Source organism: Phenylobacterium sp. (genome assembly GCF_035944335.1).
GTDB lineage: Bacteria > Pseudomonadota > Alphaproteobacteria > Caulobacterales > Caulobacteraceae > Phenylobacterium.
Window position 1 is genome coordinate 1 of sequence record NZ_DASZBG010000018.1, and the last position, 53,628, is coordinate 53,628.

Annotated in this window: 48 protein-coding genes; 28 read left to right on the top strand and 20 right to left on the bottom strand. The window is 70.5% G+C overall.

Annotated elements, in window-relative coordinates:
* Window positions 1-167: 167 nt before the first annotated feature.
* Together VGT80_RS03860 and VGT80_RS03865 are read right to left on the bottom strand one after the other, a co-directional pair.
* Window positions 168-917, bottom strand: a complete 750-nt coding sequence (locus VGT80_RS03860) for an ABC transporter ATP-binding protein (protein ID WP_327453063.1) — start codon at window positions 915-917, stop codon at window positions 168-170.
* Window positions 914-1,747, bottom strand: a complete 834-nt coding sequence (locus VGT80_RS03865) for an ABC transporter permease (protein ID WP_327453065.1) — start codon at window positions 1,745-1,747, stop codon at window positions 914-916. Before VGT80_RS03865 ends, VGT80_RS03860 begins: the two co-directional genes overlap by 4 nt.
* A 165-nt stretch (window positions 1,748-1,912) precedes the next feature.
* On the opposite strand from VGT80_RS03865, the gene VGT80_RS03870 reads away from it, so the two are divergent.
* Together VGT80_RS03870 and VGT80_RS03875 are read left to right on the top strand one after the other, a co-directional pair.
* Window positions 1,913-2,983, top strand: a complete 1,071-nt coding sequence (locus tag VGT80_RS03870; protein ID WP_327453067.1) for a glycosyltransferase family 2 protein — start codon at window positions 1,913-1,915, stop codon at window positions 2,981-2,983.
* 1 nt (window position 2,984) lies between these two features.
* Window positions 2,985-3,368, top strand: a complete 384-nt coding sequence (locus VGT80_RS03875; RefSeq protein WP_327453069.1) for a hypothetical protein — start codon at window positions 2,985-2,987, stop codon at window positions 3,366-3,368.
* Window positions 3,369-3,371: 3 nt separating this feature from the next.
* Here the strand turns inward: VGT80_RS03875 and VGT80_RS03880 are convergent, their stop codons facing one another.
* On the bottom strand, window positions 3,372-4,106 hold the full coding sequence (locus tag VGT80_RS03880; RefSeq protein ID WP_327453070.1) for a PIG-L family deacetylase: 735 nt from the start codon (window positions 4,104-4,106) through the stop codon (window positions 3,372-3,374).
* A gap of 135 nt (window positions 4,107-4,241) precedes the next feature.
* Here VGT80_RS03880 and VGT80_RS03885 point away from each other — a divergent pair, with 135 nt between their 5' ends.
* Window positions 4,242-5,621: a hypothetical protein gene (locus tag VGT80_RS03885; protein WP_327453072.1), complete on the top strand. Its 1,380-nt coding sequence runs from the start codon at window positions 4,242-4,244 to the stop codon at window positions 5,619-5,621.
* Here the strand turns inward: VGT80_RS03885 and VGT80_RS03890 are convergent.
* Window positions 5,506-6,372: a hypothetical protein gene (locus tag VGT80_RS03890; protein ID WP_327453074.1), complete on the bottom strand. Its 867-nt coding sequence runs from the start codon at window positions 6,370-6,372 to the stop codon at window positions 5,506-5,508. The genes VGT80_RS03885 and VGT80_RS03890 overlap by 116 nt on opposite strands.
* A gap of 136 nt (window positions 6,373-6,508) precedes the next feature.
* On the opposite strand from VGT80_RS03890, the gene VGT80_RS03895 reads away from it, so the two are divergent.
* Entirely contained in the window at window positions 6,509-7,879 is a 1,371-nt protein-coding gene (locus tag VGT80_RS03895) for a hypothetical protein (RefSeq protein WP_327453076.1), read from the top strand.
* Here VGT80_RS03895 and VGT80_RS03900 read toward each other — a convergent pair.
* A complete protein-coding gene (locus tag VGT80_RS03900) occupies window positions 7,876-8,991 on the bottom strand; it encodes a hypothetical protein (RefSeq protein WP_327453078.1) in 1,116 nt (371 codons plus the stop codon). The genes VGT80_RS03895 and VGT80_RS03900 overlap by 4 nt on opposite strands.
* Window positions 8,992-9,155: 164 nt before the next feature.
* Here VGT80_RS03900 and VGT80_RS03905 point away from each other — a divergent pair, with 164 nt between their 5' ends.
* The 4 genes from VGT80_RS03905 to VGT80_RS03920 are packed head-to-tail and all read left to right on the top strand — an operon-like array spanning window position 9,156 to window position 15,164.
* Window positions 9,156-11,183 (top strand): hypothetical protein, encoded by a 2,028-nt coding sequence (locus tag VGT80_RS03905; RefSeq protein ID WP_327453080.1) that lies wholly within the window; start codon window positions 9,156-9,158, stop codon window positions 11,181-11,183.
* A complete protein-coding gene (locus VGT80_RS03910) occupies window positions 11,180-12,808 on the top strand; it encodes a hypothetical protein (RefSeq protein WP_327453082.1) in 1,629 nt (542 codons plus the stop codon). The genes VGT80_RS03905 and VGT80_RS03910 overlap by 4 nt, the downstream gene beginning before the upstream one ends.
* Window positions 12,805-13,830 carry a hypothetical protein gene (locus VGT80_RS03915; RefSeq protein WP_327453084.1) on the top strand — a complete coding sequence of 342 codons (1,026 nt, stop codon included), beginning with the start codon at window positions 12,805-12,807 and terminating at the stop codon, window positions 13,828-13,830. Before VGT80_RS03910 ends, VGT80_RS03915 begins: the two co-directional genes overlap by 4 nt.
* Window positions 13,827-15,164, top strand: coding sequence for a hypothetical protein (locus VGT80_RS03920; RefSeq protein ID WP_327453086.1), 1,338 nt, complete (start codon window positions 13,827-13,829; stop codon window positions 15,162-15,164). The genes VGT80_RS03915 and VGT80_RS03920 overlap by 4 nt, the downstream gene beginning before the upstream one ends.
* On the opposite strand, the gene VGT80_RS03925 is transcribed toward VGT80_RS03920, so the two are convergent.
* Window positions 15,124-15,930: a DUF6270 domain-containing protein gene (locus tag VGT80_RS03925; protein WP_327453088.1), complete on the bottom strand. Its 807-nt coding sequence runs from the start codon at window positions 15,928-15,930 to the stop codon at window positions 15,124-15,126. The genes VGT80_RS03920 and VGT80_RS03925 overlap by 41 nt on opposite strands.
* A gap of 274 nt (window positions 15,931-16,204) precedes the next feature.
* On the opposite strand from VGT80_RS03925, the gene VGT80_RS03930 reads away from it, so the two are divergent.
* From VGT80_RS03930 to VGT80_RS03950, 5 genes are all read left to right on the top strand, one after another.
* Complete coding sequence (locus VGT80_RS03930) at window positions 16,205-17,926, top strand: type I secretion system permease/ATPase (RefSeq protein ID WP_327453090.1); 1,722 nt, start codon at window positions 16,205-16,207, stop codon at window positions 17,924-17,926.
* On the top strand, window positions 17,923-19,296 hold the full coding sequence (locus tag VGT80_RS03935; protein WP_327453092.1) for an HlyD family type I secretion periplasmic adaptor subunit: 1,374 nt from the start codon (window positions 17,923-17,925) through the stop codon (window positions 19,294-19,296). The genes VGT80_RS03930 and VGT80_RS03935 overlap by 4 nt, the downstream gene beginning before the upstream one ends.
* Window positions 19,297-19,508: 212 nt before the next feature.
* Window positions 19,509-21,491 carry a calcium-binding protein gene (locus VGT80_RS03940; RefSeq protein ID WP_327453094.1) on the top strand — a complete coding sequence of 661 codons (1,983 nt, stop codon included), beginning with the start codon at window positions 19,509-19,511 and terminating at the stop codon, window positions 21,489-21,491.
* Window positions 21,492-21,595: 104 nt separating this feature from the next.
* Window positions 21,596-23,248, top strand: coding sequence for a glycosyltransferase family 4 protein (locus VGT80_RS03945; RefSeq protein ID WP_327453096.1), 1,653 nt, complete (start codon window positions 21,596-21,598; stop codon window positions 23,246-23,248).
* Between the two features lie 203 nt (window positions 23,249-23,451).
* The gene (locus VGT80_RS03950) at window positions 23,452-24,351 is read left to right on the top strand and encodes a TylF/MycF/NovP-related O-methyltransferase (protein ID WP_327453098.1); all 900 of its coding nucleotides are present in this window, start codon (window positions 23,452-23,454) and stop codon (window positions 24,349-24,351) included.
* 42 nt (window positions 24,352-24,393) lie between these two features.
* On the opposite strand, the gene VGT80_RS03955 is transcribed toward VGT80_RS03950, so the two are convergent.
* Together VGT80_RS03955 and VGT80_RS03960 are read right to left on the bottom strand one after the other, a co-directional pair.
* Complete coding sequence (locus VGT80_RS03955; RefSeq protein ID WP_327453100.1) at window positions 24,394-26,586, bottom strand: tetratricopeptide repeat protein; 2,193 nt, start codon at window positions 26,584-26,586, stop codon at window positions 24,394-24,396.
* Window positions 26,583-27,374 carry a sulfotransferase domain-containing protein gene (locus VGT80_RS03960; RefSeq protein ID WP_327453101.1) on the bottom strand — a complete coding sequence of 264 codons (792 nt, stop codon included), beginning with the start codon at window positions 27,372-27,374 and terminating at the stop codon, window positions 26,583-26,585. Before VGT80_RS03960 ends, VGT80_RS03955 begins: the two co-directional genes overlap by 4 nt.
* 164 nt (window positions 27,375-27,538) lie before the next feature.
* Between VGT80_RS03960 and rfbF the strand changes: the two genes are divergently transcribed.
* The 7 genes from rfbF to VGT80_RS03995 all read left to right on the top strand — a co-directional run bounded on the left by rfbF (window position 27,539) and on the right by VGT80_RS03995 (window position 33,716).
* Window positions 27,539-28,306, top strand: a complete 768-nt coding sequence (gene rfbF / locus VGT80_RS03965; RefSeq protein WP_327453102.1) for a glucose-1-phosphate cytidylyltransferase — start codon at window positions 27,539-27,541, stop codon at window positions 28,304-28,306.
* Window positions 28,273-29,352 (top strand): CDP-glucose 4,6-dehydratase, encoded by a 1,080-nt coding sequence (gene rfbG, locus VGT80_RS03970; RefSeq protein ID WP_327453103.1) that lies wholly within the window; start codon window positions 28,273-28,275, stop codon window positions 29,350-29,352. Before rfbF ends, rfbG begins: the two co-directional genes overlap by 34 nt.
* A complete protein-coding gene (locus tag VGT80_RS03975) occupies window positions 29,349-30,590 on the top strand; it encodes a class I SAM-dependent methyltransferase (protein ID WP_327453104.1) in 1,242 nt (413 codons plus the stop codon). The genes rfbG and VGT80_RS03975 overlap by 4 nt, the downstream gene beginning before the upstream one ends.
* Window positions 30,590-31,120 carry a dTDP-4-dehydrorhamnose 3,5-epimerase gene (gene rfbC, locus VGT80_RS03980; RefSeq protein WP_327453105.1) on the top strand — a complete coding sequence of 177 codons (531 nt, stop codon included), beginning with the start codon at window positions 30,590-30,592 and terminating at the stop codon, window positions 31,118-31,120. Before VGT80_RS03975 ends, rfbC begins: the two co-directional genes overlap by 1 nt.
* A gap of 66 nt (window positions 31,121-31,186) precedes the next feature.
* Window positions 31,187-32,251: an FkbM family methyltransferase gene (locus tag VGT80_RS03985; RefSeq protein ID WP_327453107.1), complete on the top strand. Its 1,065-nt coding sequence runs from the start codon at window positions 31,187-31,189 to the stop codon at window positions 32,249-32,251.
* Between the two features lie 5 nt (window positions 32,252-32,256).
* Window positions 32,257-33,063, top strand: coding sequence for an SDR family oxidoreductase (locus tag VGT80_RS03990; RefSeq protein ID WP_327453109.1), 807 nt, complete (start codon window positions 32,257-32,259; stop codon window positions 33,061-33,063).
* A complete protein-coding gene (locus tag VGT80_RS03995; protein ID WP_327453111.1) occupies window positions 33,060-33,716 on the top strand; it encodes a hypothetical protein in 657 nt (218 codons plus the stop codon). Before VGT80_RS03990 ends, VGT80_RS03995 begins: the two co-directional genes overlap by 4 nt.
* Here VGT80_RS03995 and VGT80_RS04000 read toward each other — a convergent pair.
* The 3 genes from VGT80_RS04000 to VGT80_RS04010 all read right to left on the bottom strand — a co-directional run bounded on the left by VGT80_RS04000 (window position 33,706) and on the right by VGT80_RS04010 (window position 37,014).
* Window positions 33,706-36,009: a tetratricopeptide repeat protein gene (locus VGT80_RS04000; protein WP_327453113.1), complete on the bottom strand. Its 2,304-nt coding sequence runs from the start codon at window positions 36,007-36,009 to the stop codon at window positions 33,706-33,708. The genes VGT80_RS03995 and VGT80_RS04000 overlap by 11 nt on opposite strands.
* Window positions 36,010-36,097: 88 nt before the next feature.
* The gene (locus VGT80_RS04005) at window positions 36,098-36,364 is read right to left on the bottom strand and encodes a SemiSWEET transporter (RefSeq protein ID WP_327453115.1); all 267 of its coding nucleotides are present in this window, start codon (window positions 36,362-36,364) and stop codon (window positions 36,098-36,100) included.
* Between the two features lie 5 nt (window positions 36,365-36,369).
* Window positions 36,370-37,014: a sensor histidine kinase gene (locus tag VGT80_RS04010; protein ID WP_327453117.1), complete on the bottom strand. Its 645-nt coding sequence runs from the start codon at window positions 37,012-37,014 to the stop codon at window positions 36,370-36,372.
* Window positions 37,015-37,130: 116 nt separating this feature from the next.
* Between VGT80_RS04010 and purD the strand changes: the two genes are divergently transcribed.
* Window positions 37,131-38,411, top strand: coding sequence for a phosphoribosylamine--glycine ligase (purD, locus tag VGT80_RS04015; RefSeq protein WP_327453119.1), 1,281 nt, complete (start codon window positions 37,131-37,133; stop codon window positions 38,409-38,411).
* A gap of 75 nt (window positions 38,412-38,486) precedes the next feature.
* Window positions 38,487-39,572, top strand: a complete 1,086-nt coding sequence (locus tag VGT80_RS04020) for a phosphotransferase (protein WP_327453121.1) — start codon at window positions 38,487-38,489, stop codon at window positions 39,570-39,572.
* A gap of 100 nt (window positions 39,573-39,672) precedes the next feature.
* On the opposite strand, the gene lpxK is transcribed toward VGT80_RS04020, so the two are convergent.
* The 5 genes from lpxK to VGT80_RS04045 are packed head-to-tail and all read right to left on the bottom strand — an operon-like array spanning window position 39,673 to window position 45,455.
* On the bottom strand, window positions 39,673-40,707 hold the full coding sequence (gene lpxK / locus VGT80_RS04025) for a tetraacyldisaccharide 4'-kinase (protein ID WP_327453123.1): 1,035 nt from the start codon (window positions 40,705-40,707) through the stop codon (window positions 39,673-39,675).
* Window positions 40,704-41,966, bottom strand: a complete 1,263-nt coding sequence (locus tag VGT80_RS04030) for a 3-deoxy-D-manno-octulosonic acid transferase (protein WP_327453125.1) — start codon at window positions 41,964-41,966, stop codon at window positions 40,704-40,706. The genes lpxK and VGT80_RS04030 overlap by 4 nt, the downstream gene beginning before the upstream one ends.
* A complete protein-coding gene (locus tag VGT80_RS04035; RefSeq protein WP_327453127.1) occupies window positions 41,963-42,949 on the bottom strand; it encodes a cation diffusion facilitator family transporter in 987 nt (328 codons plus the stop codon). The genes VGT80_RS04030 and VGT80_RS04035 overlap by 4 nt, the downstream gene beginning before the upstream one ends.
* 11 nt (window positions 42,950-42,960) lie before the next feature.
* Window positions 42,961-43,680, bottom strand: a complete 720-nt coding sequence (locus tag VGT80_RS04040; protein WP_327453129.1) for a lysophospholipid acyltransferase family protein — start codon at window positions 43,678-43,680, stop codon at window positions 42,961-42,963.
* Window positions 43,677-45,455 carry an ABC transporter ATP-binding protein gene (locus VGT80_RS04045; RefSeq protein WP_327453131.1) on the bottom strand — a complete coding sequence of 593 codons (1,779 nt, stop codon included), beginning with the start codon at window positions 45,453-45,455 and terminating at the stop codon, window positions 43,677-43,679. Before VGT80_RS04045 ends, VGT80_RS04040 begins: the two co-directional genes overlap by 4 nt.
* A 107-nt stretch (window positions 45,456-45,562) precedes the next feature.
* Between VGT80_RS04045 and VGT80_RS04050 the strand changes: the two genes are divergently transcribed.
* Window positions 45,563-46,246: a fused DSP-PTPase phosphatase/NAD kinase-like protein gene (locus tag VGT80_RS04050; protein ID WP_327453133.1), complete on the top strand. Its 684-nt coding sequence runs from the start codon at window positions 45,563-45,565 to the stop codon at window positions 46,244-46,246.
* Window positions 46,247-46,304: 58 nt separating this feature from the next.
* Entirely contained in the window at window positions 46,305-46,514 is a 210-nt protein-coding gene (locus tag VGT80_RS04055; protein ID WP_327453135.1) for a hypothetical protein, read from the top strand.
* 9 nt (window positions 46,515-46,523) lie between these two features.
* Here the strand turns inward: VGT80_RS04055 and VGT80_RS04060 are convergent, their stop codons facing one another.
* The 4 genes from VGT80_RS04060 to VGT80_RS04075 all read right to left on the bottom strand — a co-directional run bounded on the left by VGT80_RS04060 (window position 46,524) and on the right by VGT80_RS04075 (window position 50,056).
* On the bottom strand, window positions 46,524-46,775 hold the full coding sequence (locus VGT80_RS04060) for a DUF4170 domain-containing protein (protein WP_327453137.1): 252 nt from the start codon (window positions 46,773-46,775) through the stop codon (window positions 46,524-46,526).
* 82 nt (window positions 46,776-46,857) lie between these two features.
* Window positions 46,858-48,189 (bottom strand): TldD/PmbA family protein, encoded by a 1,332-nt coding sequence (locus VGT80_RS04065; RefSeq protein WP_327453138.1) that lies wholly within the window; start codon window positions 48,187-48,189, stop codon window positions 46,858-46,860.
* A 45-nt stretch (window positions 48,190-48,234) separates the two neighbouring features.
* On the bottom strand, window positions 48,235-48,636 hold the full coding sequence (locus VGT80_RS04070) for an MAPEG family protein (protein WP_327453140.1): 402 nt from the start codon (window positions 48,634-48,636) through the stop codon (window positions 48,235-48,237).
* A gap of 4 nt (window positions 48,637-48,640) precedes the next feature.
* A complete protein-coding gene (locus VGT80_RS04075; protein ID WP_327453142.1) occupies window positions 48,641-50,056 on the bottom strand; it encodes a M20/M25/M40 family metallo-hydrolase in 1,416 nt (471 codons plus the stop codon).
* Between the two features lie 125 nt (window positions 50,057-50,181).
* Between VGT80_RS04075 and VGT80_RS04080 the strand changes: the two genes are divergently transcribed.
* Genes VGT80_RS04080 through VGT80_RS04095 form a run of 4 tightly spaced genes read left to right on the top strand, consistent with a single transcriptional unit; the run spans window position 50,182 to window position 53,535 of the window.
* Window positions 50,182-51,945 carry a gamma-glutamyltransferase family protein gene (locus tag VGT80_RS04080; protein WP_327453144.1) on the top strand — a complete coding sequence of 588 codons (1,764 nt, stop codon included), beginning with the start codon at window positions 50,182-50,184 and terminating at the stop codon, window positions 51,943-51,945.
* Window positions 51,946-51,956: 11 nt separating this feature from the next.
* A complete protein-coding gene (locus VGT80_RS04085; protein ID WP_327453146.1) occupies window positions 51,957-52,529 on the top strand; it encodes a YdeI/OmpD-associated family protein in 573 nt (190 codons plus the stop codon).
* Window positions 52,526-52,885 carry an MmcQ/YjbR family DNA-binding protein gene (locus VGT80_RS04090; RefSeq protein WP_327453148.1) on the top strand — a complete coding sequence of 120 codons (360 nt, stop codon included), beginning with the start codon at window positions 52,526-52,528 and terminating at the stop codon, window positions 52,883-52,885. The genes VGT80_RS04085 and VGT80_RS04090 overlap by 4 nt, the downstream gene beginning before the upstream one ends.
* Complete coding sequence (locus VGT80_RS04095; protein ID WP_327453150.1) at window positions 52,882-53,535, top strand: glutathione S-transferase family protein; 654 nt, start codon at window positions 52,882-52,884, stop codon at window positions 53,533-53,535. Before VGT80_RS04090 ends, VGT80_RS04095 begins: the two co-directional genes overlap by 4 nt.
* Window positions 53,536-53,628: the final 93 nt, after the last annotated feature.

A 53,628-nucleotide genomic window follows, 5' to 3' on the forward strand; every position in this document is an offset into this window, starting at 1 on the left:
CTGCGGGATCGGCCCGTCGGTGGCGATCACCACGCGGCGCACCGACGGCTCCGCCTTCGCGAGGCTCTGCATGAGCGTCGCGGCCTGGGCGGCGTAGTTCCGCGAGACGATGGTGAAGATGACGTCCAAGCTTGCTGCGACCCGCCGACCGACCCTTGCCGGGTCTATCAGGCGGCCATCAGCTCGGCCAGTTTGCGGATGTCGGTGACCGGCGAGGCGACCCCGCCCTCCAGCCGCATGACCTTGTTGCAGTAGAGCCTGAGCAGGTCGAGGTCGTGGGAGGCCAGCACCAGGATGCCGGCCCGTTCGACCAGCTTCAGGAGGCGCTTGTGGGCGAGCTTCTGGAAGTCGGCGTCGCCGACCGCGATCCACTCGTCCATCAGCAGCACGTCGGCCTCGACGGCGGTGGCCGCGGCGAAGGCCAGGCGCGCCTGCATGCCGGCCGAATAGGTCTTCACCGGCATGGCCAGGAACGGGCCCAGGCCGGTGAAGTCGCCGATCTCGTCCATCCGCTCGTCGATCTCCTTGGCGGAGAGGCCGGCGATGCGGCCGCGCAGGCGGATGTTGTCGTAGCCGGTGGCCGAGGGATCGATGCCGAGGCCGAGGTCGAGCAGGGCGGCGATGTGGCCGTGGACGTCGATCATCCCCTCGTCCGGCTCATAGGCGCCGGAGAGCGCGCGCAGCAGGGTGGTCTTGCCCGAGCCGTTGTGGCCGATCAGCCCCAGCCGGTCGCCGGCGCGGAGCTCCAGGTTGACGTTGGCAAGGGCGGTGACCTCGGTCACCCCGGCCAGGGACGAGCCCAGCCGCCCGCCGACGGTGACCTGAGCCAGGCGCTTCTTCAGCGACTTGGCGTCCACCCCGTAGACGGGGAACCGGATGCAGAGGTCGCTGACCGAGATCGAGACCTTGTAGCTCATAGGTAGTGGACGATCCTGCGGCGAATGCGGGTGAAGACGGTGAAGGTCAGGCCCCACCCGAACAGCGCCATGACGGAGAGGAAGATGTAGGTGCGCGGATGCACCTCGGCGCCCAGCAGCGGGGCCCGGACCGCCTCGAGCATGTGGAAGAACGGGTTGAACTGCAGGAAGGCGTGGTTGGCGCCGAGCCGGGCGGGCTGCCAGAACACCGGCGTCATGAAGATGGCGAACTGCATCACCGAGATGACGATCTGCGGGATGTCGCGGAACCGCGCCGAGGCGATGGCCGCCAGCATCCCGGCCCAGGCGGCGTTGATGAACAGGAACGCCAGGCCCAGCAGGGCCACCGGCAGGTTTATGGTGCGCCAGTAGCCGAAATAGATCAGCACGGCGACGATGATCACCAGGTTGTGGGCCAGGTAGATCGCGTTGCGCAGCACCGTGCGCCAGACGAAGGTGAACATCGGCAGGGATGTCTGCGAGAGCATGCCCTTGGCCTGGACGAAGGTGTCGCAGCCTTCGTTGATGATCCCGCTGATGGTCCCGAAGAAGACGATGCCGGTGGCCACGAACGGGATGAAATCCCGCACCGAGGTCTGGAACAGGCGGGCGTTCAGGAGGCCGATGCCGGCCACCATCAGGCCCATGGAGATGGTGATCCAGAACGGCCCGAGAATGGAGCCTCTGTAGCGCGAGACCACGTCGTGCCAGGCGAGCGACCAGGCCAGCCCGATTCGCTGGAGCGAAGCCCGGACGTCCCGCAGCGCCATGTTGACCTCGAACAGCGCGCCGCGCCGTCCGGTCCGCAACATGTGGGTGGCGGTGTCCATGAACTCTCCAACTGACAGGGGCCGTGGGTAACAGGCGCGATTCGCAGGCGCAAGGATGACGCCTCGCCACGCTGTCGCGGGGTCTAGCCGCCGCTCGTGGCGCAATTTTGCCAGCAAGGGGGCGTCCGTGTTAGCCCGAAGGGCTTGAGGGGCACGGCCCAACCGATGACGTCCATCGACCAGCTCGCGCGCGGCGAACCGCTCCAGGTGGAGCGGCGGCGCGAGGGCGCGCGCCAGGCCGCGGCGCGCCTCGAGGGCGCCGGGGTCTGGATGGTGATCCCCTGCTACCGGGTGACGGCGCACATCCTGCGGGTGATCGCCAAGGCGCCGGCCTGGGTCGAGGGAATCGTCTGCGTCGACGACGCCTGCCCGGAGGGCTCCGGCGACTTCATCGAGGCCAACGCCCGCGACCCGCGGGTCTGCGTCGTGCGGCTGGAGAAGAACCAGGGAGTCGGCGGCGCGACGCTCGCCGGCTACGCCGAGGCCGCGCGGCGCGGCGGCGCCATCCTGGTCAAGGTCGACGGCGACGACCAGATGGACCTCGGCTACATGGGGCCGCTGGTGGCCCCGATCCTGCTGGGCGAGGCCGACTACGCCAAGGGCAACCGCTTCACCTCGATCAGCCACCTGCGGGCCATGCCGACGGTCCGCGTGCTGGGCAATGCGGTGCTGAGCTTCGCCTCCAAGGTCTCCACCGGCTACTGGAACATCTTCGATCCGACCAACGGCTTCACGGCGATGGAAGCCACCGTCGCCAAGCTGGTCATGGAGAAGCGGATCTCGCGGCGATTCTTCTTCGAGACCGACCTGCTCTATCACCTGTCGACCCTGCGCGCGGTGGTGCGCGACGTGCCGATGCCGGCCCGCTACGCCGACGAGGTGTCGAACCTGCGGATCAGCGCCGTGGTCGGGCCCTTCGCGCTGAAGCACCTGCGCAACTTCATCCAGCGGGTGCTCGGCCAGTACTTCGTGCGCGACTTCAACGCCGCCTCGCTGGAACTGGTGTTCGGCATGTTCGGCATCCTGTTCGGCCTGGGGTATGCCGCCCACTATGTGTCGAGCCGCGTCCCGGGCCAGGTGGCCTCGGCCGGCGTGGTGATGGCCGCGGCCCTGCCGATCATCCTCGGCGCCCAGCTGCTGCTGCAGGCCCTCAACTTCGACGTGCTGAACGTGCCCAGCCGGCCGATCCATCCCTATCTGCGCACCCTGGCGCGGCTGCAGTCCGAGGAGGCCTGACGTGCCAGTAAATGCGGCGGTGACCTGGAAGGAAGCCGCGCTCTGCGCCGGCTTCGCGGTGGCGCTGCCGATCGGCCAGACCCTGTTCAAGTGGGCCGCGCAGTACAACGAGAAGCTCAGCGGCAATGTGGTCGTGCGGCTGATCACCAACGGGCCGCTGATCGGCGCCTTCGCCTGGTACGGCCTGACGGCGCTGTTCTGGTTCTACATCCTGACGCGGGTGCCGCTGTCGACGGCCTACGTCTTCTCGATCCTGGGCTCGGGCCTGGTGCCGCTGATCGCCTGGCTGGTGTTCAAGGAGCCGATCGGCTGGCGCTTCGCCGCCGGCTACGCCCTGATGATCCTGGGCTTCGCGGTGATCATGCAGGGCCAGGCGCGCGCCTGATCGTCAGGTCCCGCGGAACGCCTCGACCGCGGCCCGCACCTCCGCATAGGGCACGCCGAACATCCGCTCGTAGTACAGCCTGCCCGCATGCGGCCGCTCGTCAATGCGACGCCGATCCAGGGTCTGATAGCCGAACCCCCGCCGGGCGTAGGTCCAGAACATGGCCGGCCACAGGGTCGACCATACCGCGGCTTGCGAGGGGAAGAACCGCACCTCCGACATCCACGCGGCCCATTCGGCGGCGCTCGAGCGCATGCGGATCACCGGCCCGTTCTCGGCCAGCGGCAGGGCCCCGTGCAGGAACGGCGCGCCGATGTCCTTGCCGTTGTAGAGGCTGATCTGATCCACCGCGACGCCGCGCGCGTTGGCGAGTTCACAGGTCATCATGGCGCACATGTCGTGGTCCATGTGACCGCCCTCCCAGGCGGTGCAGACGAAGCGCTCGACGGGGCCGGCGGCCTGGACGGCGGCGCGAAGCGCCGCGAAGGCCTCCTTCAGATGCCGGTGGACCGAGCCGTCCAGGGCTCCCGCCGCGAGATGCGTCACCTTCGCCGGATCGACGCCCACGTGGGCGAGCAGAGCCTGAGTTTCGCGCCGCCGGACGCCAGTCACCCGCGGCGACGCATAGTCCGCGACGTAGATGAAGCGCTGATCGCGGCCCTCGCGCACCCGCTGCTTGATCAGCGGCAGGGCGCAGTACTCGTCGTCGAAATGGGCAAGGACATAAACGATGGTCATGGGGGCAGCCGCAACTCACCACGATTGGACGGGCGGGCCAAGGCGCGGCGGATTGGGGCTTCCCAAGTCGCCGGCGCGCAGCCTACCAACGGCCGAGGCTGGGCCTGGGCTGGGCTGGGCCGGGGGGCGAGGGAAATGAGCAGGGTTTTGGGGGTCGTAACCGCGCGCCGGGCCCTCTGGCTGGTGCTGGCCGCCGGCCTCGTCCTGATGCTGGCCGTCGACCTCCCGGGGCACCTGTCCTACGACTCGGTCATTCAGCTCCACGAGGGTCATTTCCATAGGCGTGAGACCTGGGCGCCGGCGATTTTCGCCTGGCTGCTCGGCCTCTCCGATGCAGTGATCCCAGGGACCTCGCTCTATGTGGCGGCGAGCGGCCTGCTGTTCTTTTCGAGCCTGGCCGGGCTGGCCGCCCTGCGCGGCAAGGTGAGCTGGCTGGGGGTGGCGACCGCCGCGCTCATCGCCCTCACGCCGCAGGTGCTGATCTACCAAGGCATCGTCTGGAAGGACATCTGCTTCGCCAACTGCGCCCTGGCCGGCGCGACCTGCCTGGCGCTGGCCCTGTCAGGCTGGGAGCAGCCCCGGCGCCGCTGGCCCTGGCTTGCCGGCGCGCTGATCTCCTTTTCGGTCGCCAGCCTGGTCCGCCAGAACGGCATCCTGATCCCGCTCTTCTGCGCGCTCGCGCTCGGCTGGGTCGGCAGTCGCGGCCAATGGCGGCGTGGCGCGGCGTGGATGTTCGGCGCCCTGCTGGCGATCGCGGCCTTGATGCAGGTGCTGCAGGTCGCCGCGGTGCCGCAGTTCGGCGTGAAGGACAAGGCGCTGAGCGAGGGGGTGCGGATCGTGCAGAACTACGACATGACCGGCGCCGTAACCCTCGATCCGAGCTACCGGCTGAGCGAGATCGAGAAGGCCAAGCCCGGAGCGGCCGCGACGATTCGGGCCCGGAGCCGGCTTAACTGGTCGCCGGACCGCATCGACTTCCTGGACCGCGACCCGGTGCTGGGCACGGCGCTCAACAGCCTCGACGACGGCGTCGCCCGGCGGCAGTGGCTCGACCTGATCATCCATCACCCAGGGCTCTATCTGCGCCTGCGCTGGATGGACTTCGTCTGGGTCTTCGCCACCCCCAATCCGGACCGCTGCCTTCCCGTCTATACCGGGGTGGACGCGCCGGCGCCGAAGATGCGGGATCTGGGGATCGCCCACCGCTACTCGAAGGTCGATGGCGAACTCTACAACTACGACACCTGGTTCATGGACACCCCGCTGCAGCGGCACTGGACCTATGCCATCGTCGCGCTGGCGGTGGCCGGAGTGCTGCTGCTGCGCCGTGAGCCGGCGGATCTGGCGGTCGTCGGCCTCATGCTGGGGTCACTGGCGATGACCGCGAGCTTCTTCGTGATCAGCCTGGCTTGCGACTACCGCTATCTCTACTTCCTCGACGTTTCGGCGCTCGCGGGGCTGTTTTACCTGGTGGTCGACCGCCCCCGGTTCCGGCGGCGACGGCCGGCGGGCTGAACCGCGCCTGCCAGGCCCGCGCCACGTCGAGCCGCGGCCGCCGCGCCTCCAGGAACCGGTAGAGCGAGAGTTGGCGACCGACGCCGAAGCTCTTGATGCGGACCTCCTCGAACAACCCCTTCACCAGCGCCTCGATCTCGGCGGCGGTGTTGACGTGCTCGTGGCGCATCATGATCCCGTAGTCGAGGCCGTGGCGCAGCCGGAACTCAAGGCCCGTGGTCATCCGCCAGCTCACCGTCCACAGGAAGCCGCCCTCGCTGGGATAGGCGGCCCTCAGGCAACCCCCTTCGGCGAGCATCGCCGCCGCGCGGGCCAGCACCAGGGGCAGGTCGCAGATGTGCTCCATGGCCGCAATCGAAGTGATCCGCTCGTAGCGGCGGTCGGCCGGGGCCTCGGCGATATCGGCGAAGACCTCGCGCACCCGGCCTCGGTCGGCTGCGTCGGCAAAGAGTTCGCGGAACGGCTCAACGATGTCATAGGGCGCCGTGAAGCGCTCATAGGGCAGCTGGTTCAGCGTCCCCGCGCCCAGCTCCAGGGTGGCGCGCACGGCGCCGCCGGAGACGTCGGCGGCGACCTGGCGGTGCATCCAGGATTCCAGCATCTGGGCGGCCGAGGCGGCGGGGGTCTTGCCCGAGCGGTTGTCCTTGTACTGCCGGACGTAGACCGCCTGCACCTGGGGCGTCAGGGGCGGCCGGTCCTTCGGGAAGCGCGCGAGCAGGCCCTGCAACTCGGCCTCGCCGACATCCCCCATGGATCACTCCCCAAGTCTTCATTCCAGAAGCGCGGCAGCATAGTGCGCGACCCGCCGCGGGCCAGCGTTTTTGCCGCTTTCCAAACCGGTGGAACCTCCCCTACCTAGCCCTTGCGCGAGCACCCGGGGGCGGAATTTGTCGCAAGACGCGGACGACAGGCTGGCGGCGAAAGCCTATTGCGGCGTGCTCGTCGCGGGCTTGTTGCTGTCGCTGGCCGCCAACCTGCCAGGCCATATGTCGGTGGATTCGGTGATCGCCTTGGAGCAGGCCCGCACCGGCGTGCGTCAGACCTGGGCGCCGGCGGCCTTCTCCTGGGTGCTCGGACTGTTCGATGGGCGGCTGCCGGGCGCAGCGCTCTACGTCGCGGCCTCCAGCGCGATGCTGTTCGGCGCCTTGATGTCACTGCCGGCGCTCCGCCGGCGGAGCAGTTGGGCCGCGGTGGGGCTGGCCGTGCTGGTCGTGCTGACGCCGCAGGCGCTGATCTACCAGGGCATCGTCTGGCGCGACGTGCTGTTCGCCAACCTGACGCTGGCCGGCTTCGTGCTCCTGGCGCGCGCCGACCTGTTGTGGGCCGAGCGCCGGGCGTGGGGGAGCCTGGCCGGCGCGGCCTTCTGCCTGGCGCTGGGCGCCGCGGTTCGCCAGAACGGCGTGGTGCTGGTGCTGGCCGCGGCGGTCGCCCTGGCCTGGAGCGCGCGCGGCGGCGGCCGGCGGGCCATGCTGGGCTGGGGCGTCGGCGGCTTCGTGCTGACCAGCGCCCTCGCCCTGGCCCTGACCGGCCTCGCCAAGCCCGCACAGTCCGTCCCGCATCTGAGGCCAGGCGCCGAAGCGCTGATCCTGCAGCACTACGACATCGTGGGCGCGGTGGCCCACGACCCGGGCCTGCCGCTCACCGAGATCGCCCGCGCCAATCCGGCCGCGGCGGCGCGCATCGCCGCGCAGGGGCCCAGGATCTATTCGGCCTCCCGCGTCGACACCCTCGACCTCGATCCCGAGTTCAGACGCACGCTGTGGAAGCTGCCCGACGCGGCGGTGGGCGCCCAGTGGCGCGACCTGATCCTGCACCATCCCGGGGCCTATCTGGCGCACCGCCTCGACGTGTTCGGCTGGCTGCTGCTGACCCCCGACCTCAGCCGCTGCCTGCCGGTGCAGGTCGGCGTCGTCGGGCCGCCGGACATGCTCGAGGAGTTGGAAATCGATTCCGCACCCCAGCCCAAGGACGCGGCGCTCAGGTCCTATGCGGCGATGTTCTATGGCACGCCGGTCTATTCGCACCTGAGCTGGGCCCTGGTGGCGGCCGTCTGCGCGGTCCTGCTGCTGATCCGCCGCCAGCGCGCCGACACGACCATGGCGGCCCTGCTGGTGGGCGCCCTGGCTTTCACGGCCAGCTTCCTGGTGATCTCGGTGGCCTGCGACTACCGCTATCTCTACCTGCTGGACCTGGCGGCCATGACCGGGGTCCTCTACCTGGCGCTCGACCTGTCCGGCTTCCGGCGGCCCCGGCCCTAGGGTTTGGCCAGGGCTTCCTCGAGCCGGGCCTCGGCCTCGGCGATGGCGTCGTAGAACACCTTCAGTTCGCGATCGAGGCCGGCCACGTCGCGTTTCCAGGCCGCGCGGACCTCGGCGATGTCGGCGCGCAGCTGGGCCAGCTCGGCCTCCAGCCGCTCGCGGGTTTCGCGCAGTTCGAACTCGAGGCTGGCGCGCGTCTCGCGCAGCTCCACGCGGGTGGCGTCCAGGTCGCGGGTGGTCGGCGAGACCAGGGCGCCGACCTCCTCGCGCTTGCGGGCGAGCATCTCGCCGGCCAGCTCCAGCGCCCCGCCATTGGCCGGCCGGTCCGCGGCCGCGGCGCTCAGTTCCTCGAAGACCATCTGCGCCAGCTCGCCGGCCCAGCCGAGGTCGTGCAGGTCGCCCTGACCGGTGTTGTGGCGTAGCTCCGGCGTCAGGAAGCGGTCGATCGCCTTGCCGGCCTTTTCGGTGAGCTTCGGCAGCGGCGCGCCGTGCGCGGCTTCCATGCGGCCGACCTCGGCGCGCCAGTCGCCGAGCAGCGAATCGTAGTCCACGAACACCCGCGGCAGGTCGCGGGTATAGGCTTCCGCCGCCAGCATGTAGCTGGTCCACAGCAGCGCCGACTTCTGGGCGGCGAAGCCGTCGCGGCGGGCCAGCGATCCGGCCACCGCCAGCGGATGGCGCACCGGGATCACCACGCGCGCGGCCATGTCCATGTCGTCGATGAGGGTGCGCCAGAAGGGCATCAGTATGGTGACGCGGGGGTCCTTCAGGAGCGGGAAGCGGGCGTCGCCGTACTCTTCGTCGAAGAGGGCCTCCCCGCGGATCAGCCACTTGCGCTCGTCGCGGCGCGGCAGGGTGCGGAACGGGAAGCTGAAGACGTCGTCCCAGGCGCCGCCGGCGGCGCGCAGGCGCTCGTCGTTGAACAAGGCGATGCGCCAGGGCTCGAAGTAGCCCTTGGCGTTGTGCTCGTCGCCGGGCATCACCTGCGCCGGCAGCTTGGCGCCGGCCAGGCCCAGAAGCTGGGTCACCGCCGAGGTGCCCGAACGGTGCATGCCCAGCACCAGGTAGGCGGTGCGCTTCGGCTCGGACCTGGCGGCCTGGGTGGCGGTCATCTCGACTGGGATTTCGACTGGGGTTTCGGGGGGTGGATGAAACGGCGGACCGCCGCCCTGCTGTACGGTCCGGCGCCGATGGTCGCAAGCCACGGGGGGCGGTTGATCGCCCGGGCCTTCTGTTGCACACCACCCACGCCGCCCGAGAGGAATCTTACCCCCGCATGGCCGTCAAGGCGCCATCCGACGAAGTGCAGCGGGTCATCAGCCTGGCCCTCGACGCGGCGTTTTATCGCACGATCTACGGCGACGTCACCGCCGAGGGCGAAGCCTTGGGCCACTACGCGCGGCACGGCTGGCGCGAGGGCCGCGATCCTGCGCCGTGGTTCTCGGGGACGCGCTATCTGGAGGCCAATCCGGATATCGCCAAGGCCGGCGTCGAGCCGCTGCATCACTATCTGACCCGGGGCCGCTACGAGGGCCGCGAGGTCTACCCCTCGGTCCACGCCCACCGCTATTTCGAGGGCCGGCTGACCGGCGGCGAGCCGGTGCTGTGGCGCCTCGAGACCCCGGCGGCGGCCGAACCTGCGGTCCCGCCGCCCGAGGCCGTTCCGGAGGCCGCCCCCGAGGCGGCCCCCGAGGCCCCTGCGCACGCTGCGCCGAACGTGGTGGCGGAGATGACCTACGCGGATCGGCGCGCCGCCGAGCGCGTCCTGGTCGGGCCGGAATTCGACGCGGCCTATTACCTGGGCATGAACCCGGACGTGGCCGAAGCCGGCACGGACCCGCTGGAGCATTTCCTGATGGCCGGCTGGCGCGAGGGGCGCGACCCCAACGCCTGGTTCTCGGTTCGCGACTACCTCGAGACCAATCCGGACATCGTGCAGGCCGGAGACAATCCGTTCGTCCACTATGTGATGGCCGGGCGGTCGGAAGGCCGCGCGGCGAAGCAGGACCTCGGCTTCCGCTACGACGTTCTGGCGGGTCTGGTCCCGGTCGGCGAGCGGGTCGCCCGCGCGAGCGCCGCCACCGCCGCGGTCAAGCTGGGAACGGCCAAGGCGCTGGCCGCCGGGCTCGCCGCGGCGCGCACCGGGCTGAAGGACCTGCACGTCACCTTCAGCCACGACGACTACACGGCCCATCTCGGCGGAGTGCAGCTGTGCCTGCAGCGCGAGGCCGCGCGCATCGGCAAGCTCGGGCGCGACCACCTGCACATCCATCCGGCGGTCGCCTGGCCGGTGGTCCGCACGCGCGGCGAGCGCGGCGCGCTGGGCGTGCTGCTGAACGGCCGAGCCCTGGGGGTCTATTCCGGCGCGGTCATCGCCCGCGCGCTGGGCGAGGCGGCGGGGCCCGCGGGCGCGCGCAGCTTCGCGATCCACAGCCTCTTGGGCCACGGGGCCGAGGAGACGGTGAAGATCCTCGCCGCCGTTGGCCTCAAGGCCGGCTATTTCTGGCTGCACGATTTCGCCAGCCTCTGCGCCGGCTTCCATCTGCTGCGCGACGACGTGGAGGACTGCGCGGCCCCGCCGCCGCAGAGCCCGGCCTGCAACGTTTGCGTCTACGGCCCTTGGCGGGCGCGGCACCTGGCCGAGCACGGGAAGCTGTTCAAGGCGCTCGACCTGACCGTGGTCAGCCCCTCGCAGCCGACCCTCGACCTGTGGCGCGCCGCCTGGACCTTCCCGACCAAGGGCGAGGTGGTGGCGCCGCACGCGCGACTGGTCCGCCGCGGACCCTCGCCGATCACCGACGGGCCGTTCCGGCTGGGCTTCGCCGGCCTGACCGCCGCGCACAAGGGCTGGCCGGTGTTCCGCGAGCTGGCGCTGAAGTTCGCCCATGACCCGCGCTACCAGTTCATCCATTTCGGCCTGCGGTCGATCGGCGGCCTGCCGATCGACTTCAAGCCGGTGCGGGTGAACGCCGAGCGTCCGAAGGCCATGCAGCAGGCGCTGGAGTCCGCCCAGGTGGACGCGGTGCTGGTCTGGCCGCTGTGCCGCGAGACCTTCTCCTTCACGGCCTATGAGGCGGTGGCGGCGGGGGCTGCGGTCGTGACCAATCCCGACAGCGGCAATGTGGCCGCCTTCGTGCACGGCGGCGGCCATGGCCGGGTGCTGGCCGACGAGGCGGCGCTGGCCGAGCTGCTGGCCAGCGGCGAGATCCTGGCTCTGGCGCGCTCGGTGCGCAAACCCTCGCTCTACGACCTGAAGTTCAGCGGCCTCACGGTCGACCTCCTGGACCGGGCGCGCGCCGCATGAGGTCGGTGGCTGTCCGCATCCGGCGGGGCGTGCTGCACACCCTGCGCCGCTTCCATCCCGACCGGGAGACCGTGCTGGCCGCGTTCGACGCGCGCTTCTACCTGCGCAGCCATCCGGACGTGGCGCGGATGGGCGTCGATCCCATAGAGCACTTCCTGGTCAACGGCTGGCGCGAGGGGCGCGACCCCAACCGCGACTTCTCGGTGAAGGAGTATCTGGAGGCCTATCCGGATGTCGCCGAGGCGGGGGTGAACCCGTTCGTCCACTACCTGCGCGCCGGCCGGGCGGAGGGCCGCTCGCCGCGCCAGAACCTGGGCTTCCGCTACGAGATCCTCGCCAATCTGCGCACCGTGGGCGAGCGCGTCGCCGACTCGGCCAGGGCGTCGGCCGGCGTGCCGGCGAACGACGGGGCCGATCTGGTCCGCGCCCTGGCGACCTCGCGGGCCGGGCTGAAGGGACTGCACGTCACCTTCAGCCACGACGACTATTCGACCAACCTGGGCGGCGTGCAGCTCTGCCTGCAGCGCGAGGCCGCCGCCGTGCAGCGCGCCGGACGCGACCACCTGCACCTGTTCCCGGCCAAGCCCTGGCCGGTGCTGCGGCTGAAGGAGCCATCGCTGCTGGGCGTGGTCTGGAACGGCAGGGCCGTCGGCGCCTTTTCCGCCGCCGCGATCGCCCAGGCGCTGAACGGCCGCGTGAGCGGCGGCAGCTTCGCGATCCACAGCCTGCTGGGACATTCGGTGAAGGAGAGCTTGGCGGTGCTGGCCGCGGCGGGCTTCAAGGCCGGCTATTTCTGGCTGCACGATTTCGCCAGCCTCTGCGCCGGCTTCCACCTGTTGCGCGACGACGTGGAGGACTGCGCCGCCCCGCCGCCGCAGAGCCCGGCCTGCGGCATCTGCGTCTACGGCCCCTGGCGGGCGCGGCACCTGGCCGAACACCGAAAGTTGTTCAAGGCGCTCGACCTGACCGTGGTCAGCCCGTCGCAAACGACGCTCGATCTGTGGCGCGCGTCCTGGACGTTCCCGGCCAAGGGCGAGGTGGTGGCGCCGCACGCCCGGCTCGTGGCGCGCGGCCCGGCGCCGGCGCCCAAGGGACATCGCCCGCTGCGCGTGGCCTTCGTCGGCCTGCCGGCGGCGCACAAGGGCTGGCCGGTGTTCCGCGACCTGGCGCTGCGCTTCGCCGAGGACCCCCGCTACGCGTTCCACCACTTCGGGGCCCAGGCGTCGGCCGGCCTGCCCGTCGCCTTCCACGCGGTCTCGGCCAAGGGCTATGAACCCAAGGCCATGCAGCAGGCGCTGGAGGCCGCGCAGATCGACGTGGCGCTGATCTGGCCGCTGTGCCGCGAGACCTTCTCCTTCACCGCCCACGAGGCGGTCGCCGCCGGCGCGGCCGTGGTCACGGGGCCCGACAGCGGCAACGTCGCCGCCTTCGTCGCCGAGGGCGGCCACGGCCGGGTGCTGGCCGGCGAACAGGCGCTGGCGTCGGCCTTCGAAACCGGCGACATCGAGGGCCTGGCCCGCGCCCGGCGCGGCGCTCGCCTTTACGACCTGGAGTTCAGCGCCCTGACCATGGACTTGATCTTGAGGGACCCGACCGGATCCGCGACGGGGGTGAGCGGCGCATGAAGGTCCTCTGCTATTCCAGCTTCACCTTCTCCTACCTGAACCGCGCGCGCGTGCTGTTCCAGACGCTGCGGCGCTTCCACCCCGACTGGGAGCTGGTGGCCCTGATCACCGACCGCCCGCCGCAGGGCTTCAGGTTCGATCCGGCCAAGGAGCCCTTCGACCGGGTGGTCTGGGCGCAGGACCTGGGCATCGCCCAGTTCGAAGGCTGGCTCTTCAAGCACGACGTGGTCGAGGTCTGCACGGCGGTGAAGGGGCCCTTCCTGCACCAGGCCTGCTCGTCGGGCGCGGACGTGGCGATCTATCTCGATCCGGACACCGCCCTGTTCGAAAAGCTCGATCCGCTGATCGAGATGCTGCAGGCGAACGACATCCTGCTGACCCCGCATCTGATCGATCCGAACGACGATCCGGCCGCCATCGCCGACAACGACCTGTCGGCCTCGCGCACGGGGATCTTCAACCTGGGCTTCGTGGCCATCCGCACGACCGGCGAGGGCGCCCGCTTCGCCAGGTGGTGGAACGACCGGCTCCTGGACTACTGCTACGACGACATGCCCAATGGGATGTTCGTGGACCAGCGGTGGTGCGACCACGTGCCCGCCCTGTTCGACAAGGTGAAGGTGATCCGCGATCCCGGCTACAACGTCGCCAGCTGGAACCTCTCGAAGCGGACCGTGGCCGTGGAGAAGGACGGCGCGATCACCGTCAACGGCAGCCCCCTGCGGTTCTGGCACTTCACCAAGCTGGGTCCGCTCGGCGATGTGATGACCAAGAAGTACGCCGGCTCCAACTTCCCGGTCTATGAGATCTGGGGCTGGTACAAGCGCCAGGTGACGGCGGCGACGGACGCGGCGATCCCGCAGCGCTGGTGGGCCTACGACAGCTATTCGGACGGGACGCCGATCGAGAAGCCGCAGCGGGTGCTCTATCGCCAGCGCGCGGATCTGCAGGCGGCCTATCCCGATCCCTTCGTGGCCGGGCCCGGCAGCTATCGGCAGTGGCTGCAGGACGAGGGCCAGTGAGCGTGTCCGAGCCCGCCCAGAAGACCGCTCCCAAGAGCGCCGCGAAGGTCGCCGCCGCCGCCTTCAAGGCGAAGATCGAAGCCGCCGTGGAGCGGGTCGAGGCGATCCGCGCCGATCGCGCCGCACAGGTGGAGGCCATCCGCGTGGAGAGCGCCGCCCAGGTGGAGGCGATCAGCGCCGAACGGCAAGCCGCCCGCGACGAGCGGGAGGCGGCGCGCAGCGTGTCGCACCAGGCCCAGGTGCAGGAGGCCCTGACCCGCACGGAGCTGACCCTGGCCCTGACCGAGGCGCTGATCGGCCGGGCGCAGGCCCAGGCTCACTGGCGCGCCGAATCGCTGCGCCGCTATCTGTCGGAGCGGACGCCGCGGCGGCTGCCCCCTCGCGGCCGGTTCGCGGCGCAGACGCAGCGCCTGCTGCGCGCCCTGGGCTCCCCGGGGCAGGCGCTGCTGATCGAGAAGTCGGCGCTGTGGCGGGGCACGGGAAACCGCCTCCACGATCTTCGGCACATGGCCGCCTATGTCCGCCGCGGGGCGGACCCTGGCCTGCAGCCGCCGACCCTGTTCGACCACGCCGGCTACATCGAGCGCTACGCCGATGTTCGCGCGGCCGGCGCCTCGCCCCTGGCGCACTACCTGGCCGCCGGCGCAGCCGAGGACCGCACGCCGCACCCGCTGTTCGACGTGGCCTACTATCGGGCCGAGAACGCCGCCGAACTGGCGGCGACGCCGTTGACGCCCTTCGGCCACTACCTCGCGGCCGGCGCGGCGCGGGCCCGCAATCCGCATCCTTTGTTCGATATCGCCCACTACGCCGCCCAGGCGACGGACATGGCGCCCGACGAGGATCCGCTCAGCCACTACCTGACCGAGGGCTGGCGGCGAAGCTACAGCCCCCACCCGCTGTTCGATCCGGCCTGGTACCGGCAGGGCGCGCCGCGCTCGGCGCGGGAGACCCCGCCGCTGCTGCACTATGTGACGGCCGGCTGGCGCAAGGGCGTTTCACCGCATCCGCTGTTCGATCCGGCCTGGTACCTGGCGCAGAACCCCGACGTGGCGCAGGCGGGCTTCGAACCGCTGGCCCATTTCGCCACCCACGGCGCGCATGAGGGCCGCAGCCCCAGCCCCTGGTTCGATCTGCCGCACTATGTGGCGGCCCGCGGCGAAGCCCTGTCGGCCAGCGCCAATCCCCTGGTCGACTACCTGCAGGGCGGGGCCTGGGCGGTGGCCGAATCCAGGCCGGGATTCCCGACGGCGGCCTATCTGGCGGCGACGCCGGAGCTGGTGCGCCAGGGTCTCACGCCGCTCGAACACTGGGCGCGCCGGCAGGCCCGCTGACCTCGCGCTCGACGCCGAGCGGTTCGAGCTGGCGCCAGATCTCCTCGTAGTAGGCGCCGACATAGTGGAAGGGGCTGAGCCCCCAGCGGTGCCGCTCGTCGGCCAGCCGGTGCTGCGGCGCCTCGACCCGGACCAGCGGCGGCATCAGGGCGGCGAAGTCCTTCTCATAGGACGCCAGCAGCCGGTTGTGGGCCGCGATCTCCTCCGGCCGACCGGGCAGGATCTCGGGCGTCGGCAGCGATTTCGGCCGGCCCTTGGCGCCGCGGGACTGCTCGGCCCAGCGCGCGGAGTGCAGGATCAGGGCGGCGTCCTTCAGCGGGGTCGCGCGGACGAAGGCGGCCATCTCCGCGGCGCCGTGGCGCCACAGGCGCTCGCAGGCCGGCGACAGGCGCGGGACCCGCCGCGCCGCGGCGAAGGCCTTCTGTCCGAGATAGCCGCTGACCTCCAGCTCCCAGCTATGGGTGGCAAGCGCGCCGCGCAGCGAGATGAGGTCGAATCGCTCGTCGATGAAGTCGAAGATCAGATGGGTCGGCCGGAAGGCGATGAGGGCCGCGAGGGCGGTCTTCTCCAGGTCGGCGACCATCGCCCGGTGCTGGTGGCGGCCCAGCCCGGCCGGGGGCGTCTCGGCGACCCGGACGCCTTTCACCGGGGCGGAAAACAGGCTCGGCAGGCTGGTCCGCGACACATAGAGCAGCCGCTCGGTTTCGCCACGGATCGGCCACAGGTCCCGCGTAATGCAGCTGCCGATGATAGCGACCTTGGGCATCCCCGCACCCTCAGAGGGCGGCCGGAAAGCGGCCGTTCGCGCGCGTTCTAGCACGCCTCATATCCAGGCGCGCCAGAAGGGGACGCGCGCGCCCGGCTGCATCATTGACATGGACCGAGGCCTTGCGCATCTGTCCGCCCGCTCCGGACGTTTCCCGGATCATCCTGGCCGATCCTTCTTGGCCGATCAGCGTTCATCCTTTTTCGGCCACCAGTAGTTACACTGGCCACACGACGTACGGGACGGCTCGGCGCGCATGAAGTTCCTCACCTTTTTGACGAATCAACCCGACAACGTGCTCACGCGCGCCCTGGCGGAGGGCAAGCGGCCGTTCATCGTCGCGGCGGTGTTCAGCTTCTTCACGAACCTGCTGTACCTGGCGCTGCCGCTCTACACCTACCAGGTGTACGGCCGGGTGATGCTCAGCCAGAACCAGGCCACGCTGTGGATCCTGACGCTGATCACCGTCTTCGTGTTCGCGGTCTCTAGCTCGATCGACGACTTCCGCGCGCGCATCCTGATCAACTACGGCGTCGTGCTCGACCAGCGGGTCTCGGGCCGCATCTTCTCGGGGCTGTTCGACGCCGCCGTGCGCGGCGACCCCAGCGCGCGATCGCAGGCGCTGCGGGACCTCGACACCTTCCGCCAGACGCTCACCGGCGTCGCCGCGGCGGCCTTCTTCGACCTGCCGTGGATCCCGGTCTTCGTGGCGGTGCTGTTCCTGATCAATCCGCTGGTGGGCATGGTCGCCCTGGTCGGCGGCAGCTCGCTGCTGGGCCTGGCGCTGATGCAGGAGCGGGCGATCCGCCCGGTGGCCAGGGAGGCCAACGACGCGGCGTTGAAGAGCTACGCCTTCACCGAGGCGGCCTTGCGCAACAGCGAAGTCGTGCGCGCCATGGGCATGCTGCCGACGCTGGGCTCCGCCTGGGCCCGCCACCGCGCCGTGACCATCGAGCGCGGGGCGGTGGCGGCCGAGCAGTCGAACCTCTACACCGACATCATCAAGGCCACCCGGATGGGCATCCAGGTGCTGGTGATCGCGGTCGGCGCGGCGCTGATCCTCGACCACAAGATGGCCCAGGGCATGATCTTCGCGAACATGATCCTGGTCAGCCGCGCCCTGCAGCCGATCGAGCGGATCGTGGGCGCCTGGGAGCCGCTCAACAACATGGCTCGCTCGCACGGCCGGCTGATGGCCCTGCTGCAGATGGCCGAGGCGCCGCCGCTGGCCACCTCCCTGCCGCGCCCGACCGGCCGGATGAGCGTCGAGGGCGTCAACTTTGCCCACCAGGGCGCCCCGCGGCTGCTGCTGAGCAACATCAACTTCCGCATCGAACCCGGCGAGATGCTGGGCGTGATCGGCCCATCCGGCGCCGGCAAGTCGACGCTCGCGCGCCTGCTGGTCGGCATCTGGCGGCCGGTGAGCGGCTCGGTGCGTCTGGACGGCGCCGACGTCTTCACCTGGGACCGCGCGGATTTCGGCAAGTACGTGGGCTATCTGCCCCAGGACACCGAGCTGTTCTCCGGCACGGTGCGCGACAACATCGCCCGCTTCCGCGACGGCGTGACCGACGAGGAGGTGGTGGCCGCCGCCTCGCTGGCCGGCGTGCATGAACTGATCCTGCGGATGCCGAAGGGCTACGACACCGACATCGGCGAGAGCGGCGTGGTGCTGTCGGCCGGCCAGCGCCAGCGCGTGGGCCTCGCCCGCGCCATGCTCGGCGAGCCGGCGCTGATGGTGCTCGACGAGCCCAACGCCAGCCTCGACGCCGAGGGCGAGGACGCCCTCCTGAAGGCCATCGAGGCCATGAAGGCCAAGGGCTCGACCGTGATCGTCATCGCCCACAAGCCGGGCATCTTCCGCTCGGCCGACAAGCTGCTGGTGCTGCGCGACGGCCGCATCGACCTGTTCGGTCCGAAGGACCAGGTGATGGCGCGGCTGATGAAGCCCGCCGAACAACCCGCCGAAGTGCGCTCGATCGAGGCTGGACGATGAAACTCGAGATCGGACCCGTCCGCTCCACCTACGTCGCCCCGACCTTCGGCGCCGACGACCGGCTGCCGCTCGACCCGCGCCTGCAGCACCGCTTGCGCCGCCCCATGCTGGTGGGCGGCGCGATCATCGCCACCCTGGTGATCGGGCTGATGGTCTGGGCCTCCGTGACGCCGCTCGCCTCGGGCATCAGCGCGCCCGGCCAGGTGACGGTGGAAGCCAATCGCAAGACCATCCGGCACAAGGAGACCGGCACCGTCCGGCAGATCTTCGTGAAGGAAGGCCAGCTGGTCCACGCGGGCCAGCCGCTGATCACCTTCGACGACACCGACAACAAGGCCGCGGTGAGCATCCTGCAGAACCAGGCCGACACGCTGATGAGCCAGACGGCCCGGCTGAGCGCGGAGGCGACCAACCGCCCGGCGCTGCAGTTCCCGGCGGAGCTCACCAGCCGCGCCGCCGATCCGACCGTCGCGGGGATGATTCGCGACCAGGATTTCCTGTTCACCAGCCGCCTGCAGCTCTACCAGAGCCAGGCCTCGATCCTGCAGCAGCGCCTCGACCAGATTCAGAACCAGATCGTCGGCGACCAGGCCCAGCTCGATTCGACCGAAGAGCAGCGCAAGCTGACCATCGAGGAGATGAGCGGCTACGAGACGCTGTACGCCAAGGGCTACGCGCCCAAGACGCTGATCCTGCGCTACCAGCGCCAGGTGTCCGACCTGGCCGGCAAGAAGGGCTCGCTGCTCGCCGACATCGCCCGGCTGCACCAGCAGATGGGCGAGACCAAGATGAATCTGGCCGCCCTGCGCGACAAGCGGCAGAGCGACGCCGCCGAGCAGCTGCGCGACACCCAGTCCAAGCTGGAAGAGGTGATGCCGAAGCTGGTGGCGGCGCAGGAGGCCGAGAAGGGCTCCGTGGTGACCTCGCCGGTCGACGGCTATGTGTTCAACCTGACGCAGTTCACCCCCGGCGGCGTGGCCGGCGGCGGCGAGAACCTGATGGACATCGTGCCCTCGAACTCGCCGCTGATGGTCACCGTGATGATCAAGCCGGAGGACATCGATCAGGTGCATGTGGGCATGAAGGCCCAGGTGCGGCTGGTCGGACCGAACCCGCGCTGGAACACCCCGCTGCCCGCCACCGTGGCGGTGGTCTCCGCCGACCGGATCACCAGCAAGGAGTCCGGGGCGTCGTTCTTCCGGGCCGATCTGCGGATCGATCCGAAGGACATGAAGGGCCTCGAAAAGAACGTGAAGGTGCAGCCCGGCATGACCGCGGCGGCCATGATCGTGACCGGGAATCGGACCCTCATGGGCTTCCTGATTCAGCCCATCGTGGACACCGTCAACCACTCCTTCCACGAGCAGTAGTTGCTCTTGGGAAACAGGGTATTGCGGGCCGTCTAGTCGCACCTAATAGGTGTTGCGCATCGGGCACGCTTCCGATACGTCTGGATGTGGGCTCGTTTAACCTACGCCGCGGCCATGCTATGGCGCTGGGGGAGATGGATCGCCGGGACTGCTCCAATAGGGTTTGGGGGTCAGGCGCACCGGGGTCCGTGTGACACAGACTGGAGAGACTAATGGCGACTTATATTTTTGAGACGATGACGCAGGCGCAGGCTTCGTCCTACGTCGCGGCGACTGACCAGATCGTCTTCAGCAACCCGACTTCGCACGCGAGTGCGACGTCGGTGGCGTTCACCGTTGTTGTGGTGCCGCCGAGCGCGACGTCTGCCGGCGCCACTACGGTGACCGGTGCTACCTTGACCGACCTGGTGACGGGCAAGTCCCTCGCCTTCGGCACGGGTGTTCTGGGCGAGAACGACTTCATCTTCCCGGACTCCTCGAAGCTGTTCATCGGTGACATCACCAACGACAACGGCGCTGCGGGCGCTTTCGCGAGCCCGAACGGCGACGCCCTGTTCGGCGACCTCGGCAACGACACCCTCACGGGCGTCGCTGGCAACGATCTGCTGCAGGGCAACCAGGGCAACGACAGCCTCGACGGCGGCGCCGGCAACGACACCATCTTCGGTGGCGCTGACGACGACACCGTGGTCGGCACGTCCGGCAGCGACTTCGTCCAGGGCAACAAGGGCAACGACTCGATCGATTACTCGGGCGACTCGTCCTCGAGCACCCTGCTCGGCGGTCAAGGCGACGACACCATCAAGGGTTCGACGGCCGCGGCCGGCGACATCCTCAGCGGTGACCTCGGCAACGACACCATCAACGGCGACGGTGGCAACGACGTCATCACCGGCGTGGACGGCAACGACTCGATCACCACCACGGGCGGCGCGATCAGCGTCGACGGCGGCATCGGCAACGACACCATCGACGCGTCGGCTCCGGCCTCCGCCTCGATCGTCGGCGGCGCCGGCGACGACAGCATCAACATCGGCGGTGGCGCCAACACCGGCCTGATCTTCATCAACGCCAATGCGGGCAACGACACCATCACGGCGTCGAACACCGGCACGGGCGGGACGCAGATCTCGGGCGGTCAAGGCGATGACTCGATCACCAGCTCTGGCGGCGCCAGCAGCTACATCGACGGCAACCTGGGTAACGACACCATCAACGCGGGCGCGGGCCAAGACACCCTCATCGGCGAAGACGGCAACGACATCATCAGCGTCACCGGCGCGGGCAATGACATCATCCAAGCCGGCACCGGCGACGATACCGTCAGCGACACCGGCGCGGGCAACCTGAACGTCGACCTGGGCTCGGGTACGAACCTGTTCTCCCACACGGCGGCGGGTAACGACACGATCGCCGGCGGCGTCGGCGCGGACAGCGTGGGCCTGACGGGCGCCGGCAACGACGTCATCACGCTCAGCGACGGCAACGACACCCTGAACTCGACCGGCACCGGCAACTTCAACGTCGACGCCGGCACGGGCAACGACAGCGTCACCGTCGGCGCGGGCAATGACACCATTGCCGGCGGCACGGGCGACGACACCGTCGCTCTGACGGGTGCGGGCAACGATACGGTGACCCTCGGTGACGGCAACGACACCGTGACCGCCGCCGCCGCCGTCACTTCGGTGAACGTTGACGCGGGCCTCGGCAACGACAGCGTCATCGGCAGCACCGGCAGCGACACCATCACCGGTAACGACGGTAACGACACGATCCACGGTGGCACCGGCTTCGACATCATGTCGGGCGGCAATGGCAGCGATAAGTTCGACTTCTCTGCCGGCGACTCCAACCCGCTCTCGGCGATCGGCACTCAGGACCGAATCCTCGACTGGCAAGGTGGCGTCACCTCGACCCCGGTCGACGTGCTGCACTTCGCCGGCGTGCCGGCCCTGACCTCGATCAACTCGGCCACGCTCTACCACGAGGACACGGCGACGGATTACAACTCCGCCACCGCGGTCGCGAGCACGCGCTTCGGCCAGAGCTTCCAGGTCGTTGCGGTTCAGGTGGGCGCCGACACGGTGGTGTTCGCCGATACCAACGGCAACCACTCCCTGGACTCGAACGACGACGCGGTGGTCCTGATCGGCCGTTCGCTGTCGGACATCGACTTCACGAACATCGTCTAAGCCCCACAAGGCTCAGACGGGACTACGAGGGCCGCCCTTCGGGGCGGCCCTTTTCTTTTCGGCTCTTCCACCGGGGCGGAAGGCTCGCTACAGCCATCGCCACCATGAGCAACGCCGCCCTCTACCTGCACCCCAACGGCTACGACACCAGCGGCCCTCAGCTGCTGGGCCGCATCTCGGCCGGGGAAAGCTTTCTGCGCGGCTACCTCCGCCACGCCGAGGTCGACCGCTACTATTTCTGGAACATCGCGGGACGCCCGGAGAAGGAGCTCAACGAGCTGCTCGAGCGGGTGCAGGCGCCGGCCAAGCCGGTCACCTGGATCGGCCAGACCAACCGCGGAGCCCTGGGCGGGGTGGGCGTGCTGAACATGCCGGTGCCCGGCCTCACCTCCGAGGCCTGGCTGCGCCGCCCCTTCGGGCCCAGGGCCTACGCCATCTGCGGGATCACCCACACCACCGCCACCGACCGCGTCATGCAGGCCATGGCCGAGATGCTGATCGCGCCCACCGAGGACTACGACGCGCTGATCTGCACCTCCAACGCCGTGCGCCACTCGATCGACACCCAGATGGGCGCCATGCGCGACTACCTGATGGGCGAGTACGGGGCGCGCAAACGGCCCGAGCCGATGCGGGTCACCATTCCGCTCGGCGTCAACGTCGAGGACTTCGCCACCTCACCCGAGCACCGCAAGGCCTGGCGCGAGCGGCTCGATATCCCGCAGGACGCGGTGGTGGCCCTGTTCATGGGCCGCTTCAACGTGCGGGCCAAGATGAACCCGGCGCTGATGGCCATCGCCCTGGAGCGCGCAGCCAAGGCCACGGGCAAGCCGATCTACTGGGTCAACGCCGGCTGGTCGCCGAGCGCCAAGGACGAGGAGACCTACCACGCCCAGACCCGCGAGCTGTGCCCCACCGTGCACTACCGCAGCGTGGATGGCCGGCCGCCGGACGTGCGCTTCACCATCTGGTCGGTCGCCGACTTCTTCATCAGCTTCTCGGACAATATCCAGGAGACCTTCGGCCTGACGCCGATCGAGGCCATGGCGGCGGGCCTGCCCTGCGTGGTCACCGACTGGGATGGCTACAAGGACACCGTGCGCCACGGCGAGGATGGCTTCCGGATCCCGACCGTCGCGCCGCCCCCGGGCGAGGGCGGCGACCTCGCCTTCTGGTTCGCCAACGCCTGGCTCAACTACGACAACTACGTGGGCGCGGCGGGCCAGTTCACGGCCATCGACTACGCCGAGGCCGAGGCCGCCATCACCACCCTCGTGCTCAATCCCGACGAACGCCGGCGGATGGGGGAGAACGCCAAGGCCCGCGCGCGCGAGGTGTTCGACTGGGCGGCGATCATCCCGCAATACCAGGCCCTGTGGGCCGAGCAGAACGCCCGCCGGCTGGCTGCGCCGCCCGCGCCGGCCACCCGCGAGAACCCCTACAAGCCCGACCCCTTCACCCTGTTCCAGAGCTATCCGACACGCCACCTGTCGGCCCGCACGCCGCTGACGCTGGGGCCCGGCGTGACCTGGGAGATGGCCGAGCCGCTGCTCCGCCACGCCCTGGTCAACTACAGCAATTTCCATCGCCCCACGCCGGAGGAATCGCGGCAGATGTTGGCCTTGATCGCCGAGCGGCCGGGGGTGACGGTGGGGGAGGTCGCCCAGGCGGCGGGGCCTGCCCGGCGGGCCTTCGTCGGGCGCGGCGTGCTGTGGCTCGCCCGCTACGGACTGATCACCATCGGCGCGGAGGGCTGAAGCTGGGCGAGCGAAGGCCCAAGACGCAAGCGGCCGGGCAGCGAACCTGAGGTTCAACCACCCGGCCAAAGCGACACAGCCATGGAGAGCTAGGCTGACCTCATACTTCTAGCGCAAAGCTCTGCAGGACGAAAGCCTATCCCTGATCACTTTTGCTTAACTTGACCGTTCGGCGCCCGCCGCGCCCCGACAGGAAACACCCAGTGCCTCAGATCAACTTCTCCGAGATCACGACGGAACAGGGCATGGCCATGGCCGACGGGCTGATGGAGGCCGGCCAGTACGATCTCGCCGCCAAGGTCTATCGCGCCCTGCTCTCCTCGGCCCCGGCGGCGATGAAGAACCGCCTGCGGGTGCGCGTTGGCCTGTCGAGCGTTCGCAACGCCCGAACGCCCATGTCCCACGGCGCCCTGAAGCTGCTGGAAGGTGGGATCCGCGACGTGTTCGTGGGCGAGGGCCTGGCGACCTGGTCCAAGACCATGGCCTTCTATGACGACGCGCGGTTCATCGAGCTGGCCGACCGACATGCCGACCTGCTGCCGCTGCCCAACTGGCACTGGAACCTGCAGACCGTGCTGTGGGCGGTGCGCCAGGCGCAGCACCTGGACGGCGACCTCGTGGAACTCGGAGTGTTCAAGGGCCACACCACCCTGTTCTGCGCCGAATATGTGGAGTTCGGCGACTGGCCGAAGACCTGGTTCCTCTACGACACATTCGACGGCATCCCCGACGACCAGGTCGACGCCAGCTTCAAGAAATCCAACGCCGTCTACAAGGGCACCTTCTCCTTCGAGGAGGTGCGCGACCGCTTCGCCCACATGGCGAACATCAAGGTCATCAAGGGCCGGGTGCCGGAGGTGCTGGCCAAGACCTGCCCGGACAGGATCGCCTTCCTGCACATGGACCTGAACAACGTCACCGCCGAGATCCAGGCGCTGGACGCGGTGTTCGACAAGATCACGCCCGGTGGGATCATCGTCTTCGACGACTATGGCTGGGCGGTGTCGCGGGCGCAGTTCGATGCGGAGAACGCCTGGTTCGCCAAGCGCGGGATGCAGATCCTGCCGCTGCCCACCGGCCAGGGGCTGTTCATCAAGCGCTGAAGGCTGGGGCGCCGCCGCCGAGCTGTTCTCAACAGCGCTCATCTATCTCGGATGGGCCATCTCGCGCGCCATCGCATCGTAGAACACCTGCGCAAAGCCCGGAGCGTCACCTAAGGGCCCGACGCGCAAGCGCTCGCGGAGGCCGCCGCGCAGCCTGGCCAGGCCCGTGGCGTCCAGCGCGAGGTCGCGCGCCTTGGCGGCGAAATCGGGCAGGCTGTCGGCAATGAGCGCCTCCAGTCCTGCGCCGGCAAGGATCGAGGCCCCGATCCGCTCATGGAAGGCCTTCCCGCGCAGCGTCACCACCGGCACGCCGCACCAAAGGGCGTCGAGCGTGGTCGTGCCCCCCGTGAGCGGAAAGGTGTCGAGGCAGATATCGATCTCGCCCAGCCGTTGCAGGTAGGCCGGCCCCGAGACCGCCTCGAAGCGTAGGCGGCTCTCGTCGACCCCTTGCTCGGCGAACAGCCGGGCGACGTTCGATCGGAAGATCGAGGAGGCCGCCTCCGGCCGGATGAACAGGAATTGCGAACCCGGGGTCTCCCGCACGATGGCGGCCCAGGCGCGCAATGCGGCCGGAGTATATTTGTAAGCGCCGCTGGTGGTGCCGAAGACCACGCCCTCTCGCGAGGCGCGGGGCTGAACGGGCGGCGCTCCGCGTTCAGCGAAGGCGCGCCCGAACGCGACCCAGCTGCGGGGCAGCACGAGCGGACGGACCCCGAGGTCCTCGGGATTCTCCGGCGCGTTGGCGGCGTCGCAGATGAAGCCGTCCACCGCCGCGAAGCCGGTGGCGAGCGGATAGCCCAGCCAGCTCAACTGCAACGGCGCGGGCCGCCAGGCCAGCACCTCCGGCCGGTTCGCGCCCGTCCAGCCGCCGAGGTCGAGAAGGATGTCGATGCCATCGCCGGCTATCGCCTGGGCGATGTCGCTGGGCGGCCTTCCCGCAAGGGCGCGGACCGCGTGCGCACGCTCGGCGAAGCGCGCCTTGAGCGGATCGGGCGGCAGGGGATCCAGATCGTAGATGTGCAGTTCGAACCGCCGGTCGGGGTGTTCGAAAAGCGGCTCGGCGAACAGGCCCACCGGATGCATCCGCAGGTCCGCGGACAGCAGCCCCAGTCGGATCGGTGCGCCGCCGCGCACGGAAGCGCGTCGTCGGATGGGCTGCTGCTGCGCCAGCTCCTCGAAGGGCGCGGCCGCGAGCCGATGCTGCGCCAGCAGCTCGCGCCGGTCTTCGGGCGTCTGCGCCCACGGCAGTTGCGCGAGCAACAGTTGCGGCTGCCCGGCCGCGACCAGCGCCCGGCCGATCTCGGCCCCACGCCCGAGCTGGGCGATCGCCTCGAAGTCCCACAGCCGCCCCAGCACCTCCCGCAGGCGCCGGAGCCGCGCCGCATCCCCCCCGCCGAGGGCGACGGCGCGCCGCGCCTGCGCCTGGGCCCCGGCCAGGTCCAGCTCCGGGCGCTTGCCGCGGGCGCCGGAGAGCAGGGCGGCCAGCGCGATCGGCGGCCCGACGTCGTTCGGCGCAAGCTCACCGGCCCGCCGGAGGCGGCGTTCCGCCTCCGCCGGATCACGCTCCACGAGCATCTCGCCCCAGTACGCTTGCACCCAGGCGGCATGCTCATGGCGCTGTTCGGCTGCCGCGAGGTGACGTTGCAGCCGGTCCGCGGCGCCGAAGCGCAGCATCAGCGCGGCCGCGCCCTCCGCCAGGTCCGCATTGTCGGGCTGGAGGTGGAGCGCCTCATCCAGCACGGCCAGCGCCGCCTCGGCGCCTCCAGCCGCCGCCGTCGCCTCCGCCAGCCGCAGCCAGACGCCGGCCACGGTTGGGTCGAGCTGCGTGGCGACGCGGAGCTCCACCGCCGCCTGGTTCGCCTGTCCGAGGGCTAGAAGGGCGCGGCCATGTCCCGCCCGGGCTGCGGCCGAGTGAGGATTGTGCCGGGCGAGTTCGGCGAACCGCGCCGCCGCCTCAGCCACGCGGCCGAGGTCGAGCAACACATTGGCGGCGTTCACCCGCGCGGCCGGCAGGTCGGGGGCCAGGTCCGCCGCCCGATCCAGCGCCGCCAGCGCCTCGGTCGGACGTCCGAGCTGGCGCAGAAGGACCCCATGGATGTTCCAGAGGGCCGCGTCCTCGGGAAACGCTTCGATCGCGGCGCGCGTCCGGCCCAGCGCGCGGACGTAGTCTCTTCCGGCGTAGAGGGCGCGCGCCGCCTCCAACGCGGCAGCCGCGGAGGCGTCCAGATCGGTCATCGACCCGCGGCGCCATCGCCGGCGACGGCGGCCAGCCGGGCCTGATCCCGGGCGTAGAGGGCCCGCAGGAAGGCCGCGTCCTCGGCGGTCAGCGCCGCATCCTCGAGTCTGGGGCCGACGAACACCTCGCGCGCCGCGGGCAGGCGCCGGGCGGCGGGCAGGCCCAGGAAGGCCCGCACGGCCGAAAGCGTCGCGAACGGGTCGTCGCGCAGCGCCTCGGAGCGGAGCACCAGCACCTGGTCGCGCGGGAACAGCCGGAACAGCCGCTCAAGCTGCTCGCCGTAGAAGCCGCGCTCGACGTAGGAGAACTCGCGGTGCGCGCCCCAGGGCCTGTCCGGCGTCGCGTCCTCGAACAGGCGCATGCGGCCCTGGCGGATGCACCAGGCGAAGGGGTGCGGATCGTGGCCCCGCACATGCTCCATCCGCCACTGCGACCAGGCCCGCTCCACGGGATCGCGCAGCAGGACGATCAGGCGCATGGCCGGATTGTAGGCGCAGATGCGTTCCAGGCAGTTCGGCCAATAGAGGTAGATCGGCGTCGCCTCGCCACACGGCCGGGACGGTCCCTTGGGGTCGGGCCCGGGCCCTCCGGCGGGATCGTCGAACAGGGCGTGATAGGGGCCATAGTCCGGCGCCGCCCAGTCGCGGGCGTCATCGTCGAAGAAGTGGGTCTCCTTGACCCGCGACAGGGCGACGTCGTCCATGTCCGACAGGTAGTCGAACAGCGCCGTGGTGCCCCCCTTCTGGACCCCGGCGATGATGAAGTTGACCCGCGGCGCCTCAGCCATGGCCTCCACATGCCCCGGCGGGCCCGGGCGCGGCAAGGCCTCGCAGGGGCGCCGCAGCGATTGGCGATTTCCCGACTGACGCGATAAGAGGGGCGCGATAAGAGGGGCGCGATCCGCGGTCCGCCCGCGGATGTGGGGGGCCAGGAGCCCGGCGAAGGCGGGATATGAAGACAGTCATCCTGGCAGGCGGCCTCGGCACGCGGATCTCGGAAGAGAGCCACCTGCGGCCCAAGACGATGATCGAGATCGGCGGCCGGCCGGTCCTTTGGCACATCATGAAGCTGTACTCGCACTACGGCTTCAACGATTTCATCGTCTGCCTTGGCTACAAGGGCTACGTGATCAAGGAGTACTTCGCCAACTATGTGCTCCATAACGCCGACCTGACCGTCGACCTCGCCAAGGGGGCCATCGAGTACCACGCCACCAAGAGCGAGCCCTGGCGGGTGACCCTGGTGGACACCGGGGCCGACACCATGACCGGCGGCCGCCTCAAGCGGGTGGCGCAATACCTGAACCCGGACGAGCCGTTCTTCCTGACCTACAGCGACGGGGTCGCCGACCTGGACGTCCGGGCGCTGGCCGACTTCCACAAGAAGCACGGGCTCGAGGCCACGGTCACCGCGGTCTCGCCGCCCGGCCGGTTCGGGGCCCTGGAGATCGCCGAGGGCAAGGTGGAGCGCTTCATCGAGAAGCCCCCCGGCGACAACGGCCTGATCAACGGCGGCTTCTTCGTGCTTGAGCCTTCGGTCGTGGACCGCATCGCGGGCGACGAGACCATCTGGGAACAAGAACCGCTGACCGGATTGGCGCACGACGGCCAGCTGATGGCCTTTCGGCACGACGGCTTCTGGGCGCCCATGGACACCTTGCGCGACAAGAATGTCCTGGAGGCCATGTGGGCGTCGGGCCAGGCGCCGTGGCGGCGGTGAACGCCGGCTTCTGGCGGGGCCGGCGGGTCCTCGTCACGGGCCACACCGGCTTCAAGGGCGCCTGGGCCGCCGTCTGGCTCAGGCAGCTCGGGGCCGAGGTCACCGGCCTGGCGCTGGCGCCCGACCAGACGCCGAGCCTGTTCGAGCTGGCAGGCGTCGGATCGCTCATCGACTCCCACCTCATCGACCTGCGCGACCGGGCCGCAGTGAACGCCTTCGTGGGCGCGCATGAGTTCGACCTCGTGCTGCACATGGCCGCCCAGCCCATCGTGCGCACCGCCGTGGCGGCCCCGGTCGACACCTTCGCCAGCAACATCATGGGCACGGCGCACCTGCTCGACGCCCTGCGCGCCCGCCCGCCCAAGGCCACCCTCGTGGTCACCTCCGACAAGGTCTATGCCAACGCCGAGACCGGCCGCGCCTTCGCCGAGGGCGATCCGCTGGGCGGCAAGGACCCCTATTCGGCCTCCAAGGCGGCGACCGAGATCGTCACCCAGAGCTTTGCCCGCAGCTATTTCGAGCCGGCCGGCGCGCCGCTCGCCACGGCCCGCGGCGGCAATGTGATCGGCGGGGGCGACTTCTCGGCCGACCGCATCGTGGCCGACATCGTGCGCGCCGCGCGCGCCCATGAGGCGGTGGTGCTGCGCCATCCCGAGGCGACCCGGCCCTGGCAGCATGTGCTCGATTGCCTGGCCGGATATTTCACCCACCTCGAGGCGCTGGCGACCGATCCGGCGACGCCGCGGGCGCTGAACTTCGGCCCCCGGCCCGGCGGGCCGCAGGTCACGGTCGGCGAACTCGCGACGCTCGGCGTCGAGGCGCTGGGCGGGCGGCCCTGGCGCCACGAACCCGATCCGACGTCGCTGGAGGCCCGCTCGCTGGCCATCGACGCCAGCCTGGCCAAGCGGTCGATCGGCTTCGAAAGCCGGCTCGACGCGCCCGCCGCGGTGGCCTTGACCATGGACTGGTATCGCCGGCAGGGCGCCGGCGAAGACGCACTCGCCTTGTGCCAGAGGCAGATCGAGGACTACGAAGCGGGCCGATGACCTCTGCCCCCCTCTGCCGCTTCTGCCGCACGCCGCTGACCCACACCCTGGTGGACCTGGGGGACCAGCCGCTGGCCAACAGCTATCTCACGCCCGAGCAGCTCGCCGCGGGGGTGGAGGCCGCCTATCCGCTGCACGCCCGGGTCTGCCACGCCTGTTTCCTGGTGCAGGTGGACGACGTGGTGCCGGCCGAGGCGATCTTCGACGAGGGCTACGCCTATTTCTCCTCCTATTCGGCGAGCTGGGTGGAGCACGCCCGGCGCTACGCCGAGGCGATGACCGAGCGGTTCGGCCTGGGGCCCGAGTCGCTGGTGGTCGAGGTGGCCAGCAACGACGGCTACCTGCTGCAGCACTTCGTGGCCAAGGACGTGCCCGTGCTCGGCATCGAGCCCACCGCCAATACCGCCGAGGCCGCCCGCGCCCGCGGCGTGCCCACCGAGGTGGTGTTCTTCAATGCCGAAACCGCCCGCCAGATGGCGGCCCGTGGCGTGCGCGCCGACCTGATGGCCGCCAACAACGTCCTGGCCCACGTGCCGGACATCGCCGGCTTCGTGGCGGGCTTTCAGCATGTGCTGAAGCAAGAGGGCGTGCTGACCTTCGAGTTCCCGCACCTGCTGAACCTGATCGAGAAGGTGCAGTTCGACACCATCTACCACGAGCACTTCTCCTACCTGTCGCTCTTGGCCGTTGAGCAGGTGCTGCGGGCCAATGGGCTGCGCCCCTTCGATGTGGAGCTCCTGCCGACCCACGGCGGGTCGCTGCGGCTGTTCGTCTGCCACCTGGGCTCGGGCCGCGAGGAAACCCAGGCCCTGCGCGCCCTGCGGGCCCGCGAACAGGCCGCCGGCCTCGACCGGATCGAGACCTACGACGGCTTCACGCCAAGGGTGGAGGCGGTGCGCACGAGTTTCCTGAAGTTCCTCGAAGACGCCGAGGTGGAGGGCAAGCGGGTCGCGGCCTATGGCGCGGCGGCCAAGGGCAACACCTTCCTCAACTATTGCGGCGTGACGGCCCGCCAGATCGTCGCCGCCTTCGACGCCAATCCGGCCAAGCAGGGCCGCTTCCTGCCGGGCAGCCACGTGCCGATCCTGGCGCCGTCCGAGGTGCCGCGGATCAAGCCCGACTTCCTGCTGATCCTGCCCTGGAATCTCAAGGACGAGATCAGGGCCCAACTGTCTTTCATCGACGGCTGGGGCGGCCGGTTCGTGACCGCTTCGCCGGAGACGCAGGTGATCGCCTGATGCGCTTCACCGAAATGGAGATCGCAGGCGTCGTCCTCGTGGACATCGAGCCGCAGGGCGATGCGCGGGGCGCGTTCGCCCGCCTGCAATGTCCCGACGAGTTCGCCGCCGCGGGACATCCCTTCGTTCCCGCCCAGACCAGCCTGTCGCGCAATCCGCAGGTGGGGACCTTGCGCGGCCTGCACTACCAGAGCGCACCCCACGCGGAGGTGAAGCTGGTGCGCTGCGTGCGGGGCCGCATCTTCGACGTGGCGGTGGACCTGCGGCCGGCCAGCCCGACCCATGGGCGCTGGACCGCCGCCGAACTCAGCGCCGACAACGCCCGCGCCCTGCTGATCCCGCAGGGCGTGGCCCACGGCTTCCTGACCCTGGCGCCGGAAAGCGACGTGCTCTACCAGATCGCGCCCAGGTTCGAGCCCGGCCACGAGGCCGGCGTCCGCTGGGACGATCCGGCCTTCGCCATCGCCTGGCCCATGGCGCCGGTCATCCTCTCGGATCGCGACGCCGGCTATCCGGATTATCCGGCCTGAACTGCGGGGGCTGAGCGGCGCGGCTCAATCTGCTAGAGAAGCCGACCGAATAGGACAGGTTCGCTTATGCCCAACGACAAGGCGCTCGAAGCGCTTTCCAAAATCGCCGAGACCGAGGACTGGCGCGCGGCCTTCATCCGCGGGCTGATCGCCTTCGAGCATGAGATCAAGGCGCCCGGCGTCGACGTGCGCGAGGAGATCACCGGCCCGCTGGTGGACGCCCTGTTCGACGACGACCAGGTGATCAAGAAGACGCTGTCCAGCGGCGTCACCTTCGAATTCCTCTACCGCTCGAAGATCGCCCGCGACTTCGTGATGAGCGAGCCGCAGGCGCCCGACCATGCCTGGGAGCCGCAGACCAGCCGCATCCTGGTGAACCTGGCCAAGGGCGCCAAGCAGGTGGTGATCGGCGGGGCTTACTTTGGCGACCACGCCGTGCTGATCGCCCGCGAGATCGCCCCGGGCGGCGGGGTGGTCCACGCCTTCGAGCCGAACAACGAGCAGCGGGCCATGCTGACCCGCAACGCCGAGCTCAACGGCCTGACCAATATCCGTCCGCGGCCGGAGGGGCTGTGGTCGGATTCCAGCACCAGCCTGAAGCTCGTGGGCTACGACAGCTTCGCCACCGCCGAGGTGGCCGAGGCCGGCGCCGACGACGGCTTCCAGACCGTCACCATCGCCGACTACCTGACGGCGGCCGGTGTCGACCGCCTCGACCTGATCGTCGTCGACATCGAAGGCGCCGAGCTGGGCGCGCTGCAGGGCGCCGAGCCGTTCCTGGCCCAGCCCAAGGGCCAGGCGCCCAACATCCTGTTCGAGGTGCACCGGCACTATGTCGACTGGTCGGATGGCCTGCCCAACACCGAGATCGTCCGCCTGCTCACCGACCACGGCTACTCGGTCTATGCGCTCAGGGACTTCAACTCGAACTATGATCTGTCGGGGCGGCCTATCGAGCTGATCCCGGCCGACGCCGTGCACCTGGAAGGCCCGCCGCACGGCTTCAACATGGTGGCGGTGAAGGATCCGGCGATCTTCGAGACGGACGCCTACAAGATCGTGCGCGACGTCTCGCCGAAGCTGCTGCGGCACAAGGATCCGAAGCTGCACCATCCGGTCGGAGGGCTCTGAGCGTCTTGGGGCGGCTGGCCACCATCGTCGGCGCCCGGGGCTTCGTGGGCGCGAGGCTCCAGGCCCGGCTGGCTGCCGACGGGTGGGACATCCATGCGCCGAAGAAGGGCGACCCGGACCTGCTGACCCGCGACCTCGGCGTGGTCTTCTATTGCGCCGGCCTGACCGCCGACTACGACCGCCGCCCCTTCGACACGGTCGAGGCCCACGCCACCCTGGTGAGCCGGATCATCGAGGCCGATCGGTTCGATGGGCTGGTCTATCTCTCCTCGACGCGGCTCTATGACGGACTGCCGAAGGCCCAGGTCGCGGAGCACGAGCCCCTGGTGTTCGATCCGATGGATCCCCGGCGGGTGTACGACCTCTCCAAGGCGCTGGGCGAGAACCTGACTCTGACGCGGGCCGCCGGCCGCGGCCGGGTGGCGCGACTGGCCAATGTCTATGACTGGGAGGCCGGCGCGCCGGGGTTCCTCTCCGAATGGCTGATCCGGGCGCGCACCGAGCGGAACATCGTCCTGGACTCCAGCCCGGCCGTGGGCCGCGACTACATCCACCTCGACGATGTCGTGGCGGCGCTGATCGCGATCGCCCAGACCGAGACGCCGGCGATCTTCAACGTGGCGAGCGGCGAGCTGGTGACCAACGCCGAGATCGCCGAGGTCTTCGAGGCGGCGGGCTGGAGGGTGAGCTTCACCGGCCAGGCGACGCCCGCGGCGCCGCCCAACGCCAGCATCGCGCGGCTCACGGCGCTTGGCGTCCGCCCGGCGAGCGTCAAGGATGTGGTCGCCGGCTATCTGAAGGGGCTCGCATGAAGCTTCGCGACCATACCCGCCAGAGCCTGATCGCCTACACCACCGCCCAGTGCGCGGCGGTGGTCCCCGACGGGCGCGAGGCGGCCTTCCGCGGCGCGGTCGAGGCGCACATCGACGAGGCGCTGGAGCGGCTACACCGCTGCATCAACGGCTGCGCGCCCTGGCGGCCCGACGAGTTCAACGTCCTGCAGTCCTCGCAGCACACCATCTATCTGTATTATTTGGCCAATACGATCTGGACGCGGTCCGGCGACACCGAGGCGCCGACCCGCCTGTTCCTGATGAACAAGGCCTTCAACGGCATCGACCTGTTCTACGAGATCGCCATGCCGGAGGTGTTCTACATCGGCCACAGCGTCGGCATCGTCCTGGCCAAGGCCACTTATGGGAACCAGTTGGTGCTCTACCAGGGCGTCAACGTCGGACGGCACAAGGACCAGATCCCGGCCATCGGCGACCGGGTGGTGCTCTATCCCTATTCGTCCGTGGTCGGCCGCGCGGTGGTGGAGGACGACTGCGTGATCAGCCAGGGCGTCCGGGTGATCAACAAGCGCACGCCCAAGGGCTCGCTGGTGTTCGCCGGCGACAAGGCGGGAGAGCTTTCCTTCCGGCCGCGGCCGGACGACCTGCTGAAGGAATATTTCAGGCTCTAGCCATGGCCTTGGCCGGCGTCTCGGCGACCGCGCGGGCGATCATCTCGTAGAAGTCGCGAGCGAAGGCCTCGCCCTGGCCGAGCGGGCTCTGCTTGATCCGGTCCCGCAGCGTCAGCCGCAGGTCGCGGCGCCGTTCGCGGTCGGCGGCCAGCGACAGCGCGATCTCGGTGAAGCCCGCCAGGTCCGGGGCGCAGAGCTCGCCCACGCCCGCGTTCGAGAGGATCGAATAGCTCAGCCGCTCGAAGAAGGCCTCGCCGCGCAGGCTCACCACCGGCACGCCCATCCACAAGGCCTCGCAGGTCGTGGTGCCGCCGGTGAGCGGGAACGGGTCGAGGGTGATGTCGACCTGGTTGTAGAACGCCATGTGGGCGCCGCGCACGGTGTGGAAGATCACCCGATCGGCGGTCACGCCCTCGGCGGCGAACTCGGCCAGGATATTGGCGCGGAAGCTGGCGGTGCCGCCCTCCGGCCGGATGAAGGCGAACTTCGACCCCGGGACCTTGGCGACCACCTGGGCCCAGGCGCGCAGCACCGGGCGGCTGTATTTGTGCGGATTGTTGGCCGTGCCGAAGGTGAGATAGCCGGCCCGCTCCTCGGGCAGGCCCTCGACGATGGGATGGTTGTCGGAGAACATCCGCCCCAACGCCAGCCAGCTGTGCGGCATCACCAGCGGCGTTTCGATCATCAGCTCCGGGCGGGTGGGCCGGCTGAACGGGTCGCAGATGAAATAGTCGATCGTCGAGAGACCGGCGGAGTGCGGATAGCCCAGCCAGCTCGCCTGACGCGGCGCCGGGCGCCAGGCCATGACGTCGAGCTTGTTCATATGGGTCGTGCCGCCGAGCTCGATCAGCATGTCCAGCTGGTCGTCGGCGATCATCTGGGCGGCGTCGCGGGAGCTGATGTCGGGGCGCCAGCGGAACTCGGCGACCTGCTCGCGGATGTGCCGCTGAGCCGGGTCTTCCTGGCCCTGGTAGTAGGAGTAGCAATAGAGCTCGAACCGGTCGCGATCGAAGTGGTCGAACAGCGGCAGGGCGAAATAGGCCACCGGGTGGCGGCGCAGGTCCGAGGACATCAGCCCCAGCCGGATCTTGCCGTCGGCGGGGCGCGGCGGCGGCTTGCGGATGGGATTCTTGGCCGCCATGGCCTCGACATCGCGGCCCCAGATGCGGTGCTGCTCCACCAGCTCCAGCCGGTCCTCGTCGTTGCGCACCCGGGCCATCTGCTTGAGGAGCGCGGTGTGGCGGCCGCTCTCGGCCCAGATGCGGCCCACGTCGCGGAACGAGCCGAGCTGCTCCAGCGCCTCGAAGGCGCAGACCCGGATCAGCACCTCGGCGGCGATCTTCAGATGGGCGGAGGCGGTGATCTTCTCGCGGGCCATCAGGCCCTTCAGCAGGCCGTAAGCCTCCTCGATATTGGCGCCCTCGTCGCCGGTGCGGGTCCGCTCCAGGCTCTCGATGAAGGCCATCAGATAGTCCGTCTGGTCGGGGCCGAGCGCGATGGCCTTGCGCAGGTACTGGTTGGCCCGCTCGCGGTCGTAGTCGGTGACAGTGGCGCCGAGCTGATAATAGACCCAGCCGGTCTCCGGGAATTTCGGCAGCAGCTCCTGCAGATAGGCCTCGGCCTTCCGCAGCTCGCCGGCCCGGCGCAGCAGGATGACGCGGGCCTCATGGAGCCGCGGCTCATCCGGATTGGCGGCCATCGCCTTGTCGAGCGCCTCGTGGGCCTGGGGCTGGCGGTGCAGTTCGTTCATGGCGCCGACCAGGTCGAGCCAGGCTTCGATATAGGTCTTCTTCAGGGCCACGGCCTGGCGCCAGCGGACCATGGCCTGTTCGAGCTTGCCCTGCTTCTGCAACGCCCGGCCCAGCTGGCGCTGGTACTCGGCGTTGCGCGGATCGCCGCGGGACAGCTTGGCGAAGGCGGCCTCGGCGCGGGGTCCATCGCCCAGGTCGAGCAGGATGTTGCCGCGGTTGATCTGCGGCGCCGGGAGCTTGGGATTGAGCCTGATGGCCTCGTCCAGCGCCGCCACCCCTTCGGCATAGCGTTTGAGCTGGCGCAGGAAGACACCCCGCAGGTTCCAGAACTCAAGCTCCTTGGGGAACCGCGCCAGCGCCTTGGCGGACCAGGCCTCGCCCTCGGCGTGGCGGCCGGTGCGGTAGAGCTGGGTCAGCAGCACGCGATAGACCTGCGCCGGCTGTTCCGGGGCCTCGTTCAGGCCCTCGACGAGCAGGCCGATGGCGTCTCCGGTCCGGCCCGCCTTCAGCGCCTCGTCAACCGCGTCCCAGCGCTGGTTCATGCCTTGCCTACTTCGCCTTCCCTCCGCCCGCGGAGGGAGGCTTAGATCGCCGGAGCCACGATGGAAACCCCCTGGGACGCAGGCCCGCTCAGCGGCGGCGGCTGAACCGCCACTTGAGCGCCAGGATGGTCGCCGAGAGCAGCAGGCAGACGATGTTGGAGCCGGCCACCGGCCAGCTGCCGATCAAGACGCCGTAGGCGATCCACAGGCTGAAGCCGGTGACGGTGACGATGTACATCCGCAGCGAGACGGACGAGGCGTCGCGCTCGCGCCAGATCTTCACGATCTGCGGCCCGAAGCTGGTCATCGAGCATAGGGCGGCGGCGACGCCGACGGTGTTGGCGAGGAGGCTCACGGGGGTCAATCGCTCTGCGGGAAACTGACGATGGCCACAAGGCCGGGGTCGGCCGGGGCGAACTCGATCTCGCCGCGCAGCTGCTGGGCCAGCAAGGCGACCAGGGTCGCGCCGAACCCGCGCGGGGCGGCGAGGCCCGCGGGCAGGCCGATCCCGTCATCCGACACGACCAGGCGAACCCGCCGGTCCGCGGCGCCGAAGCCGACCCGGATCGCGCCGGGGCGGCCGGGGAAGGCGTGCCTGAGGCTGTTGCGCACCAGCTCGCCAACGATCAGCGCCAGGGGCGCGGCCTGGCGCGCCGGTATGGCGACCGGCGCCACCTCGAGTTCGAGCCGGACGTCCTCGCGCCGGGCGTTCCCCACGGCGTCCTCGGCAAGGTCGCGCACCAGCCCCGAGGCTTCGAAGCGCCTGGGGTCGTCGGTGACGTCGAGCCGGCGGTGCACGCCCGAGACCGCGGCGACGCGGTCGAGCGCGCCGCGCACGATCTCCCGCTGGGCGCCCTCGGGGGTCTTGCGCAGTTGCAGGACGAAGACCGAATTGATCAGCTGCAGATCGTTCTTGATGCGGTGGTCGACCTCGCGCAGGCGCGCAGCGAGCCGGTCGGTCTGCGCCTCCAGCTCGGCGATCCTGTCGCGTTCGGCGTCGGTCATCGGCTCCGCCCGGTTCCCCTCATCTATCAGACAAAGGCGCCGCTTCGGTCGCGGTTCCACGCCGCGCCGCGCTGGCCGCTTGACCGCTTGCGGCCGCGACCCTAAGCGCGGGCGGCATGAACATCCTCCTGGTCGGCTCCGGCGGACGCGAGCATGCGCTCGCCTGGAAGATCGCGCAGTCGCCGCAACTGTCCCGGCTGGTGGCCGCGCCCGGCAATCCCGGCATCGAGCGTCTCTGCGAGGTGCGTGCGGTCTCCGCCACCGATGTCGCGGGCCTGCTCGCCCTGGCCCAGGAGATCGCGGCCGACCTGGTGGTCGTCGGGCCCGAGGTGAGCGTCGCCGCCGGCCTCGCCGACGCGCTGCAGGCCGCCTCCATCCCCTGTTTCGGGCCGACGGCGGCGGCGGGCCAGCTGGAGAGCTCCAAGGCCTTCACCAAGGCCTTCTGCGACCGCTACGGCCTGCCGACCGGCGCCTACCAGGTCTGCGAGACGCTGGGCGAGGCCAAGGCGGCGCTCGACCTGTTTGCCGCCCCCTATGTGGTCAAGGCCGACGGCCTGGCGGCCGGCAAGGGCGTGGTGATCGCCGCCACGCGGGAAGAGGCCGAGGCGGCCGTGGAGGACGCGCTCGGCGGCCGGTTCGGCGCGGCGGGCGCGCGCGTGGTCATCGAGGAATTTCTGGAGGGCGAGATCGGCTCGCTGTTCGCGCTATGCGACGGGGCGACTTCGATGCTGTTCGGCTGGGCCCAGGACCACAAGCGGGCCTTCGATGGCGAGCAGGGGCCGAACACCGGCGGCATGGGGGTCTATTCGCCGGCCCCGGTGTTCACGCCGCAGCTGGTCGAACAGGTGCGGACGCGGCTCGTCGAACCCGCCTTCGCCGGCATCGCGGCCGACGGCGCGCCCTATCGTGGCGTGCTGTTCGTGGAGCTGATGGCCACTCGTGACGGGCCCAAGCTGGTGGAATTCAACGTCCGGTTCGGCGACCCGGAGTGCCAGGCCCTGATGCTGCGGCTGGAGAGCGACCTCGCGCCCTATCTGCTCGCCTGCGCCACCGGCCGGCTCGCGGAGATGCCGCCGCCCCAGTGGCGCGACGAGGCGGCGATCTGCGTGGTGATGGCCGCCAAGGGCTATCCGGGGACGCCCCGGGCGGGCGGCGAGATCCGCGGCGCGGAGGATGACCTGGGCGAGGGCGTGGTGGTCTTCCAGGCGGGCACGACGCGCGACGCGAAGGGCGCGCTGCGCGCGGCGGGCGGGCGGGTGCTGAACGTCTGCGCCACGGGCCCGACCCTGCAGGCGGCCCGCGACCGGGCCTATCGCGCCATCGGCAAGATCGACTTCCCCGACGGCTTCTGCCGGTCCGACATCGGCTGGCGGGCCCTGCAGCGCGAGCTCGGCTGACGCTCCCGCCTTGCCCGGCCGCGCACCGGGCCGGTAAAGTGGTTCAAACAAGCGTAAGAGGGGCAGGAGCGCGCCATGGCCGTGACCATCGAGACCGCCGCCGAACAAGCGCGCGAGCAGGCCAACACCGGCACCAAGCCCGTCGCCGAGACCCACAAGTTCGACGAGGCGTCGCTGGCCCGCTGGATGGAGGCCCATGTGGCCGGCTACCAGGGCCCGCTGGAGGTGCGCCAGTTCAAGGGCGGCCAGTCGAACCCGACCTACCAGCTGATCACGCCGGCCAAGAAATACGTCCTGCGCCGCAAGCCGCCGGGCAAGCTGTTGCCCTCGGCCCATGCGGTGGACCGCGAGTACAAGGTGATCACCGCGCTGGGCGCCACCGGCTTCCCGGTGGCCAAGACCTACGGCCTGTGCGTCGACGACGGCGTTATCGGCACCTGGTTCTACATCATGGACATGGTCGAGGGCCGCATCCTCTGGGACCAGAGCCTGCCGCAATACCAGCCGGCCGAGCGCACGGCGATCTTCCGCGCCAAGATCAAGACGTTGGCGGCCCTGCACAACACCGACTACGTCAAGATCGGCCTGGAGGATTTCGGCAAGCCCGGCAACTACATGGGCCGCCAGGTCGACCGCTGGACCAAGCAGTACAAGGCCTCCGAGACCGAGCACATCCCGGAGATCGAGCGGCTGATCGACTGGCTGCCGAAGACCCTGCCGGCCCAGGAGCGGACCTCGATCGTCCACGGCGACTACCGGCTGGACAACATGATCTTCCATCCCACCGAGCCGCGGGTGGAGGCCGTCCTCGACTGGGAGCTGTCCACGCTCGGCGAGCCGCTGGCCGACTTCACCTACTTCCTGATGAACTGGGTCAACGGCACGATCTCGCAGATCCCGGACCTCAAGGCCCACGGCATCCCCACCGTCGAGGAGACGGTCGCCTACTACTGCGAGCTGACCGGCCGCTCGGGCCTGCCCGACCTCTACTGGTATTTCGCCTACAACGCCTTCCGCCTGGCGGGCATCCTGCAGGGCATCGTCGGCCGGGTCCGCGATGGCACCGCCAACCACCCCGACGCCGCGGGTCAGGCCGATCGGGTCAAGCTCCTGGCCCAGGCCAGCTGGCGCTTCGCCCAGCGGGCCGGCGCGGTGGCGTAGTTTTTTCCTGACCGTCATGGCCGGGCTTGTCCCGGCCACCCAGACGCGCCGGCGGTCGGTCGTTATCCGCAGCCGGACAGTCGCGCCCCGGCTTGAGCCGTCAGCGTTTCTGGGTCGCCGGGACAAGCCCGGGGATGACGGTTGAGATGAGGGTCATGAGCGCGGCCTCGTCGTCGAAGCGGGCGCGGACCGGCCAGGCGGTGACGCGGGCCCGCCAGTCGGCCGGCAGCCGGACCCAGTCCTTCTCGGTGGTCACCAGGCCCGCGCCGAACTGGGCAGCGCGCTCGGCGAGCCGGCGCAGGCTCGCGGCGTCATAGGCGAAGTGGTCGGGGAACGGTGCGAAGTCGACGAGCTCGCAGCCGGCGGCCTTCAGCGCCTGCTCGACCTTCCAGGGCTTGCCGACGCCGGCGAAGCCCATCTGCGGGCCCCTGGGCGGGGCGGCGGCCGGCTGCAGGTGCGCGATCAGCACGGGCGTGGGCGAAAGCTGGGCCAGCAGCTCCGGGTCGGGCGCGACGAGGTCGGCCGGCAGCAGCACGATCACCGCGTCGGCGCGCGCCAGCCCCGCCTTCAGCGGCTCGCGCATGGGCCCCGCCGGGAACACCCGTCCGTCGCCGAACGGCCAGGCCTGCCCCCGCGTCTCGCCATCCACCACGACCAGGGACAGGGCCTTCTTCAGCGAGGGGTTCTGATGCCCGTCGTCCATGACGATGGCCCCGGCGCCGGACGCCGCGGCCGCCTGGGCGCCGGCGGCGCGGTCGCGCGCCACCCACACCGGAAGGTCGGCCGCCAGCATCAGCGGCTCGTCGCCGACCTCGGCGCTGGCGTGGCGGGCGGGATCGACACGCACCGGCCCGGCCAGGCGGCCGCCGTAGCCGCGCGCCAGCACCTGGGCCGCCACGCCGCGGGCGATCAGCCGCCGGGCGATCTCGCGGACCACCGGGGTCTTGCCTGCGCCGCCCAGGGTGACATTGCCGACGCAGATCACCGGGGCGCCGGCGTCGAGGGGCCTGGACGCGGCGATCCGGCGCGCGGTCACCGCCGCCCAGATCCAGGAGAGCGGCGTCACCAGGCCACGCGTCACCGGCATCGAGCGCCGGCCGCGCTCGTACCACCAGGCGGGCGTCGCGAGCTTCATGCGGGCAGCAGGGGGTCGAGGAGCGCCAGCGCCCGGTCCAGCGCCGCGCCCTGCCGCTCGGCATAGCTCAGGGCCGCCTCGCCGATGCGCCGCGCGATCATCGGATTGTCGAGCAGGCCGCGGATGTGGCGCGCCAGATGCTCGGCGTTCGCGGCCTCCAGCGCGGCGACCTCGACGTACATCTGGTCATAGATCGAGCGCGCATTGGCCACGTGCGGGCCGGTGAGGATCGGCTTGCCGAGCCGGGCGGCTTCCAGCGGGTTGTGGCCGCCGACGCCGGCCACGAAGCTGCCGCCCATCACCACGACGTCGGCGAGCCTGAGGAACAGGCCCATTTCGCCCAGGGTGTCGGCAAGGTAGATCCGGGTGTCGCCGGCGATCGGCTGGCCGAGGCTGCGGCGCGCGGGCGCGAAGCGCGCCAGCTCCTGGGCCAGGGCCGCGCCGCGCTCGGGATGGCGCGGGGCGAGGATCAAGAGGTCGGCGCCGGCCTGTTCGAGCGCCGCAAGGGCGATCGTCGGCTCCTCGCCGGGATGGGTGCTGGCGGCCAGCACGACCCTGCGCCCGCCGATGGCGCGCGTCAGGCGCTGCAGCTCGGCGGTGTCACAGGGCAAGGGCTCGCCCAGCAGCTTCAGGTTCAGTTGGGGACCGACGGCGGCGCCCAGGCTCGCCAGCCGCTCGGCGGTCGAGGCGTCCTGCGGCAGGACGAGGTCGAAGGCGCCCATCAGGGTCCGCGCCGAGGCGGGCGAGCGGGCCCAGCCGCGCGCGCTGTCCTCGGTCATCCGCGCCGACAACAGGGCCAGGCGAACGCCGCGCGCCTTGGCCGCCAGGATCAGGTTCGGCCAGAGCTCGCTCTCCACCAGGACGCCTGCGCCCGGCCGCCAGTGATCGAGGAAGCCGGCGACCGCGCCGGGCGTATCCAGCGGCGCGAACTGATGGATGACGCCCTCGGGCAGGCGCTGGCCGAGCAGCTCGGCGGCGGTGCGCGTGCCCGAGGTGACCAGCAGCGCGAGGTCTGGGCGCCGCGCGCGCAGCGCCGCCACCAGCGGCAGCAGGGACTGGGTCTCGCCGACGCTGACCCCGTGCAGCCAGACCAGCGGTCCCGGCGGCCGCGGCCGGCCGGCGCGTCCAAGCCGCTCGCCGAGCCGGGCCGGATCCTCCTTGCCGCCGCGCGCCCGGCTGCGCAGCAGGGCCGGCGCGAAGGGCGCCATCAGGCCGGTGGCCGCCGCATAGAGCGCCAGCGGCAAGGGGCGAAGGGTCACACCACCTCGGCCGGGGCGAGCCGGCAGACGACGGTGGCGTCGGTCTCCACCTGCAGGGTCGCGTGGCCGATGTTGAACCGGTGCGATAGGCCCTCGCAGGTCTCGTGCAGGAAGGCGTCGCAGTCGCCGTTGGCCGGGCGGATCAGGTGGGCGGTGAGCGCGGTCTCGGTGGTGCTCATGGCCCAGATGTGCAGGTCATGGACCTCCTGCACGCCGGGGCGTCCCCGCAGCCAGTCGCCGACCGCCTCGACGTCGATCCCGGCGGGGGCCGCGTCCATGGCCAGGTTCACCGAATCCCGCAGCAGGCCCCAGGTCCCGAGCACGATCACGCCGGCGATCAGCAGGCCGAGCGCGGGGTCGATCCACAGCAGCCCGGTGTAGGCGATGACCACGGCGCCCACGACGACGGCCGCGGACACCGCCGCGTCGCCGGCCATGTGCAGGAAGGCGCCGCGCACGTTGAGGTCGTCGCCGCGCCCGCGGAAGAACAGCAGGGCGGTGGCGGTGTTGATGACGATGCCGAGCCCGGCGGTCAGCATCACCACGCCGGTGGCGATCTCCGCCGGATGCAGCAGGCGCCGCACCGATTCCGAGACGATCACCCCGATGGCGACCAGCAGCATCACCGCGTTCACCAGCGAGGCCAGGATGGTCCCCTTGCGCAGGCCATAGGTCCGCTGCCCGGTCGGCGCGCGCCTGGCCAGCACCGTGGCGCCCCAGGCCAGCAGCAGGGCGAGCACGTCGGAGAGGTTGTGGCCGGCGTCGGCCAGCAGGGCCAACGACGAGGACCAGAGCCCCGCCGCCACCTCCGCGGCCACGAAGACGGTGTTCAGCGCCACCCCGATGGCGAAGGCCCGGCCCATGTCGGCGGGCGCATGGTGGTGGTGATGGCCCAGGCCATGGCTGTGCCCATGCCCATGCCCGTGGTCATGATCGTGGTGATCATGATGATCGTGGTCGTGGTCGGGGTGAGCGTGCGCCATGGGCCTATGTCTCACTCAGCGCCGCGCCGATCAATGCGTCCGACGAGGGCCTCGGCGCGCCGCGTGACGGCCGAGAGGCGCCCGGACCAGTCGCCGACCAGGGCCTGGATGGCGGTCTCGTCGGCGTCGCCGGGCACGAACAGCGGCCCTTCCCAGACCACGGCGCCGCGGCCGAAGGGCGCCGCCCACATCACCTTGTCCCAGGTGTTCTGCATCTGCAGGCCCGGGTGCGCCGCGATGCCCATGAGGAACACCGGCTGGCCGGAGCGCCGCGCGATCTGCAGGGCGCCCGGCGCGATCACCTCGTTGGGGCCGCGCGGCCCGTCGGGCGTCACCACCAGGGCCCCGCCGTCCTCGACCCAGGTCACCGCCTCGCGGATGGCGGCCACGGCCTGGCGGGCCTTGGCTGAGTCGCCCTTCTTGGCCGAGGAGATGCGGATCGCCGGGAAGCCGGACATGGCCAGCGCCTGGGCGATGAACTCGCCGTCCGACGAGGGCGAGACGAAGGCCCGGGTGCGCTTGCGCCACCACTGCGGGGCGGTGGCCAGGCACAGCGGGATGCGGCCGTGCCAGAACAGCGCGATGGCGCCCGACGGCCCGGCCAACACCGGCTCCACGCACTCGAGGTTCTCGTGGCGCCAGCGCACGGTCGCCAGCACCAGGCGCAGGTAGCTGCCCAGCAGCCAGCCCAGCACGGCCTGTACGCCATCGCTCCGCAGGAGGGTCTTCAAGCCGCGGTCTCCGCCTCCAGGTCCTGGCTCTTGGCCAGGCGCGCGTAGAGGCCGCGCTTGCGGATCAGCGAGGCGTGGTCGCCGATCTCGACGATCCGGCCCCGGTCGATGACATAGATGCGGTCGGCGCCGCGCACGGTCGACAGCCGGTGGGCGATCAGGATGGTGGTGCGCCCGGCCATCAGCCGCTTCAGCGCCGCCTGCACCTGGGCCTCGCTCTCGGTGTCCAGCGCGCTGGTCGCCTCGTCGAGCAGCAGGATCGGGGCGTCCTTCAGGAAGGCCCGCGCAATGGCGATCCGCTGCCGCTGGCCGCCGGAGAGGCGGGCCCCGGCCTCGCCGACCACGGTGTCGTAGCCGCTCGGCAGTTCCAGGATGAACTCGTGGGCCGCGGCGGCCTGGGCCGCGCGCTCGATCTCGCCCGCCGAGGCGCCGGGCCGCGCATAGGCGATGTTGGCGCGGATGGTGTCGTCGAACAGGAAGGGTTCCTGGGTGACCAGCGCGATCTGGTCGCGCAGCGAGGCCAGCGTCACCTGGCGAAGATCCTGGCCGTCGATGGTCACGCGGCCGGCGCTGGGGTCGTAGAAGCGCGGGATCAGGTTGAGGATGGTGGTCTTGCCGCCGCCGGAGGGGCCGACCAGGGCGACGGTCTCGCCGGGTCGCACCTGGAACTGGATGTCCGACAGCGTCGGCGGTCCGTCGCCGCCGTAGGAGAAGCCGATCCGCTCGAAGGCGATCTCGCCCCTGACGCGCGGCAGGGCCTGCGCGCCGGGCGGCTCGCGCACCTCGGGCTCGACGTCCAGCGCCAGGAACAGTCGGCGCGCCGCCGACATGCCCTCGGCGAACACCGTCTGCAGATTGGCCAGCTGCCGCAGCGACTGGCTGGCCATCATCATCGCCACCAGGAACTGGGTGAAGCCGCCCGCCGTCATGCCGCCGCCCTGCGCGGCGCGGAAGCCGACATAGGCGATCACGGCGGCGAGGATCAGGGTGGTGAACAGCTCCGTGGCCGGGGTCGCGAAGGCCTTGGCGTTGGAGCCCTTTACCAGATGCTTCTCGCGCCGGCGGATCACCTCCTCGACGCGGCCCTCCTCGAAGGCCTCGCGGTTCTCGATCTTCACCACCCGGATGCCGTCGAGGCTCTCCATGATCGCCGTCGAGAGCGCCGAGGTCTCGGTCATCGCCCCCTTGGCGGCCTTGGTGGTCCGCCGCGAGAACCGCTGCATGATCCAGCTCGCCACCGGCGCGCCGGCCAGGACGATGAGCGCCAGGGTCCAGTCGACCTTGAACATCAGGACAAGGCCCGCCACCACGGTCAGCAGGTTCTGGGTGTAGTTGATCACGCCCGAGGTCGCGGCCTCGCGCGTCAGGCCGGCGTCGTAGAGCACCGAGGAGACATAGGCGCCGGAGTGCTGGGTGCGCAGATGCGCCAGGTCGGCCCGCACCAGCTTGCCGAACAGCTGCAGCTGGATGTCGGCCACCACGCCGTTGCCGATGCGGTTGATCAGGGTCGACTGGATCACCTGGAAGATCGCCCGCAGGAGGGCGAAGCCGGCGATCTCCAGCGGAATCCACACCACCGCGTTCGGCCGGTGGCGGACCAGCAGGTCGTCGGTGGCGGGCTTCAGGATCCGCACCAGGGCGAAGTTGAGGGCGGCCACGGCCACGGCGGCCAGCATGGCGGTCAGCCAGCCCTTCCACCGCGGGGCCATGTAGATGCGCGCGACCCGCGCCGTCAGGGCGCGGGCGGAAAGCTCGGGCGGGGCGCTCTCGCTCATGGGCTTGGCGTCGACCGATGCGGCGGCGGAGTCAAGGCGGCCGCGGGCCGCGGCCGCGACGACGGGTGAGCTTCCTTCCCGGCCCGCGACACCCTAGTTAGGGCCCCATGAGCGGGGAGACCGTGCCGAATCTGTTCGACGTGGCGACGCCTGGCGGCCGGCTGAAGACCTATGCCGACTACCTCTGGAACGACCACGCCTACCTGCGGCTGGGCTTCCAGAACGCCCACTGGATCTCCGAGGAGCTGGTGCGCACCAACCAGCCGTGGCCGCATCAGCTGGCTCATTGGAAGCGCCACGGGATCAGGACGGTGATCAACCTGCGCGGCGGTTTCGACGCCAGCTTCTATGCCCTGGAGAAGGCGGCCTGCGCGCGCCTCGGACTGGAGCTGGTCAACTTCACCGTGGCCTCGCGCGAGGTCCCGAGCCGCGCCCAGGTGCTGGGAGCCAAGACGCTCTTCCAGGAACTCAAGTACCCCGCCCTCATGCACTGCAAGTCCGGCGCGGACCGGGCGGGGGTGATGAGCGTGCTCTACATGCATTTCCGGCAGGGCAAGACCATCCGCGAGGCCCTGGACCAGCTGGGCTTGCGCTACCTGCATGTGAAGCAGGGGCTCACCGGCGTGCTCGACTACACCTTCGAGCGCTACCTCGCGGAGGGCGAGCCCGCGGGGATGTCGTTCCTCGAATGGGTCGAGAGCCCGGCCTACGATCCCGTGGGGATGAAGGCGACCTTCCGCGCCCAGATGTGGGGCAAGGTCCTGACCGAGCGGCTGCTGCGGCGCGAATAGCCGCGTTTGAGTTGGATTCCCGACAGACACGCGCGTCGCGTGCAGGCAAAGTGACGCTATGACGGGTGCGGTTTCAGTCCTCGACACCGAGGTCTTCACGCTGCTCGGCGTTCGCCGCGACGGCGTCGCTTCGGTGGTCGATCTGGTGGCCGATGACGTCGGCGCCGCGCGCCGCCGCGCGCAGGCGCTGCTCAAGGAGCACGCCAGCTGCGAAGCCGTCGAGCTCTGGAGAGACGGCGGCCTGATCGAGAAGCTCCTCCGCGCCTAGCCGCTATGCCTAGTGATCGTGGTCGTGGGGCTCGGCCTCGGAGTCCGGCTCGAGCAGCCGGTGCGCGTGGATGATGAAATAGCGCATGTGGGCGTTGTCCACCGTCGCCTGGGCGCGGTTGCGCCAGGCGCCGAGCGCCGCCTGATAGTCCGGATAGGCGCCCACCAGATCGACCTTCGTCAGGTCGCGGAATTCCGGCGGGCCGTCGAGGGACTTCAGTTCGCCGCCGATCAACAGGTGGAGAAGCTGCTTGTCGGGCATGGCGGCCTTCGTTTCGGTTGCAACGATGCGCCCGGATAGGCCCGCCCGCCGCCCGGATCAATGGGTGACCGGCGATTGGCCGTCAGAGGCCGGCGATCGCCAGCTTGTCGATCAGCAGGGAAGGGGCGTTGCTGGCGCCGCGGATCTCCAGGTCGGAGCCCGGCACGACGCGGCCGTAGATGTCGATCAGGTTGCCCGCCACGGTGATCTCGGTGACCGGATAGGCGAGCTCGCCGTCCTCGAACCAGAAGCCCGAGCAGCCCACCGACCAGTCGCCGGTGTTGCCGTTCAGCGACGGTCCGAACATCGAGGTGACCAGCAGGCCCTTGCCCGCGTCCTTCATCAGCTCGGCCTGGGTGCGCTCGCCGGGCTCGAACGTCAGGTTCGTCGGCCCGACGCCGGGCGGGCCCGCCAGGCCGCGCGAGGCGTGGCCGGTGGAGGTGAGGCCGAGCTGGCGGGCCGAGGAGGAATTCAGCAGCCAGGTGGTCAGCACCCCGGCGTCGATGAGGTTGCGCTCGCGGTTGGCCACGCCCTCGTCGTCGAAGGGCGAGGAGCCGAGGCCGCGCTTGCGGTGCGGATCGTCGGCGATGGTCACGTGGGCGCCGAACACGGGCTTGCCGAGCTTGTCCTTCAGGAACGAGGTGCCCCGGGCGATCGAGGGGCCGGAAATGGCGCCGATCAAGGGGCCCAACAGCGAGGCGGCCAGCCGGTTCTCGAAGATCACCGGGGCGGTGGTGGAGGCGATCTTGCGGGCGCCCAGCCGCTGGGCCGCCCGGCGGCCCGCCTCGGCGCCGATGTGGGCGGCGTCCGGCAGGTCCGACTGCCAGCGGACCGAGCGGCCCTCATAGCCGTTCTCCATGCCGTTCTCGTCCGCGGCGATGGCGGACGCGCCGATCGAGAAGCCCGAGGCGCGGTGCACGCCGGTGAAGCCGCCCGAGGTCGCCATGGTCCACTGCGAGGCCGACCAGGAGGCCGACGCCCCGTCGGAATTGGTCACCCGTTCCACGGCGCGGGCGGCGTCCTCGGCGGTGCGGGCGCGGGCCTCGAGCTCTTCCGGCGCGGGCTCGGCGGGATCGTAGAGGTCGAGGTCGGCATGCCGCCCGCGGGCCAGCAGCTCCGGGTCGGCGAGGCCGGCGTAGGGGTCCTCCGGCGCGAGCCGCGCCATGGCCACGGCCCGGTCGATCAGCTTGGCGCGGCCCTCGGCGCTGATGTCGGAGCCGGAGACGCTGGCCTGCCGCCGCCCGACGAAGACCCGCACGCCCAGATCGCGGGCCTCCTCACGCTCGACTTCCTCCAGCGCGCCCAGGCGCACGGTGATGGAAAGCGCGCGCCGCTCGGCGCTGACGGCTTCGGCGGCGTCGGCGCCGGCGCTCAGCGCGGCCTGCACGACGTCGTTCAACAGGGTCTCGTCCATGCCCGCCATATGGCCGCCCGCGCGCGCGGCGGCAAGCTGCGCGGCTCAGGGGATGGCGTAGAACAGCAGCGCCACGGCGGTCAGGATGTAGGCGACCCAGGTCAGCACCACGCCCGCGGCGCGCGGCCTCGAGGCCTCACCGCTGCGCGACAGGCCAAAGGCGTGCGACAGCCGGCCGGCGAACAGCAGCAGGCCCGCGGCGTGCACCAGCACCAGCGGCGCGCCGACCAGGGCCAGCACGGCGATCGCGCCGATGGCGGCCGGCACATATTCGGTCGCATTGCCGAACGCGCGCACCGCCAGCGCCAGCTCCGGCCGCTCGCCGTCGCCGAACTCGACCCTGTGCCGCCGCCGCAGCCGCACGACGCGTACCGACAGCACCAGGAGCAGGATCAGGTTCAGCCCGGCCCAGAGCGCCGCGGCGTGGGCGGCGGCCGTGACCTCCATGATCTCAGGCCCCCGGCTGGTCGGCGTAGACCTTGATCAGCCGATAGAGGAACTCGCGGCCCTCCATCAGCGACTTGACCCGGATGCGCTCGTTGAGGCCGTGGATGCGCCCGAGGTCCGGGTCGATGAACAGGCCGGAGATGCCGAAGGCCGGGATGCCGACGGCGTTGAGCGCGGTGGCGTCGGTGGCGCCGGGCTGCAGGATCGGCACCACCGGCACGCCCGGCCACACGGCCTGGGAGACCTTTTCCAGCGGGCCCAGCACCTGCGGGCTCATGGCCGGCGGCGGGGCGTCGGGGAAGCCGCCGGTCGGCATGGCGATCTTCACCGCCGGATCGTCGGCCAGCTTCACCAGCGTGTTGTAGACCTCGCTCACCGGCACGCCGGGGAAGATGCGGCAGTTGATGGTGGCCCGCGCCCGCTGCGGCAGGGCGTTGGGCGCATGGCCGGCCTCCATCATGGTCGCCACGCAGGTGGTGCGCAGCATGGCGTGGTAGCCCGGGTTCCGCGACAGGATGGCGTCAGCCTTGGCGTCGTTCGGATTGGCCACGATGGCGGCCATGGCCGCGCCGGTCTCGCCGCCCACCACCTTGGACATCTTGGAGAAATAGCCGCGGTTCGCATCGTCGAGCTGGACCGGGAACTCGTAGCGGCTGACCCGGTCGATGGCCCGGATCAGGCGGTAGATGGCGTTGTCCGGCATGGGCCGCGAGGAGTGGCCGCCCGGATTGGTGGTCTCGAAGATGAAGCTCTCCGCGCGCTTCTCCGCCGCCAGGAACGAGTGGTCGACCCGGGCGCCCTTGTCGTCCAGCTCGCCGCCCGCGCCTTCGTTGAGCGCGATGCCGGCGTCGATCAGGTCGCGGTTGTGCTGGGTCAGCCACTGGGCGCCGTCGATGAAGCCGCCGCCCTCCTCGCCGCAGGTCAGCGCCATCTTGATCGTGCGGCGCGGCTTGTAGCCCTCCTGTCGGTAGCGGATCAGGTTGTCGGTCCAGATCGCCGCCTGGGCTTTGTCGTCGAAGGCGCCGCGGGCGTAGAAATAGCCGTCCTCTTCCACCAGGGTGAACGGATCGCGGGTCCAGTCCTCGCGCCTGGCGGCCACCACGTCGATGTGGGCCAGCATCAGCACGGCCTTGGCCTTCGGATCGCGGCCCGGATAGATCACCACCAGGTTGCCGTCCTTGGGATGGCCCTCCGGCACGATCAGGTGCAGGTCGCTGTCCGCAAAGCCCGCCGCCTTCAGCCGCGCGGCCATGCGCGTGGCGGCCAGCGTGCAGTCGCCCTCCGGGAACGCCGTGCGGGTCTCCACCAGCTCCTTGTAGAGGCTGCGGAAGGCCGCCTCGTCCGGTTTCGGCGCAGGCTGCGCCGCGGCGGACGAGGCGAGGACGAGGGTCGCGGCGAGCGCGACGGCGGACTTGAACATGAAAGACTCCCCAGCTCGGCCGGCACTATTTCAGGGCGCCCGCCAGGCCACAAGCCGCCGCGGTCGCGCGGCCGGGACAGCCGCGCTATCGTCGCCGCCGACACGCCCCTGGAGATGACGCCCCGATGCGCCGCCGCACCTTCCTCGCCGCCCTGCCCGCCGCCGCGGCGGCGGGCCACGCCTTCGCGGGCAGCCGCGCCGAGAACCCCAACCGCGACCGGCCCGATGTGCACGGCGGCGATCGCATCGACGGCGCCACCTTCGCCAGCCGCAGCGCCGCCTGGGGCGTGCACGGCGCGGCCGCCACCGCCCATCCGCTGGCGACGCTGACGGCGATCGAGATGCTCAAGGCCGGGGGCTCGGCCGTCGACGCGGCGATCGCGGCCAACGCCGTCCTGGGCTATGGCGAGCCGATCTCCTCCGGCGTCGGGGGCGACTGCTTCGCCATGCTGTGGGATCCCAAGCAGCGCAAGGTGGTGGGGCTGAACGGTTCCGGCCGCAGTCCCCGGGCCCTGACGCTCGAGACCCAGCGGGCGCGGGCCACGAACGGCCTGATCAACAAATATGGCGCCGTCTCGGTGAGCGTGCCGGGCGCGGTGGACGCCTGGTGGAGCCTGCACCAGCGCTACGGCAAGCTGCCGTGGCGCGAGCTCTTCCAGCCGGCCATCCGCTTCGCGCAGGAGGGGACGCCGGTCATCCAGAACACCGCCTACTACGTCGAGCGGTCGCAGGAGACCTTCAGCAAGCCCGACTCCCAAATCGAGGAGATCGAGAACTTCAAGTCCATCTGGGCGCCGGGTGGGCGCACGCCACGCGAGGGCGAGATCTTCCGCAATCCGCAGCTCGCCCGCACCTACCGGCTGATCGCCGAGGGCGGCGGCCGGGCCTTCTACGAGGGCGAGATCGCCGATGAGATCGAGCGCTACTTCAAGCGTATCGGCGGCTGGATGACGCGGGCGGACCTCGCCGCCCACCACACGGAGTGGGTTCAGCCGGTGACGGTGAACTACCGCGGCGTCGACGTCTGGGGCCTGCCGCCCAACAGCCAGGGCGTCGTCACCCTGCAGCTGCTCAACATTATGGAGCAGTTCGACATCAAGGCGATGGGCTTCCAGTCGGCGGCGACCATCCACACCGAGGTGGAGGCCAAGCGCCTCGCCTTCGAGGACCGCGCCCGCTACTACGCCGACCCCGCCTTCTACCGTCAGCCCACCGAGTGGCTGATCTCCAAGGACTATGCCCGCGAACGCGCCCGGCTGATCCGCCCCGACCGCATCCTGACGCCGGCCTTCGCTGGCCAGGCCCCCAGCCACGGCGACACCACCTATTTCTGCACCGCCGACGCCGAGGGCATGATGGTCTCGATCATCCAGTCCAACTACCGTGGCATGGGCTCGGGCCTCATGCCCGACGGGCTGGGCTTCATGTTCCAGGACCGCGGCGAGCTGTTCGCCCTGAGCGATGGGCATCCGAACGTCTATGCCCCGGGCAAGCGCCCGTTCCAGACCATCATTCCGGGCTTCGCCACCCGCGGCGGCGAGCCCTGGCTGGCGTTCGGCGTGATGGGCGGGGACATGCAGCCGCAGGGCCAGGCGCAGGTGATCTCCAACATGGTCGACCATGGGCTGGCCGTGCAGGAGGCCGGCGACGCGCCGCGCTGGCATCACGAGGGCGGCCACGAGCCGACCGGCGAGGACCTGGGCCCGCAGGGTCTGCTGCGCCTGGAAAGCGGCGTGCCGGCGCGCACCAGGGCCGAGCTCGCCGCGCTGGGCTGGAAGTTCGGCGCCTCGGACGGCAGCTTCGGCGGCTATGAGTGCATCCAGCGCTGGCCTGGCCGCTATGCGGCGGCCACCGAGATGCGCAAGGACGGCGCGGCGCTGGCCTATTGATGGGGTAACGGATGGCGCCCGTATTCTTCGCGACGCCAGCGGACTGGCGGGCCTGGCTGGCGGACCACCATGCGAGCGCCGCCGAGCTGTCGGTGGGCTTCCAGAAGGTGGGCTCGGGCAAGCCCTCGATCAACTGGCCGCAGAGCGTGGACGAGGCCCTGTGCTTCGGCTGGATCGACGGGGTGCGCCACCGGATCGACGACGAGGCCTATCGCATCCGCTTCACGCCCCGGAAGCCCGGCAGCGTCTGGAGCCGGGTGAACCTCAAGCGCTTCGCCGAGCTGAAGGACCAGGGCCGCGTGGCGCCCGCCGGCCAGGCCGCCTTCGATGCGCGCCGGGCCTCGACCTATTCGTACGAGAGCCAGGCGGGCGAGCTGACGCCGGAGGAGAGCGCGCGCTTCGCCGCCAACGCCGCAGCCTGGGCGACCTTCCGGGCGGCCCCGCCCGGCTATCGCAGGATCGTGTTGCACTGGATCGCCTCGGCCAAACGTCCGGAGACCCGCGCGCGGCGCCTCGATCAGCTGATTGACGTCAGCGCCGCCGGGCGCAGGATCGACTTCATGAAACCTGCGAGCACGCGATGACGCCCGAGGAAATGGAAGCCATCGTCATGTCCTTCCCCGGCGCGGAGAAGGGGATGAGCTATGGCTCGCCCGCCTACAAGGTGAACGGCAAGTTCTTCACCCGCCTGCGCCGCGACGACCGCTCCATGGTCCTGATGGAGGTCTCCTTCGACGAGCGCGAGATGCTGATGGAGGCCGAGCCCAAGACCTTCCACTTCACCGCCCACTACAAGGACTATCCCTGCGTGCTCGCTCGGATCGACACCCTGCATCCCGGCTCGTTCCGCAATTTTCTCGACCGCCGCTGGCGCAAGATCGCGCCCAAGAAGTGGGTCAAGGACCGCGACGCGGCGCAGGCCACGGGAGACCCCGGATGACCGAGCTGGTGCTCACCACCTACGACTGGGTGCCGGAGCCGCCGCGCGGCTATGTGCGCGACCTGCGCGTCCGCTGGGCCCTGGAGGAGGCGCACCTGGCCTACCGGATCGAAAGCACGCCCTTCGAGGACCGCGGCGCCGGGCACCTCGCCCACCAGCCGTTCGGCCAGGTTCCGTGGCTGACCGACGGTGACCTCTCGATCTTCGAGAGCGGGGCGATCCTGCTGCACCTCGGCGAGAAGAGCGAGGCCCTCGCGCCCACCGATCCGCGCGGCCGGGCCGAGGTGGTGGAATGGGTGATGGCGGCGCTGAACTCGGTCGAGGCGGCGAGCCAGCCGTGGTCGCTATTCCGCTTCATGGGCTTTCCCGGCGACGCGCCCCAGGCCGGCTTCGTGGACGGCTTCCTGAAGGCCCGGCTCGATCGCATGGAGGCGGTGCTGGCCGGCCGCGCGTGGCTGGTGGGCGCAGGCTTCTCCGTGGCCGACATCGCCATGGCCGACGTGCTGCGGCCGGTGGACCGGTTCGACGGGCTTGCGGACTATCCGGCGTGCGGCGCTTACCTGGCGCGCGCCACCGCCCGGCCCGCCTTCCAGAAGGCCCACGCCGACCAGCTGGCGCACTTCGCGGCGGGGGACAGGGCCCGAGCCTAGCCTGGGGCGGCGATGCCTCATATCCATTCCTTCTCCCCTTGCGGGAGAAGGTGGCCTGCGAAGCAGGTCGGAAGAGGGGTCGCGCGGCGCGGG

What these genes read in the sequence shown, in the direction of transcription:
- lpxK (WP_327453123.1), bottom strand. Translation starts at nt 40,707, where the DNA reads ATGAAGCTCGCGACGCCCGCCTGGTGGTACGAGCGCGGCCGGCGCTCG.
- VGT80_RS04055 (WP_327453135.1), top strand. Translation starts at nt 46,305, where the DNA reads ATGACGGGTGCGGTTTCAGTCCTCGACACCGAGGTCTTCACGCTGCTC.
- VGT80_RS03905 (WP_327453080.1), top strand. Translation starts at nt 9,156, where the DNA reads ATGGCCGTCAAGGCGCCATCCGACGAAGTGCAGCGGGTCATCAGCCTG.
- VGT80_RS04090 (WP_327453148.1), top strand. Translation starts at nt 52,526, where the DNA reads ATGACGCCCGAGGAAATGGAAGCCATCGTCATGTCCTTCCCCGGCGCG.
- VGT80_RS03945 (WP_327453096.1), top strand. Translation starts at nt 21,596, where the DNA reads ATGAGCAACGCCGCCCTCTACCTGCACCCCAACGGCTACGACACCAGC.
- VGT80_RS04035 (WP_327453127.1), bottom strand. Translation starts at nt 42,949, where the DNA reads ATGGCGCACGCTCACCCCGACCACGACCACGATCATCATGATCACCAC.
- VGT80_RS03910 (WP_327453082.1), top strand. Translation starts at nt 11,180, where the DNA reads ATGAGGTCGGTGGCTGTCCGCATCCGGCGGGGCGTGCTGCACACCCTG.
- VGT80_RS03915 (WP_327453084.1), top strand. Translation starts at nt 12,805, where the DNA reads ATGAAGGTCCTCTGCTATTCCAGCTTCACCTTCTCCTACCTGAACCGC.
- VGT80_RS04075 (WP_327453142.1), bottom strand. Translation starts at nt 50,056, where the DNA reads ATGTTCAAGTCCGCCGTCGCGCTCGCCGCGACCCTCGTCCTCGCCTCG.
- VGT80_RS03975 (WP_327453104.1), top strand. Translation starts at nt 29,349, where the DNA reads ATGACCTCTGCCCCCCTCTGCCGCTTCTGCCGCACGCCGCTGACCCAC.
- purD (WP_327453119.1), top strand. Translation starts at nt 37,131, where the DNA reads ATGAACATCCTCCTGGTCGGCTCCGGCGGACGCGAGCATGCGCTCGCC.
- VGT80_RS04065 (WP_327453138.1), bottom strand. Translation starts at nt 48,189, where the DNA reads ATGGACGAGACCCTGTTGAACGACGTCGTGCAGGCCGCGCTGAGCGCC.
- VGT80_RS04080 (WP_327453144.1), top strand. Translation starts at nt 50,182, where the DNA reads ATGCGCCGCCGCACCTTCCTCGCCGCCCTGCCCGCCGCCGCGGCGGCG.
- rfbC (WP_327453105.1), top strand. Translation starts at nt 30,590, where the DNA reads ATGCGCTTCACCGAAATGGAGATCGCAGGCGTCGTCCTCGTGGACATC.
- VGT80_RS04045 (WP_327453131.1), bottom strand. Translation starts at nt 45,455, where the DNA reads ATGAGCGAGAGCGCCCCGCCCGAGCTTTCCGCCCGCGCCCTGACGGCG.
- VGT80_RS03865 (WP_327453065.1), bottom strand. Translation starts at nt 1,747, where the DNA reads ATGGACACCGCCACCCACATGTTGCGGACCGGACGGCGCGGCGCGCTG.
- VGT80_RS04085 (WP_327453146.1), top strand. Translation starts at nt 51,957, where the DNA reads ATGGCGCCCGTATTCTTCGCGACGCCAGCGGACTGGCGGGCCTGGCTG.
- VGT80_RS03955 (WP_327453100.1), bottom strand. Translation starts at nt 26,586, where the DNA reads ATGACCGATCTGGACGCCTCCGCGGCTGCCGCGTTGGAGGCGGCGCGC.
- VGT80_RS03960 (WP_327453101.1), bottom strand. Translation starts at nt 27,374, where the DNA reads ATGGCTGAGGCGCCGCGGGTCAACTTCATCATCGCCGGGGTCCAGAAG.
- rfbF (WP_327453102.1), top strand. Translation starts at nt 27,539, where the DNA reads ATGAAGACAGTCATCCTGGCAGGCGGCCTCGGCACGCGGATCTCGGAA.
- VGT80_RS04050 (WP_327453133.1), top strand. Translation starts at nt 45,563, where the DNA reads ATGAGCGGGGAGACCGTGCCGAATCTGTTCGACGTGGCGACGCCTGGC.
- VGT80_RS03995 (WP_327453111.1), top strand. Translation starts at nt 33,060, where the DNA reads ATGAAGCTTCGCGACCATACCCGCCAGAGCCTGATCGCCTACACCACC.
- VGT80_RS03900 (WP_327453078.1), bottom strand. Translation starts at nt 8,991, where the DNA reads ATGACCGCCACCCAGGCCGCCAGGTCCGAGCCGAAGCGCACCGCCTAC.
- VGT80_RS03890 (WP_327453074.1), bottom strand. Translation starts at nt 6,372, where the DNA reads ATGGGGGATGTCGGCGAGGCCGAGTTGCAGGGCCTGCTCGCGCGCTTC.
- VGT80_RS04070 (WP_327453140.1), bottom strand. Translation starts at nt 48,636, where the DNA reads ATGGAGGTCACGGCCGCCGCCCACGCCGCGGCGCTCTGGGCCGGGCTG.
- VGT80_RS03925 (WP_327453088.1), bottom strand. Translation starts at nt 15,930, where the DNA reads ATGCCCAAGGTCGCTATCATCGGCAGCTGCATTACGCGGGACCTGTGG.
- VGT80_RS04020 (WP_327453121.1), top strand. Translation starts at nt 38,487, where the DNA reads ATGGCCGTGACCATCGAGACCGCCGCCGAACAAGCGCGCGAGCAGGCC.
- VGT80_RS04095 (WP_327453150.1), top strand. Translation starts at nt 52,882, where the DNA reads ATGACCGAGCTGGTGCTCACCACCTACGACTGGGTGCCGGAGCCGCCG.
- VGT80_RS04000 (WP_327453113.1), bottom strand. Translation starts at nt 36,009, where the DNA reads ATGAACCAGCGCTGGGACGCGGTTGACGAGGCGCTGAAGGCGGGCCGG.
- VGT80_RS03880 (WP_327453070.1), bottom strand. Translation starts at nt 4,106, where the DNA reads ATGACCATCGTTTATGTCCTTGCCCATTTCGACGACGAGTACTGCGCC.
- VGT80_RS04060 (WP_327453137.1), bottom strand. Translation starts at nt 46,775, where the DNA reads ATGCCCGACAAGCAGCTTCTCCACCTGTTGATCGGCGGCGAACTGAAG.
- VGT80_RS03985 (WP_327453107.1), top strand. Translation starts at nt 31,187, where the DNA reads ATGCCCAACGACAAGGCGCTCGAAGCGCTTTCCAAAATCGCCGAGACC.
- VGT80_RS03870 (WP_327453067.1), top strand. Translation starts at nt 1,913, where the DNA reads ATGACGTCCATCGACCAGCTCGCGCGCGGCGAACCGCTCCAGGTGGAG.
- VGT80_RS03940 (WP_327453094.1), top strand. Translation starts at nt 19,509, where the DNA reads ATGGCGACTTATATTTTTGAGACGATGACGCAGGCGCAGGCTTCGTCC.
- VGT80_RS03860 (WP_327453063.1), bottom strand. Translation starts at nt 917, where the DNA reads ATGAGCTACAAGGTCTCGATCTCGGTCAGCGACCTCTGCATCCGGTTC.
- VGT80_RS03935 (WP_327453092.1), top strand. Translation starts at nt 17,923, where the DNA reads ATGAAACTCGAGATCGGACCCGTCCGCTCCACCTACGTCGCCCCGACC.
- VGT80_RS04010 (WP_327453117.1), bottom strand. Translation starts at nt 37,014, where the DNA reads ATGACCGACGCCGAACGCGACAGGATCGCCGAGCTGGAGGCGCAGACC.
- VGT80_RS03885 (WP_327453072.1), top strand. Translation starts at nt 4,242, where the DNA reads ATGAGCAGGGTTTTGGGGGTCGTAACCGCGCGCCGGGCCCTCTGGCTG.